At 63.6% G+C, this 56,417-nt stretch carries 58 protein-coding genes (1 of these 58 running past the window's edge); 27 read left to right on the forward strand and 31 right to left on the reverse strand.

The features are described 5' to 3' along the window. Together J3E64_RS17895 and J3E64_RS17900 are read left to right on the forward strand one after the other, a co-directional pair. On the forward strand, window positions 1–266 hold a 266-nt coding region (locus J3E64_RS17895; RefSeq protein ID WP_253344406.1), incomplete at its 5' end, for a TonB-dependent receptor. Window positions 267–294: 28 nt separating this feature from the next. Further along, window positions 295–1,737, forward strand: coding sequence for a PepSY domain-containing protein (locus J3E64_RS17900; protein ID WP_253344407.1), 1,443 nt, complete (start codon window positions 295–297; stop codon window positions 1,735–1,737). Between the two features lie 107 nt (window positions 1,738–1,844). On the opposite strand, the gene J3E64_RS17905 is transcribed toward J3E64_RS17900, so the two are convergent. Then, the gene (locus J3E64_RS17905; protein ID WP_253344485.1) at window positions 1,845–3,002 is read right to left on the reverse strand and encodes a site-specific integrase; all 1,158 of its coding nucleotides are present in this window, start codon (window positions 3,000–3,002) and stop codon (window positions 1,845–1,847) included. 56 nt (window positions 3,003–3,058) lie between these two features. Then, a complete protein-coding gene (locus J3E64_RS17910; protein ID WP_253344408.1) occupies window positions 3,059–4,309 on the reverse strand; it encodes a hypothetical protein in 1,251 nt (416 codons plus the stop codon). 118 nt (window positions 4,310–4,427) lie between these two features. On the opposite strand from J3E64_RS17910, the gene J3E64_RS17915 reads away from it, so the two are divergent. Further along, the gene (locus J3E64_RS17915) at window positions 4,428–5,624 is read left to right on the forward strand and encodes a hypothetical protein (protein ID WP_253344409.1); all 1,197 of its coding nucleotides are present in this window, start codon (window positions 4,428–4,430) and stop codon (window positions 5,622–5,624) included. A gap of 14 nt (window positions 5,625–5,638) precedes the next feature. On the opposite strand, the gene J3E64_RS17920 is transcribed toward J3E64_RS17915, so the two are convergent. The 5 genes from J3E64_RS17920 to J3E64_RS17940 form a co-directional block, all read right to left on the reverse strand. Then, window positions 5,639–6,160, reverse strand: a complete 522-nt coding sequence (locus tag J3E64_RS17920) for an RES family NAD+ phosphorylase (protein WP_253344410.1) — start codon at window positions 6,158–6,160, stop codon at window positions 5,639–5,641. Between the two features lie 65 nt (window positions 6,161–6,225). Further along, window positions 6,226–6,576, reverse strand: coding sequence for an antitoxin Xre/MbcA/ParS toxin-binding domain-containing protein (locus J3E64_RS17925; protein WP_253344411.1), 351 nt, complete (start codon window positions 6,574–6,576; stop codon window positions 6,226–6,228). 75 nt (window positions 6,577–6,651) lie between these two features. Then, window positions 6,652–7,665 carry a ParB/RepB/Spo0J family partition protein gene (locus tag J3E64_RS17930; protein WP_253344412.1) on the reverse strand — a complete coding sequence of 338 codons (1,014 nt, stop codon included), beginning with the start codon at window positions 7,663–7,665 and terminating at the stop codon, window positions 6,652–6,654. 47 nt (window positions 7,666–7,712) lie between these two features. Continuing rightward, window positions 7,713–8,915: an AAA family ATPase gene (locus tag J3E64_RS17935; RefSeq protein ID WP_253344413.1), complete on the reverse strand. Its 1,203-nt coding sequence runs from the start codon at window positions 8,913–8,915 to the stop codon at window positions 7,713–7,715. A gap of 171 nt (window positions 8,916–9,086) precedes the next feature. After that, entirely contained in the window at window positions 9,087–10,187 is a 1,101-nt protein-coding gene (locus J3E64_RS17940) for a replication initiation protein (protein ID WP_253344486.1), read from the reverse strand. Window positions 10,188–10,849: 662 nt separating this feature from the next. Between J3E64_RS17940 and J3E64_RS17945 the strand changes: the two genes are divergently transcribed. The 10 genes from J3E64_RS17945 (at window position 10,850) to J3E64_RS17990 (ending at window position 23,369) form a co-directional block, all read left to right on the forward strand. After that, window positions 10,850–11,176, forward strand: coding sequence for a single-stranded DNA-binding protein (locus J3E64_RS17945; RefSeq protein ID WP_253344414.1), 327 nt, complete (start codon window positions 10,850–10,852; stop codon window positions 11,174–11,176). 485 nt (window positions 11,177–11,661) lie between these two features. Further along, window positions 11,662–12,102, forward strand: coding sequence for a toprim domain-containing protein (locus J3E64_RS17950; RefSeq protein ID WP_253344415.1), 441 nt, complete (start codon window positions 11,662–11,664; stop codon window positions 12,100–12,102). A 63-nt stretch (window positions 12,103–12,165) separates the two neighbouring features. Continuing rightward, a complete protein-coding gene (locus J3E64_RS17955) occupies window positions 12,166–16,362 on the forward strand; it encodes a strawberry notch family protein (RefSeq protein WP_253344416.1) in 4,197 nt (1,398 codons plus the stop codon). A gap of 113 nt (window positions 16,363–16,475) precedes the next feature. Beyond that, the gene (locus tag J3E64_RS17960; RefSeq protein WP_253344417.1) at window positions 16,476–18,491 is read left to right on the forward strand and encodes a ParB/RepB/Spo0J family partition protein; all 2,016 of its coding nucleotides are present in this window, start codon (window positions 16,476–16,478) and stop codon (window positions 18,489–18,491) included. A 72-nt stretch (window positions 18,492–18,563) separates the two neighbouring features. Further along, entirely contained in the window at window positions 18,564–19,484 is a 921-nt protein-coding gene (locus tag J3E64_RS20870) for a zincin-like metallopeptidase domain-containing protein (protein ID WP_253344418.1), read from the forward strand. A 126-nt stretch (window positions 19,485–19,610) separates the two neighbouring features. Continuing rightward, entirely contained in the window at window positions 19,611–20,144 is a 534-nt protein-coding gene (locus J3E64_RS17970; RefSeq protein ID WP_253344419.1) for a hypothetical protein, read from the forward strand. Then, window positions 20,137–20,580 carry a hypothetical protein gene (locus tag J3E64_RS17975; RefSeq protein WP_253344420.1) on the forward strand — a complete coding sequence of 148 codons (444 nt, stop codon included), beginning with the start codon at window positions 20,137–20,139 and terminating at the stop codon, window positions 20,578–20,580. Before J3E64_RS17970 ends, J3E64_RS17975 begins: the two co-directional genes overlap by 8 nt. Window positions 20,581–20,829: 249 nt before the next feature. Continuing rightward, entirely contained in the window at window positions 20,830–21,774 is a 945-nt protein-coding gene (locus J3E64_RS17980) for a DUF2493 domain-containing protein (RefSeq protein ID WP_253344487.1), read from the forward strand. A 116-nt stretch (window positions 21,775–21,890) separates the two neighbouring features. Further along, window positions 21,891–22,553, forward strand: coding sequence for a hypothetical protein (locus J3E64_RS17985; protein ID WP_253344421.1), 663 nt, complete (start codon window positions 21,891–21,893; stop codon window positions 22,551–22,553). Window positions 22,554–22,961: 408 nt separating this feature from the next. Then, the gene (locus J3E64_RS17990; protein WP_253344422.1) at window positions 22,962–23,369 is read left to right on the forward strand and encodes a single-stranded DNA-binding protein; all 408 of its coding nucleotides are present in this window, start codon (window positions 22,962–22,964) and stop codon (window positions 23,367–23,369) included. A 72-nt stretch (window positions 23,370–23,441) separates the two neighbouring features. On the opposite strand, the gene J3E64_RS17995 is transcribed toward J3E64_RS17990, so the two are convergent. Then, on the reverse strand, window positions 23,442–23,879 hold the full coding sequence (locus J3E64_RS17995; RefSeq protein ID WP_253344423.1) for a thermonuclease family protein: 438 nt from the start codon (window positions 23,877–23,879) through the stop codon (window positions 23,442–23,444). A gap of 307 nt (window positions 23,880–24,186) precedes the next feature. Here J3E64_RS17995 and J3E64_RS18000 point away from each other — a divergent pair, with 307 nt between their 5' ends. Together J3E64_RS18000 and J3E64_RS18005 are read left to right on the forward strand one after the other, a co-directional pair. Beyond that, on the forward strand, window positions 24,187–24,351 hold the full coding sequence (locus J3E64_RS18000) for a hypothetical protein (RefSeq protein ID WP_253344424.1): 165 nt from the start codon (window positions 24,187–24,189) through the stop codon (window positions 24,349–24,351). A 110-nt stretch (window positions 24,352–24,461) separates the two neighbouring features. Further along, the gene (locus tag J3E64_RS18005; protein ID WP_253344425.1) at window positions 24,462–24,974 is read left to right on the forward strand and encodes a hypothetical protein; all 513 of its coding nucleotides are present in this window, start codon (window positions 24,462–24,464) and stop codon (window positions 24,972–24,974) included. A 126-nt stretch (window positions 24,975–25,100) separates the two neighbouring features. Here J3E64_RS18005 and J3E64_RS18010 read toward each other — a convergent pair whose 3' ends face one another. Next, window positions 25,101–25,475 carry a hypothetical protein gene (locus J3E64_RS18010; protein WP_253344426.1) on the reverse strand — a complete coding sequence of 125 codons (375 nt, stop codon included), beginning with the start codon at window positions 25,473–25,475 and terminating at the stop codon, window positions 25,101–25,103. A 225-nt stretch (window positions 25,476–25,700) separates the two neighbouring features. Between J3E64_RS18010 and J3E64_RS18015 the strand changes: the two genes are divergently transcribed. From J3E64_RS18015 to J3E64_RS18045, 7 genes are all read left to right on the forward strand, one after another. Beyond that, window positions 25,701–26,093 carry a DUF3768 domain-containing protein gene (locus J3E64_RS18015; RefSeq protein ID WP_253344427.1) on the forward strand — a complete coding sequence of 131 codons (393 nt, stop codon included), beginning with the start codon at window positions 25,701–25,703 and terminating at the stop codon, window positions 26,091–26,093. A 185-nt stretch (window positions 26,094–26,278) separates the two neighbouring features. Beyond that, window positions 26,279–26,455 carry a hypothetical protein gene (locus tag J3E64_RS18020; protein ID WP_020820482.1) on the forward strand — a complete coding sequence of 59 codons (177 nt, stop codon included), beginning with the start codon at window positions 26,279–26,281 and terminating at the stop codon, window positions 26,453–26,455. 12 nt (window positions 26,456–26,467) lie between these two features. After that, window positions 26,468–27,232, forward strand: a complete 765-nt coding sequence (locus J3E64_RS18025; protein ID WP_301287355.1) for a ParA family protein — start codon at window positions 26,468–26,470, stop codon at window positions 27,230–27,232. Continuing rightward, window positions 27,232–28,164: a ParB/RepB/Spo0J family partition protein gene (locus J3E64_RS18030; RefSeq protein ID WP_253344429.1), complete on the forward strand. Its 933-nt coding sequence runs from the start codon at window positions 27,232–27,234 to the stop codon at window positions 28,162–28,164. The genes J3E64_RS18025 and J3E64_RS18030 overlap by 1 nt, the downstream gene beginning before the upstream one ends. A gap of 250 nt (window positions 28,165–28,414) precedes the next feature. Then, window positions 28,415–28,948, forward strand: a complete 534-nt coding sequence (locus J3E64_RS18035; protein ID WP_253344430.1) for a plasmid mobilization relaxosome protein MobC — start codon at window positions 28,415–28,417, stop codon at window positions 28,946–28,948. Beyond that, window positions 28,941–30,044, forward strand: coding sequence for a relaxase/mobilization nuclease domain-containing protein (locus J3E64_RS18040; RefSeq protein ID WP_253344431.1), 1,104 nt, complete (start codon window positions 28,941–28,943; stop codon window positions 30,042–30,044). Before J3E64_RS18035 ends, J3E64_RS18040 begins: the two co-directional genes overlap by 8 nt. Before the next feature lie 142 nt (window positions 30,045–30,186). Further along, entirely contained in the window at window positions 30,187–30,816 is a 630-nt protein-coding gene (locus J3E64_RS18045; protein ID WP_253344432.1) for a DUF6088 family protein, read from the forward strand. A 225-nt stretch (window positions 30,817–31,041) separates the two neighbouring features. On the opposite strand, the gene J3E64_RS18050 is transcribed toward J3E64_RS18045, so the two are convergent. The 3 genes from J3E64_RS18050 to J3E64_RS18060 form a co-directional block, all read right to left on the reverse strand. Then, on the reverse strand, window positions 31,042–31,965 hold the full coding sequence (locus J3E64_RS18050; RefSeq protein WP_253344433.1) for a nucleotidyl transferase AbiEii/AbiGii toxin family protein: 924 nt from the start codon (window positions 31,963–31,965) through the stop codon (window positions 31,042–31,044). Then, on the reverse strand, window positions 31,962–32,816 hold the full coding sequence (locus J3E64_RS18055) for a type IV toxin-antitoxin system AbiEi family antitoxin domain-containing protein (RefSeq protein WP_253344434.1): 855 nt from the start codon (window positions 32,814–32,816) through the stop codon (window positions 31,962–31,964). Before J3E64_RS18055 ends, J3E64_RS18050 begins: the two co-directional genes overlap by 4 nt. 471 nt (window positions 32,817–33,287) lie before the next feature. Continuing rightward, window positions 33,288–36,263: a TrlF family AAA-like ATPase gene (locus tag J3E64_RS18060; protein ID WP_367398645.1), complete on the reverse strand. Its 2,976-nt coding sequence runs from the start codon at window positions 36,261–36,263 to the stop codon at window positions 33,288–33,290. Between the two features lie 163 nt (window positions 36,264–36,426). On the opposite strand from J3E64_RS18060, the gene J3E64_RS18065 reads away from it, so the two are divergent. From J3E64_RS18065 to J3E64_RS18080, 4 genes are all read left to right on the forward strand, one after another. Then, entirely contained in the window at window positions 36,427–36,933 is a 507-nt protein-coding gene (locus J3E64_RS18065; protein WP_253344436.1) for a hypothetical protein, read from the forward strand. Between the two features lie 170 nt (window positions 36,934–37,103). Then, a complete protein-coding gene (locus J3E64_RS18070) occupies window positions 37,104–37,919 on the forward strand; it encodes a phage exclusion protein Lit family protein (protein ID WP_253344437.1) in 816 nt (271 codons plus the stop codon). Between the two features lie 24 nt (window positions 37,920–37,943). Continuing rightward, a complete protein-coding gene (locus tag J3E64_RS18075) occupies window positions 37,944–38,447 on the forward strand; it encodes a GIY-YIG nuclease family protein (RefSeq protein WP_253344438.1) in 504 nt (167 codons plus the stop codon). Between the two features lie 3 nt (window positions 38,448–38,450). Then, window positions 38,451–38,969: a hypothetical protein gene (locus tag J3E64_RS18080; RefSeq protein ID WP_253344439.1), complete on the forward strand. Its 519-nt coding sequence runs from the start codon at window positions 38,451–38,453 to the stop codon at window positions 38,967–38,969. A gap of 64 nt (window positions 38,970–39,033) precedes the next feature. Here J3E64_RS18080 and J3E64_RS18085 read toward each other — a convergent pair whose 3' ends face one another. The 17 genes from J3E64_RS18085 to J3E64_RS18160 all read right to left on the reverse strand — a co-directional run bounded on the left by J3E64_RS18085 (window position 39,034) and on the right by J3E64_RS18160 (window position 54,878). Then, the gene (locus J3E64_RS18085; protein WP_253344440.1) at window positions 39,034–39,903 is read right to left on the reverse strand and encodes an LPD7 domain-containing protein; all 870 of its coding nucleotides are present in this window, start codon (window positions 39,901–39,903) and stop codon (window positions 39,034–39,036) included. Then, a complete protein-coding gene (locus J3E64_RS18090; RefSeq protein WP_253344441.1) occupies window positions 39,893–41,830 on the reverse strand; it encodes a type IV secretory system conjugative DNA transfer family protein in 1,938 nt (645 codons plus the stop codon). The genes J3E64_RS18085 and J3E64_RS18090 overlap by 11 nt, the downstream gene beginning before the upstream one ends. Then, window positions 41,814–42,818: a P-type DNA transfer ATPase VirB11 gene (gene virB11 / locus J3E64_RS18095; RefSeq protein WP_253344442.1), complete on the reverse strand. Its 1,005-nt coding sequence runs from the start codon at window positions 42,816–42,818 to the stop codon at window positions 41,814–41,816. Before virB11 ends, J3E64_RS18090 begins: the two co-directional genes overlap by 17 nt. Before the next feature lie 3 nt (window positions 42,819–42,821). Continuing rightward, window positions 42,822–44,036: a type IV secretion system protein VirB10 gene (gene virB10 / locus J3E64_RS18100; RefSeq protein ID WP_253344443.1), complete on the reverse strand. Its 1,215-nt coding sequence runs from the start codon at window positions 44,034–44,036 to the stop codon at window positions 42,822–42,824. A gap of 3 nt (window positions 44,037–44,039) precedes the next feature. Then, on the reverse strand, window positions 44,040–44,894 hold the full coding sequence (gene virB9 / locus J3E64_RS18105) for a P-type conjugative transfer protein VirB9 (protein ID WP_253344444.1): 855 nt from the start codon (window positions 44,892–44,894) through the stop codon (window positions 44,040–44,042). Then, the gene (locus J3E64_RS18110; protein WP_253344445.1) at window positions 44,891–45,589 is read right to left on the reverse strand and encodes a virB8 family protein; all 699 of its coding nucleotides are present in this window, start codon (window positions 45,587–45,589) and stop codon (window positions 44,891–44,893) included. Before J3E64_RS18110 ends, virB9 begins: the two co-directional genes overlap by 4 nt. Window positions 45,590–45,919: 330 nt before the next feature. After that, complete coding sequence (locus J3E64_RS18115; protein WP_253344446.1) at window positions 45,920–46,864, reverse strand: type IV secretion system protein; 945 nt, start codon at window positions 46,862–46,864, stop codon at window positions 45,920–45,922. A 20-nt stretch (window positions 46,865–46,884) separates the two neighbouring features. Beyond that, window positions 46,885–47,097 carry an EexN family lipoprotein gene (locus J3E64_RS20875; RefSeq protein WP_367398646.1) on the reverse strand — a complete coding sequence of 71 codons (213 nt, stop codon included), beginning with the start codon at window positions 47,095–47,097 and terminating at the stop codon, window positions 46,885–46,887. Then, complete coding sequence (locus J3E64_RS18120; RefSeq protein ID WP_253344447.1) at window positions 47,097–47,810, reverse strand: type IV secretion system protein; 714 nt, start codon at window positions 47,808–47,810, stop codon at window positions 47,097–47,099. The genes J3E64_RS20875 and J3E64_RS18120 overlap by 1 nt, the downstream gene beginning before the upstream one ends. Before the next feature lie 3 nt (window positions 47,811–47,813). After that, window positions 47,814–50,225, reverse strand: a complete 2,412-nt coding sequence (locus tag J3E64_RS18125) for a VirB4 family type IV secretion/conjugal transfer ATPase (protein ID WP_253344448.1) — start codon at window positions 50,223–50,225, stop codon at window positions 47,814–47,816. Further along, entirely contained in the window at window positions 50,218–50,550 is a 333-nt protein-coding gene (locus J3E64_RS18130) for a type IV secretion system protein VirB3 (protein WP_367398644.1), read from the reverse strand. The genes J3E64_RS18125 and J3E64_RS18130 overlap by 8 nt, the downstream gene beginning before the upstream one ends. 13 nt (window positions 50,551–50,563) lie before the next feature. Next, entirely contained in the window at window positions 50,564–50,902 is a 339-nt protein-coding gene (locus tag J3E64_RS18135) for a TrbC/VirB2 family protein (protein ID WP_253344449.1), read from the reverse strand. Next, entirely contained in the window at window positions 50,899–51,582 is a 684-nt protein-coding gene (locus tag J3E64_RS18140) for a lytic transglycosylase domain-containing protein (RefSeq protein ID WP_253344450.1), read from the reverse strand. The genes J3E64_RS18135 and J3E64_RS18140 overlap by 4 nt, the downstream gene beginning before the upstream one ends. A 195-nt stretch (window positions 51,583–51,777) precedes the next feature. Then, window positions 51,778–52,662 (reverse strand): phytanoyl-CoA dioxygenase family protein, encoded by an 885-nt coding sequence (locus J3E64_RS18145; RefSeq protein WP_253344451.1) that lies wholly within the window; start codon window positions 52,660–52,662, stop codon window positions 51,778–51,780. An 11-nt stretch (window positions 52,663–52,673) separates the two neighbouring features. Next, window positions 52,674–53,288 (reverse strand): acyl-homoserine-lactone synthase, encoded by a 615-nt coding sequence (locus J3E64_RS18150; protein WP_253344452.1) that lies wholly within the window; start codon window positions 53,286–53,288, stop codon window positions 52,674–52,676. 71 nt (window positions 53,289–53,359) lie between these two features. After that, on the reverse strand, window positions 53,360–54,103 hold the full coding sequence (locus tag J3E64_RS18155; protein ID WP_253344453.1) for a LuxR family transcriptional regulator: 744 nt from the start codon (window positions 54,101–54,103) through the stop codon (window positions 53,360–53,362). Between the two features lie 13 nt (window positions 54,104–54,116). Continuing rightward, window positions 54,117–54,878, reverse strand: a complete 762-nt coding sequence (locus tag J3E64_RS18160) for a LuxR family transcriptional regulator (protein ID WP_253344454.1) — start codon at window positions 54,876–54,878, stop codon at window positions 54,117–54,119. A 219-nt stretch (window positions 54,879–55,097) separates the two neighbouring features. On the opposite strand from J3E64_RS18160, the gene J3E64_RS18165 reads away from it, so the two are divergent. Beyond that, window positions 55,098–55,667 (forward strand): hypothetical protein, encoded by a 570-nt coding sequence (locus tag J3E64_RS18165; RefSeq protein WP_253344455.1) that lies wholly within the window; start codon window positions 55,098–55,100, stop codon window positions 55,665–55,667. 77 nt (window positions 55,668–55,744) lie between these two features. Here the strand turns inward: J3E64_RS18165 and J3E64_RS18170 are convergent, their stop codons facing one another. Then, window positions 55,745–56,140: a copper-binding protein gene (locus J3E64_RS18170; protein ID WP_253344456.1), complete on the reverse strand. Its 396-nt coding sequence runs from the start codon at window positions 56,138–56,140 to the stop codon at window positions 55,745–55,747. 13 nt (window positions 56,141–56,153) lie between these two features. After that, window positions 56,154–56,417 carry the end of an efflux RND transporter permease subunit gene (locus J3E64_RS18175; protein WP_253344457.1) on the reverse strand. 2,880 nt of this gene lie beyond the right edge of the window, so 264 of the gene's 3,144 nt are visible here — the last part of the coding sequence; the start codon falls outside the window, past its right edge; it ends in the stop codon at window positions 56,154–56,156.

Consider the following 56,417-nt stretch of genomic DNA (forward strand, 5'->3'; position numbering starts at 1 on the left):
GCTACGATGCCACCAAGCGGCTTCAGGCCCGCGCAGGCCTGCGCTATGTCGGCCGCACCTATTCCGATAACGCCAATGCCTCCCGGGTGCCCGGCTATGCGGTTGTCGATGCCGGCATCTCCTATGCCTTGACGGACAAGGTCGCGCTCAGCGTCCGCGCCTACAATCTGTTCGACAAGGACTATGCGGTCACGACTTACAATGATGAGCAATGGTTGCTCGGTCGGCCCCGCTCGGTAGACGTGGCCCTGCGTGCCAGCTTCTAAAGCATCGCGCAGACCGACGCCGGGCCACATGGCCCGGCGATGGCTCTACCTGATCCATCGCTGGATCGGCATAGTCACATGTCTGTTGCTGGCGATGTGGTTCCTGTCGGGCATCGTCATGATCTATGTGCCTTTCCCGTCGCTGACCCAGCAGGAGCGGCTGGTGGGATTGGCACCCATCGACTGGAAACAGATGCGGGGGATTGTCCAGCCCGATGAATGGCTGCAACAGGGATTGGACGGCCCCGTCTGGTTGGGGGGAAGCGCGGTTTCGGCATCGACAGGGCGCGCCATCCGTTCTGTCACTGCCCGTCGGGCAGCCGATATCGCTGCCGCGTTCGGCAAAGCGCCGATCGCCGGCATTGAACGGGTCGAGCGCGATCAATGGACCGTGGCGGGCGGGTTCGACCGCTATCGGTCCTTATGGAAGGTCACGCTCAAGCGTCCTGATGGATTGATCCTCTATGTCGCATCGACCACCGGAACGGTGGTGCTGGACACCAGTCGGACGGAACGCTTCTGGAACTGGCTCGGCTCGGTGCCCCATTGGATTTATCCGACCGTGCTGCGTCAGGATCAGCCCCTCTGGCGACAGGTGATCCTGTGGACGTCGGGCACGGCTATCATCGGGGCGGTCAGCGGCATGTGGATCGGCGTCCTGCGCATGCGGCTGCGCCGCCGTTACAAGGGCGGACGGATTTCACCCTATCGCGGTTGGCAATGGTGGCATCATGTCATGGGGCTGTTCGGTGGCACGCTGCTGGTCACTTGGATCGTAAGCGGTTGGCTTTCCGTCGATCCCAATCGCTGGTTCACCAGCAAGGGCTTGAGCGATGCGGCGCGCGCGGCCTATGCCTCCGCGGGCTCGCCGCCGATGATCGACTGGCAAAGACTAGGCCGCATGCCGCAGGCATCGGACGTGCGGCGAATGCAAATGATCTGGACCGACGGCGTCCCCCTGCTGATCCTGTCCCACGTAGGGCGGGACGCCACGATTATCGACGCACGGACCCTGAACCCGGCCATGTTTGAGCGGGATCGCTTGATCCGCGCGGCTCAGCGGCTGGTGCCGGGCGCTTCTGTCGAGGCGGTGAACTGGCTCACCGAGCCTGATTCCTATTGGTACGAAGCAAAGGGTCGCCCCGAACTGCCCGTATTGCGGATCCGGTTCTCCGATCCCCAACGGACCTGGGTCTACGTCAGCCCTCGCACGGGCATGATTTTGAATGATGTAGATGCACGGCGGCGCCTGTACCGCTGGCTGTTCGACGGATTGCACCGCTGGGATTTCGATGGGCTTGTCACCCGGCGGCCGCTCTGGGACATTTGGATGTGGTTCTGGCTGACGACAGGCGCGCTCCTCTCCGTGAGTGGCATCGTCATCGCAATTCGGCGATTGAAGGGACGGGCTAGGAAATCCGTGGTGAGGGCCGCGCTAATACCGCTGTCGGCCATCTATGAGAGAACCTAACTTGCGCATCCTTATCGGCCAGCCAGGAACGATAAAACTCCAGCTTCGATGAACCCGCGTGAAGCTCTGAAATCACCTTTCGAAGCCCGGAGCGAAAGAACAGAGACCTATCCAATCTTCGCGATCAGCCGACCGGCCGCGCCCTGTTCGGCGGCGAGGTTTCGATTATAGGCGAGCGGCATGCGCGGGCTCTTCCAGCGCAGCGCATCCATGATCCCGGCCAAATCCTCGCCGCTGGCGAACAGATCCTGGTTCAAGCCCACCCGCGTCGAATGCGCGCTGATTCCCTTCAACAGCCGCGCCAGATCATCGGCGGTCAGATCGGGCAGCGCACCTGCATCGAATGCCCTCCGGATGATCGAGCGCCAGATCGGGCCGATCGAGGCGGGATGCAGCGCTGCCGTGCCAACATCATATTCCGTCCGCGCTGGAACTGCTGGCCGTGACAGCGTCTTGCGCAGATCCCAGGTCTCGCGCCCCGACATGCTGTCGATTCGACGCCCCGGCACGGCTTTTCGGGCCTTGTAGCGCCGCACCTGCACCCGCCGGAACAGCGGCCCCGCCTCGATCCCGGCCGCCTCGGTCCACGCCGCGATCGCCCGCACCGAGCGGGGGCTCAGGAACGCTGTCGCCCCCTCCCCTTCCGGATCACCCTTGCTGCGCGGGATGGCCAGCAGCCGCGCCTCGGGATCGAGAGCTTCGACAACGTGCCCGACCTGGATGGCGACCAACTCCGACGCACGCAGACCGCTATCATAGGCCACCGACAGCAACGCCCGGTCGCGCAAGCCCGGTAAATCGTCCCCACAGGCCTCCAACAGCGCACGCACGTTGATCCCACGGGGGGCCTCGCGCTCCACATCGCGCACCGGCCCCTTAAAGCGAAGCGGGCGCGCGTGGACCTGCGCGGAGCCCTTCTCGCGGCGGATCGCGCGCAACCGCAGCTTGACCAACTCGGTCTTCGTCGGATCCTTCAAGTCGAGCAGCTGATGGATCTTCGCGATCGACGCCTTGTAACGGCCGAGCGACGCCGGTTTGGCCCCCTGCCCCGACCTAGCGTCCAAATAGTCCGCCACGAGTTCGGGCGTCGCCGGCAGCGAGGGCCGGTGCGAACGTCGGCACCAGAGATCGAACGCTTCCAGATCGGTTTTGAGGGCGCGGATGCTGTGGGGTGATGAAGCGGCTTGGTAGGCGTCGATCAGCGCCTTGTTGAGGGTGATCGTCTGACCCGCCCCGAGCTTCGTCACTTCCCACGCCAAATCGATCCCCGCACCCGATGGCGGGTCGGTCACTGGCAACGTAGCGGGTAGTCCTTCCACTTTCAGGGCCTCGACTGTTCGATGATTTCGTCGTGGGTGAACGGTTCCATGCCGTAGGCCGCCGCCAGGCCATTGAAGGCCTCGACGGCGACGCGCTGGAGCTCCTCGGACGCGACCGAGGTCAGCGTCGCGTCATATTCGTAGGAATCCTCGACTGCTGCGAAACCTTCATCGCCAAAATCGAACCGCCCCGCGAGCCACCAACTGTCCCTAATGTCGCTCAGGCCAAGTCGGACATGGATCGGCAACGAACCGCCATAGGCAAGCGCCAAGGCGCAGTTTCGTTCCAGGAAGTGGAGCCAGCGCTGGTAGAAATAGCCGGTCGACAAGGTCAGTCGCTCGCCATCGCGCTGGAACAGGAAGCCGCCGCCCAGGCCCCAGATTTCCCCGGTCTTCTCGAACCATTGAGTCAAGGCAACGGTGGGATCGATGCCCTCCTCCGCGGTGCCGGGCCAGTAGACCATCGCGCCGCCTTTGCTGATACCGAAGTTCAAGGAGTTCGGCCGCGCCAGCAGCGCCGGATGCCCCTCGCTCCCGGCGAGCGCTTGCCTCGCCCCCGGCCTGGCCGTCCATTTCGACGGAATGATCCGCGCGTATCCCGCGAAGTGCGGCTTCCACCGCATCTTCGTCGTGCCGTGCATCGGGTTCGTCACGGTCTGCGGCTCGGCCCGGTCAAACCATAGGTCGGGCTCGCCCGGGAAATGCGGCTGCCAATGCACCGCCTCGGGCGGTGGCGGCGGGAGCGTGTCGAGCGCGAGCTTGAGCGCGTCCGCGAGACGTTTGGCGAGATCATCGCGGACCGTGCGCAGCGCTGCTGTGTCCGCACCGACCGGCAGGTGGAAGCCCAACGGCCCGCGCCGCCCCCGCATATCGAATGGCAGCTTCTCGAGCGTCGCGCCCTCGAACGCGGTGTTCCACACCTGGATCACGCGCTGCTCCGAGAGCGCCCGGTTGGCGTAGCCCATCTCGAGCAGCACGTTGGGGTTGGCGCAAGCCTTGCCGCTTGGCGAGACGGCGATCGGCGTCACGTCGCCGACGAACACCGCGGCTTCGTCGATCTTGCGCAGGATGGTCGCGACGATGTCGGGGCTGCCGGCGACGCCTTGGGTGTCGGAGGTCAGGCTGGGCCGGTCGGCCTCTTCGAGGTCGGCCGCAAGCATCCCGATCGCTTGATCAAGTGCATAGCGGATCACCTCACGCGTGACGCGCCCGTCGAGATCGCTTTGCCAGGACCAGAAAACCGTCTTCCCCACGCGCCGTTGCCCCATTCCGCTTCAGCGCGTCTGTACCGCACATTATAGAAGGACGTCAAATATGCTTCTATGATAACTGCAATTATCGCATGTTGGTTTATAGACCGTCAGAGTGGTTGTGCAACGTTCTGCCTTTTACTACACATTCGGCATGGAGCCCTTCCATCCCCTCGCCGCCGATGCGGACGTTCCGCTCGAAGAATTGGCGCTCGCCCAGGCGGAATGCGCGCTCGCGCTCGGCCGCCTCGACGGCCTTCTCGCGGGACTCACACCGCCCGAAAAGCAGCTGTTTGGCATGAGTCTCGTGCGCGAGGTGCTGTTTGCGGCGTTGGGGCAGTCGGGGTTTGCCGACGCAGCGTTACTCTTCGACGCCTGGTTCGCCGGGCTCGATCGCGCGCCGCAGGAGACCCCCCTCACCCCCTGTTCCGCCTATGCCGTGGTCCGCGCGCTGCTCGGCGAGCTCGTCCATCATTCGTGGGCGCCGCTCGCGGAGGCTGCCCACACCATCGCCGCGGCCGCCCGCTTCGGGGCCGACCGTCCCGCCCAGGCCGAGGACGCGCTGGCGGGCGAGGCCATCGCCAAAGCGACCGCGTTGGTCACCCAGGTTGCGACCGGCGATACCCCCCTGCCCTTCGCCGGCCTCGCCCGTCTCACCGTCCTGCTCGGCCAGGAGGCCCTGTTCGCGCCGGTCGAGCGCGGGGCACGCAGCTTTTCGGTCGCAGGACGGGAGGTGGCGATCGAACAGCCGGCACCGCGCACGCCGCTCTGGGCGGTCGATCTGGCGCTCGGAGCGCTGCTTTCCTCGGGCGGCGCCTGGCGGCACGCCCTCCCCTGCCCCGGCGCCATCACCGCCGAGGCGCTGCAGCCCCCGCTCCGGCCCTATCAAAGGGCGATGGTGACGACCAGGACGGTACAGGCGAGCGCGCTGCGGCTTGGGGAGCTGGTCGCGGACGCGCGAAAGCGGGCGGCACTGATCCATGACCAATTGGGGCATCTGCGCGCGAACGCGCGGGCGCCGCAGGTGTGGATGCACCTCGCCGCGTTCGCGCCCCTCGGGCTCGACCAAATGGCCGCAGCCTTCAAGGTGAGCCGGCGCGGCACCTATGCGATCGGCGACGCCCTCGTCGCTGCCGGCCTGGCCCGGCGCGAGACGGTCCAGGGCCGGGTGCTGCTGGTCGCGGAAGACCCGCGAAGGGCGCGGCGCTCTGAACCAAGGGGCGACGCTCCGGCGCTCGCCCACCCCGCGCTCGTTGCATTCGACTCGGCCATGGCCGAGGTCGACCGGCTGCTCGCGCGCAGTTCGGGCCAAGTTTGACCGGATCTTACGCCCTATGCGGTAGGAGGCCTCAAGGCATCGTCGGGATCAAGGACCGTCAACGCGGCCCCCTCCCCTGCCTTATCCTGTTCATGCCATTGCCACAGCACCAGATTGCGACCGCCGACATTTTGGGTCGACGGCACCAGCGCGCCCTCGGCGCCGGCGGCGATCAGTTCGTCCGCCAGCGTCCAACTCGGCGGCGTCTTGCCGTCGAGCAGCGCCAAAGCCTTCCAGTTCGCTGCCAAGGCATCGGCGACCCGCGCATCGCAGGGCTCGGCCTCGGCGTTGGTGAGATCCGCGATTGCCCCCCCGACGAGACGATAAGGCACCAGCGTCCCGGGCTTTGGCAGCCCTTGATAATATTCCGCCACCGCCGTGACAGGATCGGCTGCGAGATAGAGCGCCGCACGCCCTTTCCTGTTCCAGCGACCGCCATAGAGCCGTGCGCCCTCTCCGGACGTCGGACTGAATTGATGACGGATCCCGATCATCCGCCAGAGCGGAAGAGACAAGGGTGCAAGGGCATAGGTCATGGCGCCGCTCTACCGGCCCGCAGCAGAAGGGACACGGTCAAGCCTGTGAACCAGCATGAACCATGTCAGGAATAGACACCGGCGGCCATGCGATCGAGGTCCTCGATCACGATATCGGCATGGCCATCCTCGACCAATTCTTCGGCCGTCTTGCCAAATCCGGCAAGGGGCTGGTGCTTGAACCAGATGATCGCCTTGCCTTCATCCCCTGCCAGCTCGGCGGCGCGCGCGATAATCCGGGCAATCTCCCCCAGCTTGGCCTGCACAGCAGGGCTCCCGGGATGCGCCGTCATCGTGTTGCGATTGAGGTGCGCGAGCCGCGACAGCCGCGTCATGGGGAGACGCAGGCGTTCCGCCATGCGGCGCGGGGCGATCATGTCCCCTTCGCGAATATCATCCAGAAAAGCAGCAAGCATGAGTGCACTCCTTGCCGTATATATGCACCCAAATACGTCTCGTTTCAATGAATCCATCGCGCGCGCCGGAATGGACTACACCCAATGCCGGTCGAGCAGCGCTTTCAACGCCGTCTCCGCTTCAGCCCGCGTACCTCCCGCATGGGGAAGCAAGGTCAGCTTTAGACCCTTGCGATCCACCACATCTACCTTCAGCAGGGGCTTCCCCGCTTCGGACACGATCGTTTCCGGCTTTCCTGACTTCTTGGGGGATCCTGACCGCTTGGGGGGATCGGCAGCCAAGGCCAGCGCGCGAATGACGTCAGGAACCAGCGTCCGCATCCTGCAATCCGCCGGAACCTCAGCGATCCTCGCCGCCTCGGCAAACACACGCTGGCGCCGCTCCTCTGGTTTCAGGAGGGGCTTAATCGCCGTGACGTGCTTGATTCTGAGATCCTGCGGGTTGGCGAAGGCAGCCATCAACTCCGCGGGAAGACGCGCCAAGTCGAGATAGCGGCTCAGCCAGCTCTCCGTCACGTTGATCCGCTCGGCCATGACCTTCTGGCGCCCTTCATAATAGGCGTCGAGGGCACGCAGATAGTCGCGCGCGCGCTCAAGATCGGTGAGATCGTCGCGCGCCCGGTTCTCGAGGTCAGCGAGGCGAAACGCCTCTTCGTCGGTGAGGCTGCGGATATCGATGAGAAAGCGGAAATCCGGATAGTTATGAGCGCGAAGCCAGCTAATCGTCCAATGCCGCCGCGCGCCGCAGATCACCTCGAAATCATGGTCCGGATCGTCCTTCACCCGGCGCACGATCGCAGGCATTTCCTGCTTGCCCTGGGCCTTGATGCTCTCGATCAGATCGGCGCAGCGATCCTCATTGAGCAGCGCATATTCGCGGTTGTGGCCCACCCACATCCGGCATCGCGCCGGATCAACAAGTTCGTGGGTTCGCGAGACAACGCTGCCGGTCGCAAGCTCGGCAAGCCGACTTTCCCGCCCCGAAAGGACACTCGCCCCGATGCCAGTTCGACGCGGCGCGGAAGCCTGGGGCGCGGGGTCGATCCCGGCAACCAGATCGGCCGCAAAGCTTGCGTTTTTCTTGCTCATAACACCGCCCCTCTACCCGGAATTGCACCGGTGCAATTTCTCCAAAATCATGCCAACCCTTCCTTGCGCAGACGCGCCAAGTGGCTCGGCCACATCGACCGGATATCGACCTCGATTTCGCTGTTGACCCCGTCCAGATAGGCAAGGCACCGATTGCGCACCGCGGAGCTCGTGACGGGACCATCGAGCTCATACACGGTCATGAGACGCGCGGTCGCATTATCGATTTCGGCGCTGTCCTTCAGCGGCGTCCTGACGATGCCGTGACCGAACAAGGTCCGCATCAGATTGAGCAGTTCCTTCTGCATGGATTTGTTCTCGTCGACCTTGGACGCGACAAAGCGAAGGAATTTGAGCGCCGGCGCCATATCCCGCTCGGCCAGCGTTTCGATCGTCTCGTCAAGCATGGCGAGAAATGCCGCTGTCGAGGAGAAATCCATGACCGTCGGCGGCACTGGCACTACGAGCGCGTTGGCGGCGCGCAACACCGACAGCGAGATCGCGCCGAGCGCTGGCGGCGGATCGAGCACAATGACATCGAAGCGATCGGCAATGCTCGCGATGCCCTGCGCCATGCGATCGAGCAACGCGCCCTGCCCTCGCGCCATTCTGGCAGCAATCTCATATTCCGATTGAAACAGCCGCAAATTGGCGGGGATAAGCTCCAGGCCGTCGAAGTGGGTCTTCCTCAAGGCATAGTCGAGCGATTCCATCTCGTCGTGCCGCAGGAAGGGATACAGAGTGTCGTCCTCGGTGAGATCGAGATCGGGCACATAGCCGAACAAGGTCGTCGCCGATGCCTGGCTGTCACAGTCGATCAGCGCGACCCGATAACCCTGTATGGCAAGATATTGGGCGAGGTGGACCGACAGGGTCGACTTACCGACCCCGCCCTTGAAGTTCTGAACCGCAATGACGCAGCATGGGTCCGAGGGCGCACGCCACGGGCGCGTTCCGAACAGACCGCGCATGTCGTTGAGCTGCGCCAGGGTATACCCCACCCGGCGCCCATTTTCGGTCCGCGGCGGGGGTGGTAAGCGGCCATCCTTTTCCGCTTCGCGTATCGCGGCCGGCGTCCTACCCACCAGATCGGCGGCCTTCCCGATCGGAAAGGTCGGCTCCCGGCGGTCGTCCGCTCTGGCGCTCCGGGCTGAATCGCGAAGCCGTTCGAGCACCGAGCTCGTGCGCTGCGCCAACGTCGCGACGGACAGGAGATCCTGAGCGCCCTCAATTTCCAATGAACTCGCCACGCGATGCCCCTGTTTCGAAACTCAGAGGTTCATAGCTCGATTTGCACTTTTAGGTCAATTGGTGGTCTATTTTCGCAAGTTGGGCATCTGCGGGCAAGGGGCCGCGATTATGACCCGCAACCTGACTCGGTGGGGGCGCCTATAGCGAAATTGCACCGGTGCAATTTCCTCTCAAGGGCGGCCCCGCCGCGCAAGAAAACTCTCGCAAAAACCCGTCCAGGACGCGAGGAGCTTGGCGCCCTTGAGCTTGGCGAGCCGCTCGCCCATCTGGCTGCGATAGGCGTCGGCGATGAGATCGATATCCCAGCCCCCGCCGTGAGACCGTGCGATCCCCGCCAGGACGTCTGATCCGAAGCGGATGGTGCCCGCCGGAAAAATGATCTCGGCGTCTGCATCCTTTTCTTTTGTCTTGCCCTGTCCGGTCAACGAAGCAATCGCGGCTTTCGTCACCGCTTCCACCGCGACGGTTTCCACCGTCTCGTCGCGCCTTGCCTTGCGGCCCGCGGAATGCCTGCCGATCTCATCAACGGTCGCGATCTGCGCCGGAGCATCCTTGGGCTCGAAGCGGAACTCGATCTCCGTGACGGTCCGCCCCTGGCGGACCTCGCGCCAATCAACCCGGAAATGGGCAAGCTGATCGATCTCGGCCTTCGCCTTCTCGAGCACCTTTCGCCGTAACTGGGCGAAATCCTTGTAGACGTCAGGGGCGATGCCAAGGAGCGCGCGGAGGGCGGTCATGTCACCCTTCCAACTCGATTGCCGGCGATGCAATCTGAGCGCACCGATCTCATAGAGCTTCAGCGCATAAGTCGACCGAAAGCCGAGCACCGCTTGGCGGTTGAGTACCGCATAGGTCTCCGACTCCTGGATAAGCTTGCGCGCCTCGGGGGTGAACTCCCACTCGATCCAGCCCGCATCAGCCCCTTCTTCATCCTCCGCTTCCTCGCGAGACGATGAAATCAGTGAGAAACGCAGGGTGGCTCGCTTGCCGCGCCAGGATTTGTCGTCGATCGCAAAAAGCGTCCGATGCAGTTCCTCGAGCATATCCGATATGCGTTCGTTGCCTTTATGCCCCCGCCGGATGTCGGCCTTGCGCATACGGTGCCGCCGGTCTTCCCACGCATCACCTCCGGCAGTCAGGATCATGAGCGCCAGCAACCGCGACGCCGTGAGGCTAAGCGACTGTCCTTTGACGAACTTTACTTCAACGATGCTGCCGGGCTTGGCGAACTCATCCCCGCCCTTGGCCTGCAAGGCAGCCGCGACGCGCATCGCACGACCCGGAGCGCTCTCGCTCGGGTCATCTTTCTCAGCCGCTACTGATGCTAGGTCTTGATCGTCATCCATGCCATGAAATCTGCGCCCGATTCCGCGAATCGTCCCATAAAGCTGCCTGACCTGTCCTGCGTCGTCAAGTCAGGGCAGGATAGATGCCCTTTGATGCCCCCAGGAGGTCAGGATGAAAATCTGCGTCCAGGACGGCCAAGCACTGGACTTCCGCCGAGTCGCGATGCGGTATCGTCCGTCAGCCGGTTTCCGCTCCCTTTGGCCACCACTTGACGTACCGGGCGCGATCACTGATCCCGAATCGGGCTGTCATCACCATTCCCCCAATAGGTCAGGATAGCCCCAATAGGACAGGTTGCTTCCCCCGAACGGTCAGCCAAACGCCCCCGCGCGGTCAGTCAAAATCCCCCAAAAGGTCAGGAATAGGGGGCGCAACACCGCAGAAAAGCTTGGCAAATGGCGCCCCGAATCTGAATCCCTTAGAATCGGAAAAGCTTCCGCTGCGAGCAGCGGCGTTTTGATTCTTGGATATTTTGAATGACGAGCGTGGCTCCCATCCTGCTCGCCAATCCCCCTAGCTGGAGGGATCGCACAACGCTGAACGAAAGCATTACCCTGCGGCCAATCCCATTGGCGCGGAGCAGCATATGATCAATTTCGCCAAGTTTGAAATTATTGGGCGCATCGGCGAGATCGACGCCCGTCCAAAGGTTACGCTTCTCTCCGTCTGCGCGAACTATCGGCGCAAGGGCGAGGATGACGAATGGCAGGAGGACAGCCACTGGAACCGGGTGACGATTTTCAGCGAAGGCCAGCGCAAGCATATTGCCGATCGCGCACAGGTCGGTGACCTCGTCCGCATCGCCGGCCGCCTCAAAGACAGTTCCTATGAACGCGACGGGGCCACCCACTATACGACAGACCGGATTGTCGAGGAATTCGGCATCCTCGCACCCAAGGGTACGCCCAACTGAACGGTGGGAGAGGGGAGGGCGCAGCGCCGGGACATTCCGACCGTTTGCCAGGATGAGCCATGTCCCTTCCAGCTTCACACCGCGCCAAAGCCATCGTCGAATCGCTTGGTGGCATATGGCGCGGGACGCGCGGAGAATGCCGCTGTCCCGCTCATGATGATCATGGGCCCAGCCTCTCGATCCGCCTGGGCGAGCGCGCCATCCTTTTTCACTGCTTTGCGGGTTGCGACACGCGCGATATTCTCATCGCACTACGCCATCGTAAACTTCATGACAGCAAACCGCTCGCCATGCCGGCAACCCGGTCCGGCCCGGATCATGGCGCGTTGGCCCAACGGCTGTGGAAGGCCAGCGGGCCAATCCACGACACGCCTGCCAGCGACTATCTGCGGGCTCGGGGGCTGAACGAACCCTATCCGCGTTGCCTCCGCTACAATCCCCGCACCATTGTCGGATCCGGCACGCGCCGAAAGACTTATCCGGCGATGATCGCGGCCGTCGAAAATGATGGCGGCGTGATCGCGGTTCAGCGGACCTGCCTCGATCTTGACGATATTTTGCGTAAGCCGCTGCCGAAACCGAAGATCGCACTCGGCCTGCTGGGAAATGCGGCGATCCGCTTGGCCACCCCCGATGACGAACTCGGGCTTGCCGAGGGGATAGAAGACGCGCTTTCGGCCATGACGTGGTTCGGCACGCCGACCTGGGCGCTGGGCGGTGTTGAACGGCTCGCCCTTGTCGCCATTCCCGAGCGTGTGAAGCGCATCATCATCTATGGGGACCGGGGTCGCACCGCAGCGGCGATGATCGAGAAAGCCCGACCCCATCTCGAAGCCAATGGTCGGGAGCTCGTCATCCGGATCCCACAACGACATGATGACTGGAACGATGCCTGGCGCGCAAAACGAGCCGCCGCAATGACCTGAGAGGGGAGGGGGCCTCCGGCCGGTGAGCCTGGCGATCCTGCCGGGCCAGACCCGGAGGCATCCATGGCCACACATCCCCTTTCCCTTACCTTGCCGTTCGCCAATCCAGCCCATGTCGCAGCCGATGCGCTGGCATCCCGTCTGGCGACGGACACGGGAGTGACCCGCCGCGACCTTCTTGCGGAAATGACCCAAGCCTACGGATCGACCAGTGCTGACGGACGATGGTCGCAGCGGGCGGCCTATGACGTGCTCGAGGCCGCGCAGGTTCTCCATCTGAGACGCAACAGCGTCCCCACACGCCCGATCGATCGGCTCCGCTACCTGATCGACATGACGCAATCGCTCCCGACGCAAAGCGCGCGCAGCGAAAGCCAGATCGCTCTCCAGCAATTCTCCACCCCGGCACCGATCGGCTTTCTCGCGGCGCAGGCCATTGGCGTCCGCCCGACCGATATCGTCCTCGAACCATCGGCGGGAACGGGACTTCTCGCCGTTCACGCAGCCCATGCACGCGCTGGCCTTGTTCTGAACGAGATCGATCCATGGCGTTCGGCTCTTCTCGCGCATAGCCTCCCCTCCGCGGGGTTCACATGCCATGACGGCGAACTTCTCGATGATCTTCTCGATCCCGGCGTCGTCGCAACGCGGCTCCTGATCAATCCGCCCTTTTCGCGAAGTCTGGGCCGAGGCGTCGATCGCCATGCCTGTCTGCGGCATCTTCGCGCGGCCTTCCGGCGGCTCGCGCCAGGCGGGCGGTGCGCGGTCATCCTGCCCGACAGGATCGAGACGGGCGGGCCGGACTGGGGCCGGGCAATCGAAGACGGCTTGATCCGGCTACATCTCGATCTTCCCGCCAATGCCTATGCGAAGCATGGCACAGGCCAGGCCGTGCAACTGATCGTGATTGAAAAGGGCGGCCAAGGGGCGCCCGCTGCGCGGTGGGGATGTGTGGACCTGCTCGATGCGCTCGCTGTCATCGAGGCGCAAGAGGTGGCCGCAAATGCTCCGGTCAGACCGATCCGAACCGGCCGTCTCTTCGGTGGCCTGTCGAAGACTCCCCGTCGAGTGCCTGACCGGCGCATGTCCGAAGCGATGGGTCCGCGCGCTGTGCGCTACCGGCTGCTCGAGGAGCCCGCTCCGGCCGAAGCGGCGCAAGGCATCTACCTTCCTTACCGCCCAAGCAGGCTCGTGATCGAGAATGCCCGGCGCCATCCGACATCGCTGGTCGAATCCCAGGCGATGGGATCCATTGCCGCACCGCCTGTGCGGTACGAGCCCATGGCGCCGGCGGCCCTTTTCGATCAGGGCCTTCTTTCGGACGCACAGCTTGAGACGCTGATCTACGCGGGTGCAGCGTTCGAGCGCGATCTTCCGGGCCGCTTCAAGCCCGCCGACGAAGGGCTTTCGCTGAGTGTGGCGGAAGACGGTGCGCTTTACCGGACCGGCTTCTTCCTTGGCGATGGAACGGGGGCCGGCAAGGGCAGGCAGGTCGCCGGCATCATGCTCGACCAGTGGTTGCGCGGCAACCGCCGGCACATCTGGATATCGAAGAGCGAGACGCTGATCGAGGATGCGCGGCGGGACTGGGCGGCGCTTGGCGGGTTGCCGCTCGATGTGCAGCCGCTCGGACAGTGGAAACTGGGCGCGCCCGTCCAACTGGCGGAGGGGATCGTCTTCCTGACCTACGCCACGCTGCGGTCGAACCGCGGCGACAAGGGGACACGGCTGCGCCAGCTCATCGACTGGATGGGCGGGGATTTCGATGGTCTCGTCATATTCGACGAAGCGCATGAAATGGCAGGCGTCGCCGGAGGAGAGGGGCGATTTGGCGCGGCCAAAGGCTCCGAACAGGGCATCGCCGGCGTCCGGTTGCAGAATTTCTGTCCTCGCGCCCGGATTCTCTACGTTTCAGCGACCGGCGCGTCGGACGTGAACAATCTTGCTTATGCGACGCGGCTCGGGCTGTGGGGGCCGCACACGGCCTTTGCCGATCGCCGGGCGTTCGTTGAGTCCCTGCGGCGCGGCGGCATCGCGGCGATGGAACTGATCGCGCGCGATCTCAAGGCGCAGGGTCTCTATGCCGCGCGGGCGCTCAGCTTTGCCGGTGTCGAATATGATATCCTCGAACATCGCCTTAGCGTCGATCAGATCGATGTCTACAACGCCTATGCCGATGCCTGGGCGATCATCCACCGCAATCTCCAGGCCGCGCTGGAGGTGACGCGGGTTACCGACGGGTTCAGCGGCGCAACCTATAATGGCGGGGCAAAGGCCGCCGCCCTCTCGATCTTCGAATCGACCAAGCAGCGTTTCTTCGGCCAGATCCTCCTGTCGATGAAGCTGCCTTCGCTGATCCCGGCGATGACGGCCGACATCGCGCGCGGAGACTGCGCCGTCGTGCAACTCGTTTCCACGTCCGAGGCGATGCTGGACCGAGCGCTGGCGGACCTCTCACCCGAGGAGCGTGCCTGGCTCGATATCGAACTGTCGCCGCGCGAGTATCTCGTCGATTATCTGACCGCCGCTTTTCCTGTCCGCCAGATGCAGACCTTTACCGACGACAGCGGGACGGTCCGCTCCGAGCCGATGGTTGATGAGGAGGGGCGTCCGGTCCTCTGCCGGGAAGCGGTCGCGATGCGCGATCAGCTTCTCGAGCGGTTGTGTGCCCTGCCGGTCGTGGGCTCAGCGCTCGATCATATTATCGGCCATTTCGGGACCGAGGCCGTTGCGGAGGTTACCGGGCGGAGCCGGCGCGTCGTCGCCGGCGCAGATGGCCGGCAGCGCATCGAGCGGCGCACCGCGCGCACGAACCTCGCCGAAACCGACGCCTTCATGCGCGGCGAGAAGCGGATCCTCATTTTCTCGGACGCTGGCGGAACGGGCCGAAGCTATCACGCCAGCCTTGATGCGCCCAATCGGGCGCGCCGGATCCATTATCTTCTCGAGCCGGGATGGCGCGCCGACGCCGCGATCCAGGGGCTTGGCCGTACCCATCGCACGCATCAGGCCTGCGCGCCGCTGTTTCGGCCGGTTTCGACCGATTGTCGCGGCGAACGCCGGTTCATCTCGACGATCGCCCGTCGTCTCGACAGCCTGGGCGCTCTTACGCGCGGTCAGCGCCAGACTGGCGGGCAGGGGCTTTTCGATCCTCGGGACAATCTTGAATCGGACTTTGCGCGGGAGTCTCTCGATCGCTGGTTCCATCTGCTCGGCGCGGGAAAGCTGGAGTCGATCTCTCTTGATCGGTTCGAAGACCTGACGGGTCTCAAGCTGGCGGGGGAAGGGGGCGGCCTAACGGAGAATTTGCCGACCATCCAGCGTTGGCTCAACCGCATATTGGCGCTGCGGATCGATTTGCAGAACGCCATTTTTGACGAGTATCTCGGTCTCATTGAAGCGCGCGTCGAGAAGGCGCGGGACGCCGGCACGCTGGATCTGGGCGTGGAGACGATCACGGCCGACCGGATCACGATCCTCGATCGGACCGTCATTCGCCGCGATCCGGTCAGCGGTGCCGAAACCGAGATCCTGCGGATCGAGACCGAGGAAAGGGTTGTTCCCCTCAGCCTGGATCGGGCCGCCTGGATGCTGACGGACCCGGAAGCGCGCGCCGTTGTGAACGAGCGATCGGGGAAGGCCGCCATCCTGCGACCGACCTACTCGCTGACCGACGATGATGGCCGAACGGTGCGGCGCTATGAGCTTGTGCGCCCCACGCGCACCGAACGGCATCGGCAGGACATGTTCGCAGAGACGCATTGGCGCGACGCGGATCGGGTCGCGTTCGAACAGCTCTGGCATGCCGAATGTGATGAAATGTCCGCGCAGACCCGCACGCAGATCATCTATCTGGTGACCGGGCTGCTATTGCCGGTATGGGGGAAGCTCCCGGATGACCATGTTCAGGTCTGGCGATTGACCAGTGACGATGGGCAGTCGCTTCTGGGTCGCTTGGTGCCCGCGCCCATGGTCGAGCGGATCGCAAGCGCATTCGGGATCGCCGCCTCGGTCGAGATCGGCCTGCCCGAGAAGATCGAGCATGTGCGTACCTCGGGCGAGACCGTCGCGATCGGCGGGTTGCGGTTGAAGCGATCCTTCGTTGCTGGTGCGCACCGGTTCGAGCTGCTCGACTGGTTGCCCGAGGCCTTGCCCGCGCTCAAGGCCGCAGGCTGTTTCACGGAAATCATCCAGCATCGCACGCGGCTGTTCGTGCCGATCGATCGCACGGCCGCGATCCTTGCCGTGATCGAGAACTGAAACTTCGATCCACCGGGGTTGGAGAGGGGAGGGGGCCTTCGGCCGGTTGAGCTCAGATGGGCTCACGTGCCGGCCGTGGGGCTGCCACGTCTTCTCGATCCAGGAGATGACCGATGATCCAGTCTGTGAAGGTGAAGAACCTTTCCCTGTCCAAGGACAATGTCCGCAAATCCAACCGCGACGCCGATCTGGCGAGCCTGGCCGACAATATCGCCGCCCAGGGCTTGCTTCAGAATCTGGTGGTCACGCCGCTCAAGAAGGCCGGTCACTTTACCGTCAAGGCAGGCGGGCGCCGTCTGCGGGCGCTGCAGCGACTTATCGACGACCACCGGCTGCCTGCCGATTACGAGGTTCAGGTGCTGGTGCTGGGCGACGAAGATGGGTCCGCCGAGGCGAGCCTGTCGGAAAATTTCCACCGGGTCGCGATGAACCCGGCTGACGAATGCGCGGCGTTCAAGCATTTCCTCGATCGCGGGGCCAGTGCGGAGGATGTCGCCAAGCGGTTTGGCGTCACCACCCGCTTTGTCGAGCAACGTGTTCGTCTGGCCGAACTCGCGCCCGTGGTTTTTGCCGCGCTCTCAGCGGGCGAGATCACGTTGGGCGTCGCCCAGGCCTATGCCGTGACCCCGGATGTCGATCGGCAGGCACGCATCTTCGAGAGCATGAGCCGGTCCTATTATGGGGACAGCCCGGACAATATCCGCCGGGCGGTGCTCAACGGCACGGTGAAGGCGACCGACGCCAAGGCGCGCTTCGTCGGCCGCGATGCCTATCTCGAGGCCGGCGGCCGCATCGAACGCGATCTCTTCGGTGATGCCGACGAGGAAAGCTGGGTCGATGTCGAAATCATCGAGCAGCTTGCCGCGCAGAAGCTCGAGGCGGCCGCGGAAGCGCTCGCCGCCGAGCAGAAGCTCGCCTTCGTGACGCCGGTTCTCGCGACCCACGTTCCCTATGACATGGAATGTCAGCTCCATGAATATCATGCCCCGCGGCGGGATCTCAGCGAGGCCGAGCAGGGCCGGGTCGATACGCTGTCCGACGAGGGCGATGCGCTCGTCCGTGCGCTGGAAACCGAATTGGAGGACGGAACGCCGCAAGCGGAAGCCGCTTCCTCGCGGCTTGCGGAGATCGAGCAGGAACTGGAGGCGATCGAAGGCACGCGCACGATCGTCGACGAGGCGGTCCGCGAGCAGCTCGGCACGTTCGTCTATCTCGGACCGGATGGGACGCCGCGGGTACACAGCCGCCTGTTCAGCGAAAGGGCGATCCGCCAGCCCGGCGAAGCATCCGACCCGGGCAAGCCGGAAGGCAAGGCAAATGCCGCGCGGCTCAGCGCCACGCTGATCGACGAACTGGCGACCCAGCGCCGACAGATCCTGTCCGCGCATGTCGCCTCGGACGCCTCCTTCGCGCTTGACCTTGCGATCTTCTTCATGGCGCACCGCACCGTCTTCGCCGGGGGCTATGTCCGCGATCATTCCACGCTTCAGGCCGCGCATGCGAGTTTCCCGATCGTCGGTTTTCGCGACGAGGGAAGCGCTGCCAGCAATGCGCTCGCCGACCAGCGGCAGGGTCTCGATGTCAGTTGGGCGGGCGGTGCGACACTCTCCGCGCGCTTCGATGCATTCCGTGACCTTGACGAGCAGGCGCGCGCCGATTGGCTCGCTTATGTGATCGGGCAGAGTCTCGAGCCGACGCTCAATGTGGACGGCGGCGGACGGCACAACGGTTTCCACGATCATCTTGGCCGTCTTCTCGGCATCGATGTCGCCCAGTGGTGGCGGCCCGATGCGCAGAACTTCTTCGGCCGCGTCAAGAAGGACATCATGCTCGAAGCGCTTGAGGACATCGGCGGGCCGGTGCTGCGGGGCCGGTACAAGGATGCCAAGAAGGGCGACCTCGCCAATGCCTGCGCTGCACTGTGTTCCGGTCAGGGTATCGTGGAGGCGGAGATCCGGGAGAAGGCAATCGCCTGGCTGCCCGGCGAAATGCGGTTCGACGCGATTGAACAACCGGAGCGCGTCCGAAGCTACTCCGCCTTCCTGTCAGACGATGATGACGATGGCGAGGTCGGTGAAGCGGCCGTCGGCGATGCTGAAGACGACGAGGACATTGCCGAGGCGGCCTGATCCCAATCTCGGCTCCAGCGGGCGGGCGGCGGCATCCCGCCGCCTGCCTTTCCCAATCTCAGGAGAATCATCGTGGCACATGCACCGAGCCGGCCATCGCCGGCCGAAACGATCACCCATGCCATCATCCAGCGACTTGAGGCCGGCGTCCGGCCATGGGTGAGACCCTGGCGCGCGAGCGCAGCCCAGGGGCGACCCCTCCGAGCGAATGGCGAACCCTATCGCGGCATGAATACCTTCTGGCTGTGGCTGGCCGCAGAACAGGGCGGGTATCGCTCCCGCCACTGGATGACCTATCGCCAGGCGCAAGCTTTGGGCGGGCAGGTGCGGCAGGGCGAGCAGGCGCAGTTCGCGATCTTCTACAAAGCCTATTCCAAGAAGATCGAAGCCGCCGATGGTCAGGGTGGGAGTAGCGATGAACAGCGGCGCGTGATGCGCTCCTACGCGGTGTTCAATGCCGACCAGATCGACGGGCTCGCCGCCGATTTCTATCCTGAAATGCTTGTCCTCGTGCCGCCTTCGGACGAACTTTGTCCCCGCGCTCAATGTTTCATCGACCGCTTGCCGGCTCGACAGCGCAATGGCGGTGACCGTGCCTATTATGATCTGCGGGCCGATATGATCACGATGCCCGCGATAGAGCAGTTCGATTCGCGGGCGAGCTGGGCGGCGACCCTGGCGCATGAAGCAGGGCATTGGAGTGGTCACCCGGATCGGCTTGCCCGGTCCTTCGGCAAGCGATTTGGTGACAATGCCTATGCGTTTGAAGAGTTGGTGGCCGAATTAACCGCTGCCCTGATCGGCGCCGACATCGGCCTTCCGACAATCCATCTCGATGATCATGCCGCCTATATCGGATCCTGGCTTGCCATTTTGCGGCAGGACAGCCGGGCTCTGCTGACGGCAGCCGCACGGGCCGAGGAAGCGGCGGGTTTCCTCTTGCGCGCGACCAATCTGCTCCCGGTTGCGACCGATCAGAAGGCGGCCGCATAGCCGGTGCCCCGACATTACGCGCCGCCCATTGTAGACGGAAGCGTTCGGCTCCGACGCTTTCCGTTCGTCCAAGCATCTTCCTGAAGCCCGGCCTTGCCGGAGCTTCGCCATAATCGGAGAACTCCCATGGCAGATTATTATTCGCCGACCGTCGTGCGCCCGAGCATATCCGCCGATGCGATCACGTCGCTTGAACTGGCGGTGTTGAAGCAGATGTTCGAATTCGAGGCCGATGGCGACGCCATCTATTTTTTCTCCAGCGAAGGACCGTCCGACACGATCTGGCTGGACATCGAAACACTCAAGGTCGGGCTCGCCGAGCACGCCGAAAGGTCGGGAGCGCTCGCGGACATGGTGCGCGAAGCGCTCGCGGCCGCCGGGAATGACGACGAAGAGATCGAGCTCGATCTTTCCGATCTGGGCGGAGCAGAGATCTTTCAGGGCATTGTGCGTCGGTGCGAGGGTCTGAGTGCCGTCGTCATCACATCAGCCTGGACGTGCACCAAAATGCGGCCTGACGGTTTTGGCGGAGGCGTCGCGGTCGTGACCGCCGATCACATCTTGTCCAGCACGACGGCGCAGATGGAATGCGAATTGCTGGACCGGGCCGAATCTGGCGAATCTGGCGGTGCGCCGGGACAGGAGATGGATCATGGCTGATCGTGTATCCGTCACCTTGCGGCTCGGCGGAACATTGTCCGCCGATCGCGTGCCCGATCTCATGGCGGCAATCGCGGCCGACGATGCTGGCGCCGATTGGGAAGGCGAGCCGGTCACGCTCGACCGGGTGGTTGCCGGCGAAACGCTTGTGCTCGTCGGCACGGAGGTCGCCTGGGGCATCTTCGAGGAGATCGAGGGCTTCGCCCAGCGCGCCGGGCTTGTCTATGCGCGGTGGTCGGGTGGTGCCTCCGGCAGCTTCGGTCCTGAACGTGTCGTTTTCAGCGGGGCAGGGGCACCGGAGTATTTCTCGGCGTCGGACGATGACGAGGTCATGCTGTCGGCCTCGGACATTCGGCAGTTGGGTTCGCATGCCGCTATCCTCGCCAGTCTCGAACGGGCCGAATTGGCGATCCCCCCACTGATCGTGCGCGGTTGATGAGGAGTCTTTGAGCCGTAGGCCGGACCTGTCGCCGGAGGATGCGCCGCATGGGCCATCGCGCTGGCGGCAGCAACCCGCCACAGGACGGCCGTGTTGGCGCTGGCGCGCCTGCCCGCACCAGCCCGTACCTGTGGCGGGTTCCCCTTGGGCTTTCGCCCGGCGGTGCCGCCGCCGCTTGGACCGATGGCCCGGAGGCTTCGCATCCGGCGGACAGGCCGCCGGCCCACAGCGAAGGACTTGAGCATCATGACCAGCTCCCTCTCCGCGATCCTCGCGGACCTCGAACTCGGGCATCTCACCCTGTCGGGGGATCAACATCGCAGCCTCGAAGCGCCGCCGCCACTCGAAGCCATGGAACAGACCGTCAGCGCCGTCTGGAGCGACCTTTTCGCGCTGTTCCCCTTCACCGCGCTCGAGCGCGACATCGAGGATCTGGGCTGGGGCCTGGTCAACCTCTTCCACCGCGCCGCGGCCAAGAAAAACCACTTCGTCGATCGGCTGACCGACGATATCCGTCTCCTCCTCGCCGAGCAGGACGGCTCGGAGATCGCGACCACCGACCTTGAGGAAAAGGTCGAACTCGCCCAGAAGGTCGAGCAGTCGGCACAGGCCTATGAGGCGATGCGCGACGTCGCGGCGCGCCATTATCTCCACGAAACCGGACGGTCCTGGGTTCCGGCATCGGGCAACCGCATCTCTCTGGGCGTGACGGCCGCGATCGTCGATGGTCATGCCTTCCTGCGGGCGCGGCGCGAGCGGGTGCGCGACGCCAATCTGGTGCAGGGCACGCCCGTGGTTTTCGCCGGTGGCCGGCTCAGCTTTGCGAGCGAGGCCGACGCCAAGCAGTTTGCCGACAATCTGTTACGCACCCTGAACGCGGTGCGCGAGCGCGTCGGCGACATGTATCTCGTCCATGGCGGTGACATGAAGGGCATCGAGCGGCTCGCCGCGTCCTGGGCGGAACAGCACGGCATCCAGCAACTGCGTTTCGGACTCGACCGCAAGCTCGGCGATCGCGCCGGTTTCCGGCGCAACGAGCAGATGCTCTCGATCAAGCCCCGCTATGTGGTGGCCTTCCAAGGCAATGGCGTCACCGAGCGGCTTGTGATCGAAGCGAAGTCGCGCGGCATCCACGTCGTTGACCGCCGCGGTCCTCTGGGCACGCCGCCGAGCGCCGAACGCCGGCCCTGACCGGCTGCTGGCCGCCGCTTGCGGCGGCCAGTGTCTGCCATCCAGCAGCCTTCGGGCATCGGGAAAAGGAAAGGGTGCTCCGGGGGAAGTGTCCCATTGCACCGGAGGCATTCCCCATGTTCCTGCCCGACCGCGCGAGTGCGCGCGCCCTCATCGATTTCCGCAACCGTCATGGCCGATACTGGAAGGCTGCGCTGTGTGCGCTCTGGTCTTCGGCCAGGGACGCAGAGCATCCCGACGGCCCTGCCTTGCGTGGGCTTCGCAACCAGGCCGGGCCTGTCTGGCTTGCCGGGCTCGACGCGGCCGGGATGGTGATCCTCGAACGGCTTGCCATGGACGGCGATCCCGGTCTCGCGCGCGCCTTTCTCCAAACGGCCGATGAATTCCTGCGCGGCGCGCAGGGCGGTAAGAGCGTGTATCCCGCTCTTGTGCTGCATCATGTGGCGATCGCCTGTGAGCTTGGCCTCAAAGCCTATCTCCTGACACATGGCTGGACCGATCAGGAGAACCGCGCCTGTTTCGGTCACTGTCTCGACCGTCTCCTGGTCGAGGCCCGGCGGCTCGGCTTGCCGCGCCCGGACCGGTCATTCGAGCGCTTCGTCATCCAGGTGGGACCAGCCTATGCCCGCCATGATATCGACGCTCTGGTCGCAAGTGGCGCGGCGATCGATCCGGCAGTAGCTCACGCATCCATCCGTACATTCCTCGGGCAGGTCATGGCCTCGGCTCACCATGCGCCTGGCGATAGGCCTCAACGGGCATGCCCCTCCGCGCGATGACAAGGCGGAGCCACGATTCCCGAACTTATGGCTATCGGCCGTATCTCCAGGATTGTCCGCACGCGCATCGCCGCGAAGACCAGGAGCTGAGGGCAGGGCGTGGGCCGGTCGGAGCAACGGGCGGCATCGATGCGGCCGGGAGACGAAGCTGACGCACGGTTCCGGGTCGCGGCCGGTCCAAGCGGCAGACCCGCCCTTCTCCTCATCTGACCCCTAAGTCGGTCGTCCGCTGCCTCCAACCCGCGATCCTTCGGGCCGAGTTGCCGTGTGCCACGGCTGCCCGCACCACCCCTCGTCTCGGGGTTCCCCGCCGCTGTCGCTCCGGTGGAGGCATCGGGCCTGCCCGCCTTGGCCGGGGATCAGTCGAAGGGACGGTCCCTTGGACCCGAACGGAAGGAACCTTGAGCCATGCAGAATCTCGTCATCCTCGCCGGCAATGTCGGCGCCACCCCCGAAGCCCGCACCACCCAGGGCGGCACCCGTATCACCCATTTCAGCCTCGCCACCTCGCGCCCGAAGCGCGACAGCACCGGCAAGATCCTGCGCGACGACAACAACCGTCGCATCGAGGATACCGAATGGCACCGGATCACCTGTTTCAACGGGGTGGGCAAGACCGTCGAGCAATATGTCGACAAGGGCATGAAGGTGATGGTCCGCGGCCGCATCCACTATACCCGCTGGACCGACAGCGAGAATATCGAGCGCTATGGCGTCGAGATCATCGCCGACGAGGTCACCTTCCTCACCCGGGCCAAGTCGAACGACAATGGCGGTCACGGCCAGGATCCGGAAGACGATGAGATCCCGTTCTGATCGGGGAGGGCACGGCCCGGCGGCTTTACGCCGGGCCTCTTTCGCTGTTTGCGGTGTTGGCCGGGATGCCCGTCAGGACGCGCGGCAGCGCCCCTCCATATACCGCTCCCAGCGCAGCACCGTGCCGGTACGCAGCATCGCGCAGCTGATGTTCCCGATTTGCGGGGCCGAGCACCAGGCCCCGGTGCGATTGCCTTTGGCGTTGCCGGTTGAAACGCAGCGCATGGTGGGGCCGGCGACAAGCACATGGCCGGTGCGGGCGGTGCCCCGCGCACCGCCCAGGAGCCGGACCAGCGCATCGCGCGCCGCAGCGCCGCTCGCGTGGGGACAGGGCTGTCCCGGCCGGCAGCTATTGTCGATCTCCCGGGCGGCGATCCCGGCAAGACGAACATGCGTCCCCTCGCGGCACCAGATCGGTCCATCGCCGTCCCAGACCCGGATCGGCGTGCAGGCGAAGGGCTGTCCGGCGGGAACGGTGGCCATGGTGAGGAGAAGGGCGACGAAGGGCATGGCGCGAGGACTACCGCGCGGACGTTGGCGTGTCAGCCATTTGTGGCGGAACGGGGTGAGAAGGGGGATCGACCCGCGAGGGCGCGATGCCAGGGCGAGGGCGGCTCCTGGCCGGCGGGATCACCCGCTCTCTTCAGGGCGCAATCCTTGGTCCGGCCGTCGGCCTTCCACGATCAACCCGCAAGGGGTCCGGTCGCTGCGCTACGGCTTTTTGGCCTGCATCCAAAAAGTGATCGCGGCCGCCGGCCGGACACGTCGGGCGCCAGTCGAGCGGGATGATCCCGCCGGCGCGCAAAGGAGCCTCGACATGTTCACCGACATCGCAATCGCTCGCCGTCACGCCTTCAGCCTCTCGAAGAGCCTCATGATGGCCACGTTCGTCATTGCGATCGGACAGCATTACGGGGTCATCACCGCCGAGGATCTCGACGGCAGCGTCGCCATCGTCACCGAGTTCGATCCCTTTGCGTGAGGACGCCTCCGGACGCCCGCGCGGCGCCCGCGATTTTCGCGTGCTCGCCTCCATCCTTTTGCCAAGAACCAAATGTTCAGTGACGGGATCTAGGGTCGAGGACCATGGACATGGAAACCCCGATCACGGCGGAGCGCGAAGCTGACTGGACCCGGGTCGCGCAGGACGTCAACGCCTGGCGCGGCGCAAGCCTGCAATGTTTTGCAAGCGTCGAGGCGTCAGTGACCGAAACCCTGCTGCATTTGCGTGCGATACCGGGCCGCGGCGATGGTGTGCGGCTGCGGCATCTTGTCGGCCAACGACTCGATGATCTGGCCCAGGTCGTCGGGGAGGGCGGAGCCTTTGCCACAGAAGGGCAACGTGTTGCGCTTCTGCTCGCAGCCTTCCGTTGCCATGAAGCTTTGCGGACCATGCTCGCGCATGGGCAGGCGAAACTCGCTCTGGAACGCAACGGGCGCTGGATCGCGATATTCCGCATCGTCTCGATCCGCACCCAGCAGGCCGAGCGGTCGGAACTTGTCCTTGAAGAGAGCGATGCGGTGGGCAAGCTGCGGGAACTGAAAACCATCTCGCAGAAGCTTTGTGCGGCGCTGGGCAATTTTCGGCGGACGCTGGCGGGCTGATTTTCCGGGAGGCAAGTTCGTGGCGGCCCCGGCGAGCCGGTCGGGCTCTAGGCTAGCGCCCTGAGCCTTGGGTGCCCCAAGTCTCAGCCCATCCGGGTTGCGATCCCTGCCGCAAGGGCACGGACGTCAATGCCGGTTCATCGGCGCGACCAAGCCACTCGCCCCATGGGCCGGCGGGCACTTGTCCAGGCCTGATCGCAGGGCGTCATTCGCAAGCAGTCTGTACCAGCTCCCGTCGTAGCGGCGCGCGGCAAGATAATAGGCCGCTCCATCACAACCCACCATATGGCAGCGCCGCTGACGGTCGATCAGACTTGCCGGCTCGCCATGGAGGCAGATCAGCGTTTCGAGCTCCTCGCGGGTCAACGCGCCGCAGCGCCGGCAGCAGGAGCGCAGCTGGACATGATGGCGACGCATCGCGCCGAGAGTCGCGGTCCAAGCCGGCATGAAGGCAAAGATGGCAGCATCGGGGCGCATCACGCGAGCATAGCGATCGGGCAAAGGCCAGGCCAGCGAATAGGGTAGGGAAGCTGTTGCACATCGGCCCCGCCCAAGACCTTCCTTCCTTGGCTGCCTATCCGGCGCGCGCGCCGCCGCAAGCCCGCGGGCGGGCTTCTCCACTGTCGTTGCGACCCTGTCGGGTGCGGCGCCGCGCTTGGACGCCGGCTGACGGTGCGCCTGTCGGAAGGTCTCGATGGTCGGGGCCGGACAACAGGAGTTCTTCCCATGTCCCAATCTTCTCCGCGCGCCCTGAGCCAGGCCGAACGGATCGTCCGGGTTGCATCGCTCAACGACGCTTTGCGCCAGTCCCTCCATGCGCCGGGCCGCGACCAGATCGTCATGACCGCAGGCGTTGCCGCGCTGATCGGCGATGTCGCCCTCTTCCGCGGCTTTCACAAGCGCGCCGAGATTCTGCGCGCGGTGCGCGACTATGACAGCTTCACTCCAGACAATGATCCGCTTGGCGAGCATGATTTCGGCCGCTTCGAATATGACGCCGCCATCCTCTACTGGAAGATCGACTATTATGACCTCGAGCTGGCCTGGGGCTCGCCCGATCCGGCCAATCCGGAGGTTACTACGCGGGTTCTGACGATCCTCCTCGCCGAGGAATATTGACGATGCGGGCCATCCCCCCGACCGGGGGGGTGGCTCCGAAAAGTCTGCTTGAGCAGACTGCGCAGGCGGCGTGCCTCCCACGCATCGGTCTATGGGAGGGGAGGGCGCGCCGGTGCGGTGCCCCGTGCGGCCGCGACATGCGGCGCATGCGCGGGGCTTCACCATCCATCAGAGGAGTTGTTCCCATGTCCGCCTATTTCGCTGCCCATCCCGATCACGCTATCCTGTTCGCCTTCGGCTGCTTCGCGCTCACCGTCTATCTCTTCCGCTATGTCGGTCCCGGCATTGGCGGCGGCGGCGACTGGTCCTCGCGCGACCATTATGAGCGCAATCTGCGCGATGGCCCCGACGACTATTGCTGACGGACCCTTTCGATGAAGACGATCGTCGTGAGCCTGCTCAAGGGCGGGGTGGGCAAGACCTTCCTCGCCACCCATCTCGCCTGGTATCTGGCCGAGGCGCCTGGACGCCGGGTGGTGTTCGTGGACCTCGATCCGCAGGGCAGTTCCTCGCGCCGGCTCGCCGGGGCTCGGTCCGGCGGGTTTTCGGCCGATCTTTTCGATCCGGCCGCGCCGCTTGCCGCCGATGGGCAGAGCGGGCTCACCCTGCTGGCCGCCGACCAGCGCCTGCAGATGGTCAAGGCCGCGCAGGACGTGCGCGATTTTCTTGGCCGCTTTCCCGCGCTCGCCCCGAATTTCGACCTGTGTGTGATCGATACCGGTCCCAAATGGGATGAGCTGACCCTGAGCGCGCTGGCGGTGGCCGATGCGGTGATCGCTCCGGTCCAGGTCGCCGAGGATTCGGTCGAATGCGCCAAGATGCTGCTGACCGCGCTGCGCAAGGCAGAGGCGGCGAGAGCCGGGCGCAAGATCGATTTCCTCGGGTTGCTGCCGTCGATGGTCAATCCGTTCGACCGGCGCGAGATGGACAATGCCGTCAAGCTTGCCCATGCGGTGGGCGAGCGGCTGATGTTCCCGGCCTTCATCAAGGCCCGCCCGACCTACAAGCATGCCGCCGAAAATCACCGGCCGGTCTGGCTCGAGAGCAGCGGCGGTGCCAAAGCGGCCGCCGAGGAGCTGCGCCCGATCCTTGCCGAGATCGAGCGGCGGCTGTGCCGTGCGCCGGCGGCGGCCGCCTGATGGGCAAGTTCGACGAGCGCATCGAGGAGTTCGGTCTGCTGGTCGGCGCGCATGAGGCGGCGCGGCGGGTCGAGGACCTGCCGCTGACCCAGGTGATCCCCGATCCCGGCAATCCCCGGCGCAGTTTCGACGACGATGCGCTGACCGAACTCGCGGCCTCGATTGCGGCGCGGGGTGTGTTGCAGCCGATCACCGTCGCGCCCGCCGATGCCGACGGGCGCTACCGCATCCGTCTGGGCGAGCGGCGTTTCCGCGCGTCGCAGCTTGCCGGCCGTGCGACGATCCCGGCGATTATCGTGGCCGAGGGCGAACCGACGCATCTGCTGGCCGACCAGATTGTCGAGAATGACCAGCGCGCCAATCTCTCTTCGGTCGAACTTGCCCATGCGATTGCCCGCATGCTCAAGGGCGGCATGAGCCAGGTCGAGATTGCCGCCGCGCTTGGCCGGTCCAAGCAGTTCGTCTCGCTCTATGCCGCTTATGGCGACATGGCCTCCTATCTCAGGGACGCGCTGTCGCGCGCGCCGATCCGCCTGCTCTACGATCTGCATCGCGCGTCGCGGGATTATCCGGCGGAAGTCGAGGCCTATGTGGCGGGCTGGAGCGAGCAAGGCGCGACGCTGGCGGAGGGTGCGCGGTTCATTGCCGGGTTGAAGGGCAGGGCGGGCAGCCCCGGGATCAGCGCGCCGCCGACCCGGAGCGCAACGGTGCCCGCTGCCCGCCCCGAACCGTATGTGGCGCCCGGTTCTGTTGCAGGATCGGCGGTAAAAGTGCCGGAGGTCAGCCTGCCGGTTGATGTCGATGGCCGACCGGGACGGCTTATCCTTGCAGCCCGCGTTACCGTGCTGTTCGCCGACGGGTCGCGACGGGAGATCGCCGCTGAACGGCTTTGCCCCGCGTCGCAGGGATCCGCCGACGTCGCCATCCCCTGACCCCTTTCCTCCGCGTTTGCATTTCGAATTTCCGTGGATGTCGGCCGTTCCCCTGACGGGGTGCGGCCTTTTTCGTGCAAGAGGACAGGGGCGGCGCCAAAGGCGCCGCCCCTTCATGGATCAGGCGTGGTTGAGAGGCGTCTTTATCAAGAAAAGCAGAAGTCTGCTCAAGCAGACTATCAGATGAGTTGAAGGAAGGTGAGGGCCGGATAGGCTTGGCGCCGGGGATGTTAAACAATAGCCTCAGTGCATGGCATTCTTCGGTGTTCGCCTCGATGATGATCTTGCTCAACGCTTCGACACGAAGGCGTCGGCGGCGGGCGGTCGCTCCGCTTTTCTGCGGCGTCTTATCATGGCCGCGCTGGAAGAGGGGGCAGCGGGGGAGGTGGGTGCGCCGCCACCCGCACGCGCCACGCGCCGGGTGGAGATCCGGCTTGCCGAGGAAGAAATTGCAGCGCTCGATGCCGAGGCCGCAGTGCTGGGGCTCAAGCGCACCGACTGGGTGACGACGCTGGTCAGGCGGAGGCTGCGCGTTAAAGGCGGCTTGCCGCGCGAGGAGCGGGCCGCGGTCGCCCAGGCGTGGCGCGAACTCAACCGCATCGGCATCAACCTCAATCAGGCGACCCGCGCGCTCAATGCTTCGGTGATGGTGGAGTCGGGCCTCGATGTCGCACGCGAGGCGGCGAGGGTGGCGAGCTTCCGCGCGGAAATCGGGACAGCGCTTGCCGGCTTCGGCGCCGCGCTGAAAGGCGATCTTGCCTATTGGGACAGCATCGATGCGTGAGGAGGATGGCGTCCTGCCGCTGCCGAGCCTCATGGAGGCATGGCGACCGCCTTCGGGCGGGAAGCGGACATTGCGGGGGGCCTATGTTCGCGTCGGAAAGGGTGGGCTGGGCCGGGGAGGGCAGGGGCGGCTCATGCCGCTCAGTCAGGCGGACGCCCGGGCCAAGCTTGAGCGGATCGTGCGCAAGGCCCCGGAGGTCATGGTCAAGGTTTCGGGCAAGCAATATGGCGCGCATCATCTGTCCGAACATTTCGGCTATGTCGCGCGGCACGGGAAGCTCGCGGTGCGCTCGAGCGAAGGCGAGATCATCGACGATCCCAAGCGGCTGAAGGAGATCGCACAGGACTGGGCGATGCTCGACGATGCGATGAACGAGCATGGCCGTGACCGGCCGACCTCGCTGTCGCTGGTCCTCTCCATGCCCGGCGGATCGACCGATCCCGAGACACTGCAGGACGCGGCGCAGGCGTTCGCCCGCATCCTGTTCGAGGGCCAGCACGCCTATATGCTGGCTCTCCATACCGACACCGACCATCCCCACGTCCATCTGACCGTCGCCACCGAAGGGGCGGACGGCAGGCGGTTCAATCCGCGCAAGGCCGATCTCCACCATATGCGCGAGGTCTTTGCGCACGAATTGCGGGCTCGCGGTGTTGCGGCGGAAGCTACGCCGCGCCGGGCTAGGGGCCATGTCCAAAAGCGGGTGCGCTCGGCGGCGCTCCATCTCGGGGCACGGATCGGTGAGGGCGGGGGCCGGCTCACCATGGATGAACTCAACGCGCTGCGCGCCGAGGCTTTCGTCCGCTCGCCCGACGAGGCGCGGCGCCCGCAGGACGTGATGGCGCTGGTTCGCCAGAGACAGATCCGCGGGGCCTATGCCGAGGCGGCGGTGGCGCTTGCCGGCACCGGACAGGCGGACGACCAGGCGCTTTCCAACGAGGTCGCGGACTTTCTGGCGGCCATGCCGCCGGCGGTTTCCCGGCGTCTCGCTTTGGCCCGCGACATGATGCAAGCGCGGCATCCGGCATCCGCACGCGAACCGGAGGGCGAGGCCGGTCCCGAGAGGCCTGCGCCCGATCGCGGACGGGAGCGCTGATTCGGATGATTTCCCTTCCATCTTGCAGGGGGATATTGCCCCGGCCATGTGAGGGAAGGCTAGGAAAAGGAGGTATAAATCTCGCTGTCCGTGGGGCGTATCTTGTTAGAAAAAACCATGCTATTATCTAACAGACAGGAGCATGGACATGTCTGCGGTTGCCGATCGGATCATGAAGCGCGTGCGCGGCAAGGGCCGTGGCTGGGTGTTCACGCCCAAGCAGTTCGTCGACTTCGGCACGCGCGGCTCGGTCGACATGGCCCTGTCGCGTCTTGCCCATGCCGGCGACATTCGCCGGATCGGCCGCGGTCTTTACGACTATCCCCGCCAGCATGACAAGCTCGGCGCCTTGAGCCCGGATCCCGGACAGGTCGCGCAGGCGCTCTCGGTGCAGAGCGGTGATGCGCTGGCGCCGTCGGGCGCGGCGGCCGCCAACAGCCTTGGTCTCTCGACGCAGGTGCCCGCCCGGGCGAGCTACGCCACCAGCGGTCGCACGCGCACCGCCAAGGCGGGCGGACGCAGCGTCACCCTGAAGCACAGCCGGGCGCCGGTGCTCGATGCGCCGGAATCGGTCAATGCGATCGTCCAGGCGCTCGCGCATCTGGGGAAGGGCAATATCGATGCGGATGCGATCGGGCGCTTTGCCACGCGCCTCGACGATGCCAGTACGCGCGTGCTAGTCGCTGCCCGTCCGGCCATGCCGGGCTGGATGGGCGATATCGTCCTGAAGATTGATAGGGCGCGCCGTCAGCGCATTGCCCAGATCGCCTAGACTGGGAAGGGAAGCCCGGCAGGCGCGAAGACCTTCTCACTCGATTCTTTGGCGGGTTTGTGCCATGTCGTCCGGGTATCCCCCGGCGGTCCCTGCGTTGCAAACCGTCGGGGCACTTTGTTTTCAGGCATTGTCCGTATGACCACAATGCGGTTGGTCTGAAATTCAGGAGACGCATCGCGGATGCGGTCGCGGGCCGCTCGACTGCGGAGCGAGCATGCTTTTTCAAACCGGGTGATCAAGACACTGATCGAGCAACTCTGCCTGTACGACGAACTTGTCGGGGTTCTGCTGGCGAAGGCGCTGAAGGTTCATCAATTTCCAGCGTAGCGCCGGGAGCTCGGCGATGGCCTCGCTGAGGCCGATCGCGGACCAGTCAGGTTCGGCCGCTACGAAGCTCTTGAGAAACTGGCGCGCTGCGGGTTCGGCTGCGCGTTGTTGTACGGTTTCGATCAGCGCCTCGCGCGCCGCGAGCAGCATGTCGAGCGGCAGGGGCGTCACGGTCATGCCCGCGAACTCGTCGTCATATTGCGCGGCGATGTCGAGCCGATGCGGACTAAGGAGTTCATGCACGGGCCGGGGATGGCTGACGAGATAGATGAGGAAGGCCTGGAACAGATCCTCGTCGATGCCCTCATTTTCCAACAGATGATGAATGTCGAACAGGTCGCGCGGATGCTGGCGATCGAGCGCGGCCGCCATCTTGCCCGCATAGAGGTCGGGCAGCGAGACCAGCTGCATTTCGGCAAAACCGAAGCGATCCTCGACCGCGGCGCTCACGGCCCTGATTTCCGGAGGGAAGACCGTGCCGCGCAGGACCGGGGAAATCTCGACCTTGATGGTGGCGCGCTCGAAATGGACGAGCAGCCGCTTTCCATCGCTGAGGAGGTGGCGATCGACCTTGAAACCGAGCCGGGTTTCAAGCCGCTGGGCGATACGCTCGAAGCCAGCGCGCACAGCAGCGAGCGATGTTTCGCGATCGGCGACGGGCAAGTAGACGAGGTCGATATCTACCGAGAGGCGCGGCAGATCGCGCACGAACAGGTTGATGGCGGTGCCGCCCTTCAGCGCGAAGTCCGCCTCGGGGGCGATTTCCGGAACCACGCGGAGGAGAAGGCTGACCTGATTGAGATAGCGCTCGGCGGTCATAAGTCATCTCCCGGGCGCCCTACCAGCGAGGCGGGGACGGTGATTTGATAGCGTGCGTCGAACTTCCCTCCCGGCGCCAGTTGCCGCTTGCCGGTGCCGAGATCGACGGCCTCGCGATCGACATGCTTGAGCCAGGCATGGCCATGGCGCTCGGCATAGAACAGAAAGAGCCGCTTCGCCCGGACACTACGACAACTGACGAGCAGACGGGTGACAAGGCGTGGCCGGAGATTGGAGAGGCCCTGGAAGGTCTCGTCGGCATGGTGGAAGCCGACGTCGTCCGGGACCTGATCGAGCATTTCGATCGTCGCCCGCTCCTCGCCGGCGACACGAAGGAAATGATCCCAGGGATTGGTACGCGATGGTTCGGAAACCGCCGCGCCCAGGCGGCCTGTGCCGAGATCGTAGCGCCACCATTCAACGCCGAGCACAGGGTCGGCGAAAAGTGCGCGTGTGTGGACGGCGAATGTCGCATCGACCGGTAGCCGGGACAGCCAGGTGGGTGCCGTCGCTTCGGGATCGTAGAGGTGAACGGTCGCATTTCCGCCGACGCGCAGATAGTGACTGCGCCCAAGCAGATCGAGCGCAGTGGGACCGCCGACATAGAAGGTCGATGGCCGCAGCGACTGCGCCGACAGGACGGCCGCGTCCCAGCGGAGAGGCAGGGTGGTCTCGGCGCCAGCACGCCGATAGACCCGCGGCGCGACGCGCTCGAGCCAGCCATTCTTCACATAGCCGTGAACCGATGGACGCGATATACTTTGTGCCTGCAGCCACGCGCTATCGACGAGCTGACCAGGGGCCAACTCGGCAAGGAGGCGGTTTAGCGGAGGCGGCAGTTGTTCAGCCATAATGAACAAAATCGCAGAAATATAAACTCAGCGCAAGAGAGGGTTTGCAGAGCGCGCTTAAAGTTCATTCAACGTGAATATGCGGCGAGGTTCGTAAACCCGTGTTGGATGTGCACGAGAGATTCGATCTACGATCCATGTGAGGAAGTTGAGCGTGATTACAGCGAAATACATCCCATGGGAGCCTGTCGGGATGATGCCCGACGATCGAAAGGACGGTCGCCTTATGCTGCTATGGGAAGGCGATCGTCCTGTCATCGGCCGGTGGGATGACAGGCGCACGGCCTGGGAAGATCCGGAAGGCATGCACCTTTTCGAAGACATCTCCTATTGGGTGGATATCAATTCACCGGAATGACCAGCGGGGGGATTTGCATAACACATTGATAAACAACGATAAAGTATGATAATGTACGTTATGTTAAACGGATAACACTGGCGCAACCGCGCCGGATCCGGGCGAGATGTGCGCTACCTCTCTAGGCGCACCCGGAGACGTCGTGCACGTTCTTGGAACGCACCTTCGCCGCCCTCCAGAATATCGCATACGGCTTTGCGGATTTCCGCATTCTCAAGCCCGCCCGATCGATAGGTGATCGGCGGCAGTTTGCCATGGGGATGCGGACCAGATTCCGCGATGATGATTTGGTCCGCGTCGGTGTTGATGACGAGATTGGCATTGTGGGTAACCATGATCACCTGACGGTGCGCTTTGGCTTCGATGAATAGATATACCAGTTCATCGAACACTGACTTTGGATCGAGATTCTCTTCGGGTTGATCGATTACCAACGGACGGTTGTCGCTGTCGTCGAGCGCCAGATACAGGAGTAGGAGGACGATCCCGCGCGTGCCCGGTGACAGCTTCCGGATGTCGACGCCGTCATAGTCGATCCCGTAACGGATCGCGATGTGGTCCGTGCTGAACAGCCATTGCGCAAAGCGCTTGGACCATGCGCGAAATTCGGTTTGCTCGGTGTGTGCGACCGGCGAGTGATCAAGCAGCTCCTTCTGATAAAGCCGCCGGAACTCTGCCATCGCTGCGCGGACGGCTGCGGCATCGCCTGTCTCCCAGGCCGTCTTCAAGACCTCATTGGCCTTCTCCAACAAGGTGCCCTTGCCGCGGAACGCTCCAGCCTTGCGAAGATCGATCAGCCCGTCTTCAGCTTCCGTCGCCCATTGCTCGACATTCGCCGTCCGCGCTACAGAGAAGGACAGCTTCTTCAATGTTCCCGAGGCCGCTGATAGCCGCGCCATCAGCGGCGCATACAGGGCCTCCAGGACCGATTGTTCGGCAACGAGCGCATCGAACGCCCGGCCATAGGCTTCTTCGCGCTCGACCTGCAGAGCCTTGGCCCGATCCTTAGCGCCCTGGGCGTCCTTCAGCTTTTCAGTCAGCGTCTGCAGCGCCGCGTTCTCGGTCGCGATGTTCCCGGACAGGGCAGTGTAGCGCCGCTGGATGTCCTTGTCCGCGCTGACCAGCTTTTCGAGGCGCGACATCTCGGCGTCCAGCATCGCTTGCGAGAGCGTGGTCAGATCTGCGTCGTCGCCAAAATAGGGTGTATTGGGATCGCCGGGTACGGGAGGGACGCCCTTCAGCTCGGCGATCTTGCCGTCCGCCCATTTGACGTAGGCGGCGAGGTCGTCGTCCACCGAACCTTTATAGTCGAGCAGGAAAGCGGCCCATTGCTCGTCCGACATGCCGCTGTTCGAATGCCGGGCTTGGGCCTGCCTTAGCGTCTCCGGCGCCTGGTTGCGACGCTGATCTTTCACCTCGTCTTGAAGCGCGAGGAAGGTCTGGCGCTGCCCAGTGAACCGCCTAAGCTTGGCGCGCAGTGTGTTCGCGGCGCCAGCCAATTCGGTATGGCGCTCGGCGCGCTTTTCGCTGCCGGCCGACACCAGTCTCGCACGGTCGGCGGTGTAGGCCTCAACCAGCTTCTTCTTCTGCGCGGCCTGCGATTCGTAGATCGCTGCCATCTTCTCCTTTTCGAGCTCGGTGCTGATCCGGTCGGAGATTTGCGCCACCGCTTCGGCTTCGCGCTCGCGCGCCAGCCGATGGCGCGTCGCGCGGTGTTCCAGCAGTTCCTCGAAATCAAGCGCGCCGTCGCGCTCATGATCGGGATGGGCCTCGAAAATGACCCGCTCGATCTCATGCAGGAGACCATCAGTCAGACCGCTCGACGAGCACAGCTCCTCGACAAACTGTTGGGACAGGTATCGCACGCGCTCATAGGCAAACGGCCCGTTCGCATCGGACCCGTCGAGCGATCGAACGACCGGCTCTCCCGCGGCCCAGGCCACCTTGACCTGGCCGTTACCAAGCAGCGGTCGCGCGCGCACCAGAAACGAAGGGTTCGCCCACTCGTTCGCGTTCCATGCCTCGTCCGTGATGGAATCGCATCCGGCGGCGATCATGTCGGCAAGCGCCGTCTTGCCCGAGCCCCGCGCGCCGATGATCGCAACGAGCCCCGGGTTCAGCGGAATGACCGGCGTGGTGGCCCATTCGGCGTTCAGAATCTCGACCTGCGAAATCACCTGAGACGGCGTGGCGGACGCTGGCGGCTCCGAACCGACATGGGCGCGGCCCTTCGGATCGATGCAGGCCTGGCGCAGCGCGTCGAACTCAAGCCCGCCCTTGATCCAGGAAAAGCGATCGCCGAACGGGCTGGCGACATCCTCTAGCTTGTGGGCGTCACTACCGTGCAGGCAAGGTTTGAGCCCGCCATAGAGCGAGCGAACCTCATCAGCGGAGAGCTGGCGCAGCCCAAGCCAGAATTCCCGCTGGGCTTCGCTGCTCGCGAAAATGACATGCGCGAAACTCTCGATTTCCCGCCTGATGGTCTGGTCTGCCGCCTCACGGACACCCGACGTACCGTCATTCGCCCCGCCAGCCACGGCGATGAGGATATTCTTCTTCGCCCAGCTGCTTTCGCCAAACACCTCGCGAAGCTTTTGGAAGTTCACCTTGAATTGGTTGGCGCCATAGGAAAGCGCGGTGCGATCGTCGGTGATCTTAGGATCGGCCGCCTTACCGAGACGAATGAGATCGGCCCGCGTGCAGTCGAATCGGTCTTGCATGACGTTGAATTGCAGCCGCGACAGCAGCCGTTGCAGCTCTTCCAAATGCTTGGGATCTTCGGGACTGACGAATAGGTGAAGATTGACGAAGCCGCCCTTTGCTGTCGCGACATCAAGCCGCAACTCGACATTAGGGAAGATCAGCTTCGCGGCAGGCAGCCGCCCTGCTGCCTTATGGCGCAGGACCTCCTCATAGGTGTCAGTCACATAATAGTCTGTCACCGCGATCGCCTCGATCGCTGGCGTCGCCTTCTCAACCGCGGTGAGATAATCCTCCCATGCCGTTGGCCCGGTGAACTGGTTGTTCATCGCCGTGCCTGGCGCGTGGATGTGGGGCTCCCAGCGCCGCCATTCCGATCCTCGGTTCAATTCCTTTGCAGAAGCCAATCCTACCTCCCCGACCGCGCCCAAGCGCGCCCCGTCGCAAGCGCCGTTGACACTACTCTATAACCGGCCATATTTGCCCGGTAAAGGAGGGCCGCTCATGTTCGCCTACAATCCTGAGAAATTCGCCTCGCTCCATGCCTCCGACTTGGGCCAGCGCATCTGGGCGTTTTTGACGCGACCCGACGTCGTCGCTCGGTTGGAAACGGCCTCTGAACTGAGCAAGCCGGCGGTCGAGGGGATCGAGGAACAGCTGCTCGAGGAGTTTCGTGAGGAAATCCTCGCCGATCGTGTCAAGCAGATGGTGGGCCATATGGTCCGCCAGATTCTCGAACAGCGCAATTGGGTGCTCGATCAGACCGACGTCAAGGTTCAATCGGTGCCGTTCAGCAAAGCCGCGCGCTACCGGCGGGCAGACTGGATCACCTTTCACGCCTTTCGCAACACCAGCGACCCGCGCGACGTGGCCCTGACGGATCGCCGTCAGAACCCGTCTTTGCCCGCCGACGCGCGATGGTCCTATTACGCGACCTTCGCCAGCCCCCTGAAGGCCGCCGTGGCGTTCGGGATCCGGGACATCCGGCAACTGCGCCAGCACGTCCATGTTCATGGCTATCAGCGTGTGCGTGTCGAGCGGATGCTTCGGCGCGCCTGAAACGCATGAAGACCGGGACTTCTATGAGTCTGCGTCCTGCGGCTCACCAACAGCGAGTATCTATGGCTACGGAGCTGTCCAATCAGACGATCGTACTGAACCTGTTGCGTGGGGCGGTCCCCGAAAGGGCCGATTATCTGTGCAAGATCTGGGTCGATCATGGACATGACGTGGAGGTCGCCTCCAGCGCAACGGGCACGACGATGAACTCCACGAACCGGCGCATCAAATTCGATACAAAGACGATCGATCTCTTCTGGCTCATGGGCTTCGCAGTCTGGCGCGCGATCGAGCTGTATGGGCCTGCAGTCGCGCTAGCTCAGCGCACGGGCATGTCGATCGACAAAATCCTGGAGGATGACGAAGAACGACCCCAACTCGAACTCGACTACAAGCAGCGCATCGCTGCGACCAAGGCATTGCTTGGGGCGGCAGCGACCGACGGTATCACCTGGCCGAGCGATATACCCAAGCCGACCGATGACCGTGACAGCCTGAAAGACGACCAAGAGAAATCCGCGTTCGATCTCGTTTGCCTCGCGCTCGCCTTTGCGCTTCTTCATGAGCTTCGGCACGTCATGTTCCGGAAAGCCGGCGACGCGCCTGAAGAAGGCTATGAGGAGGAGATGGCGTGCGACACCTGGGCGCGCACTACCATGACCAGCACTCTTGCCGAATATGCCCGGGATCAGGGGCACAAATTCGCCGAGGTCGAACAAAAGCGGGCAAGCGGAATCGCGCTGGCTGCTATAGTCGTCCATGCAATGACATCGCCCATGGTGCGGTGGGGGACCGATGAATATCCCCCGATCGCCGATCGGCTGACCGCTATGATCGCGGGGTACAGCCTCCCGAGCAACTCCAACTTCTGGTTCTTCACGGCTTGCCTCCTGGTGGCACTCATGCGTCAGGAGCGGCGACCGCTCGACCTCTCCCCAGCGTCGTACAAGGAACTGGTCGAGACACTTCTCGGCCTCGTTACCTGACGATCCGGACGGGAGACGCGCGCGATGCCGGTCTATTTCATCGGTGAAGAAGATAGTGGCTTTTGCCGGATCAAGATCGGCGTCGCCAAGGACATCGAGAAGCGCCGCGGCAACCTTCAGACCGGCAACCCATCCGCGCTTCGACTCCTCGGATGGATCAACAGCGACGCGACTTTCGAGCTGGAACGATGCCTCCATCGCCATTTCGAAGCGATGCGGGTCCGGGGGGAATGGTTCGCGATCGAGCCAGCCGACATCCTGCCGATCCTCATGCGTGCCACCAGCGACGGGTTCGTCGCGAAGAACGCCGACGCATTTCAGATCGTGGGCTACGATCGTGACGCCGTGCCGGAATATCTCGGCGTCTGGGAATGGGGCGACCTCGAAATTGACGAATGTTGCCCCTTTTGCGGATGCCTGTGCGGCCTGGCCTTTCAGGAGGCCTCGCAGATGTACCACTGCATCAGCTGCGATGCGCTCACCGACTTTTCCGAGCTGAGCCGGCCCGACGACGAACCGGAGGACTGATCTATGGAGGAACGGGCAAAGAGCGCGAGTGAGGCATGGCTGGAGGCGAGAGCCCCCGGGTTTCAGGATTTGCCCGACGAAGATCGCCGCGCGATTTTCGACTTCGCCTTTCTCTGGAGCCTATTCGAGGCCGAGATTATGGAGGCGAACGCTCGCGCCGACCGGATCACAGAGAAGGTCGATGCCTGGGCGGCCGGCGACATCATGGGCGCCGACCTATATGACGCGGAGCTGGCCTATTTCCGCGATCGCTACTTTGCGGACGACGAGCTCACCTATCACTATCCCTTTCTGAACCTACGCAAATCGGACCACTCCGATCTTGTCGAAGCCGTGATCCGGGGCGCGAACAACGATCCCCGCGACCGGATACTGGCTCTGCTGATGATCGTCTGGCGCCTGCGCAACAATCTCTTTCACGGCGCAAAATGGGCGTACCAGATCAAGGGTCAGCGCGAGAACTTCACGCAGGCGAATGCAGTTCTCATGCGGGTGCTAGAGCGGCATGGCCAATTGGCATGAAGCTGATACTATAAGGTTTTTGTTCGCGTGGCCATCCCGCCTTCGGCGCGAAATCTTTGGCTGATTATCGGTTGCGCGCTCGCTGTGGCGGAGTTTTTGCCTTAGTGGCATGTTCTCGTCCGCCAGTGCGCTGTCTGTCGTTCGCTTGTCGAACGAGCGCCGGTCGAATTTCCCGGCCAGCACTGAGATTCTGGTCCATCTTGGCTTGAGCGACCTTCATCACGCGTCCGATCGCCGCAGGATCATCGAAAAGGGCCGTTCGGACTACTGCCTCAATCACCCGAAGCTGGCTTTGCGCGGCCCGCTCGTCGCGCGCGCGGTCGCGCGATAGGCCGGGATGCGAGATGCCCGGTGCTGTCGTGGAGCGGTTCGGTTCGGTGGAGCGCCCCTCAAGCGCCGGTGACACGCTGTTACGGCTCGCGTCGCGGCGCATCCGATCCAGCTCCTGGAGATCGCGTTCGGCGGGGCGATAGCCCCTCACCTCAAGGCCCTGGCGGCTCGCCTCAAGCCATGCCGCACGGCGAAAGGGCTCGGTTCCGGTCACATGGATCTGTGACCAACCGCGATGCCGCGCGATCGCGACGAGATCCTTCACGACCTCTTCGCTCTCGCTCGATGTGATCAGCCGGCGGCCCTGATCGCGGAAGGCCGGCTCCGTCGCCTGGGCGGTCGTGAAAAATGCAGGCTCGCCAGACCACCGGCTAGTCGATGAAAAATAGCGTTTGCGTAGGGCTTCAGGGACGTCGCCACTCTCGACCGAGTGGATCTTCTCGGCCTTTTTGATTGGTGATCGGGTACGATCATCAGCTGACGGGTTCGTCTTTCCGTCGTCGGGCGGAATACGCCCCGCGGCTGGCGGTGCTTTTCCTCGGTCTATGCCGATCGTGTTTTCTTTTGCCCTGGGAGTACGGCCCTTCGGCTTGTCAGCGGCCATGGGTGAATCCTTCCTCGATATGTGGCGGGGGTTCAGCCGCGCCCCGATCAATCACCGCTCTTTCGACCATGGCGGCGACGAACCGGATCGCAGCTTCCTCGTCCCCAGGCGCTGGCAACTCCGCGAGATCACCGAGCACCAACATGTCGTCGGTGATGCGGACGGCGCCCGACAGTTCGGCATCGGTCATCTCACGCACAGGCACCTCCGTTTCGAGCGGCGCGCTTCCATCCCTTGCTGACGCCGTGGTACCGCCATGTTCTGCCATGGGGCCGTTGGAGCGCATCGCGGCTACCGCCGGGCGAGCTGGCACGACGGGCGGCGGCAGGACGCGTTTCGTGAAGAGCGACATCCGGAAATAGGCGATCTTCTTGCCGCGGACGGGTGGGACGCCGCCGCGTAAAAGCAGGAGCTCCGATTTGGGCATCTGCATCAGTTCCTGCGGAAGCAGGAGTGCGCGGCGCTGATCCGATTCCGATATGCTGCGATTGGCGAGGAGGCCGTGGATGGTCCGGCTGCGCGACTTCACGTTCATGGTGAAGGAACCCAGACGCTCCGATAGCTCGTTGGCAACCTTGAGTTCCTTGGGTGTGAAGATGATCTCCAGCCCGCAGTTCGCGATGATCTCCTCCGTGACATCCGGCCCATAGATCGCGCGCAGTTGCGCCCTGCTCTGGACCACGGGCAAGAGTCGCAACCCATAGCCCGCGACATAGGAAAAGCCGTTTGCGATCACCGACGCCTTCCCAAGGCGGGCGAACTCGTCAAGGAGCACCAACACCGGGACCGCGGTTGCAGGGTCGGGCAGTTCACGGGTGTTGAGATCCACCAGCTGCTGGAGGAACAGGCTATAGACCGGCGAAATCCGGTCGATATTATCGGGCGACACCCCGAGATAGATTGAGACGCGGTGCCGACGGACATCGCGCAGGTCGAAGTCGCTGGTTGCTGTCGCGGCATCGACCATGGGATTGAGCCAGAGATTGAGCCGGGCGGTGATCGTCTGCTTAATGCCCGAAAAGGTGTTGTCGGACGCTGACGTAAAATCCTGGATCGCGGAGACACAAGGCTGGCTGAGGCGCTGTCCTGCCCTCCCCGCTTCGTCAAGGGCCTTGGGCAGGTCGTTCTTGGGATCGCCGGTGGTCAGCCAGCGGTAAATTTCACCGATGGTGAAAGGCAGGCCAGGATTGCTGGCCACCAGCGCCCCCACGCCGACAAAGGCGGCGCGGGCAGATTCAGCCCAAAAGGGGTCGGACCGCTCCGGCGCGGGGAAGAGCATGCCGGCGATCTTCTGCAACTCGTTGATCACATCAGTGTCATCGGCCCTGTGGATATGGGCGAGCGGATTATATCGGGCACTGCGGCCTTCTGTGTCGAGCGGGTCGAAGAGAAAGACCCGGTGTCCGGCGCGTGCGCGGAAACCCGCGCTGGCCGCCCAATTCTCCCGCTTCACGTCGAGCACGACGGTGGAATCCGGCCATGTCAGCAGATTAGGGATGACGACGCCAACGCCTTTCCCCGCTCTCGTCGGCGCTTCGAGCAGGACATGTTCATTCCCACCGAAGATCAGGAGCCGCCCTCCCCTTCGGCCGACAACAATGCCGGTCCTCGATCTCAAACCTTCGCGGCGGATTTCCGCCTCGCGGGCAAAGCGAGCCGTTCCATGCAGCGCCGGACCGCGGCGGAAGATCGCAATCGCGACAAGGCCGACGACGGCGAGACCGGTGAGCCCGCCCCGCCGGAGCCAGTCAATCAGGAGCGGGTCCGAACGATAATACCAGAGCCACGCCGGAAGAGCGCGGAGGTCGGTGTGCGGACCGATCTGGCCCAGGCCGAACAGCGCGATCGCGAGCGTGACCGTCGCCCAGCAGACCGCCGCCAGAAGCGCCCAACCGGCCAGACCCCAGGCGTTATGCCGCGCCAGCATCGCCAGTCCTTGGATTGAAATAGACCTCTTCCACCTCGAACCGGCCGCCATGGCGCCGGGTCTGGACGACAATATCGACAAGCATCCGCAGCAGCCCGCGAATATCGTCGCGAGCAAGGTCGCGGCCGCCTTCGGATTCCTTCACGAGAAGCGTGAGTTGCTCGAAGGCGCCGGCCGCGGAACCCGCATGGACCGTCGTGATCGAGCCGGGATGCCCGGAATTGACGTTGCGAAGATAGAAGAAGGCGGTGCCGTCCCGCAGTTCCTGAAGCAAAATCCGGTCAGGGCGCATGCGGAGCGCGCTCTCCAGCAGCTGCTTGGCGCCGACCTTCGCCAACCCTTGCCCCTCGCTCGAATAGACCATGTGTACGACGTTGCGGTGCGGCACGATCAATTCACGCGTGTCCTCGATCGTCAGCAGGCGCTCTCCGGCCGGAATGAGTTGAATGAGCGCCTTGGCGAGGGTCGTCTTGCCGGAGCCGGTAGCACCGCTGACCAGAATATTCTTGCGCGCGGCGACCGCGATTTTGAAGAAAGCTGGCCAATCGCCTGCATCTCGCAGAGCGACCAGGTTCGCATCGACGTCGGTAAATCCTTTGGCACTTGCACGCGTCGTCGCGAAGAGACCGGCGGATGCGAGTTCGTCGATCGGCATTGTGACTGTCGAGGGCTTGCGAATGGTGAAGGATGGGCAGCCGCTCGGCGTGACCGAGGGTATGACGATCTGGCAGCGTTCGCCGGCCGGCAGGATCGTCGAGCAGATAGGTGACTGCGCATCGACGTCCTGGTGCGTGAAACTCGCCGCGGCGACGGCAAGCGTGCTCAGCCATTCGCTATCGAGTTCGGGAAGCTCGTGCCATGTCCACCCGTTGCGATCTTCGATACCGGCCTCGCTGGGCCGGTTGATCACCAGTTCGGTCACCCCGTCCGGCTCAAGCAGGGGAAGCAGCGGCGCGAGATAATGTCGGAGAACGGCCGTGTCGCGCATCGCTCACCGCCGCAATTTCAGATTATAGACATCCGCGAAATTGAAATCCTTCGCGACGAAGATCCCGACCTCCTCGCCCTGATTTTTCTTCAGGACCGGTCGGATGTTGATGTTGTTCTGCAAAGCGATAGCCGCGCCTTCGCTTGGCGTCCGGGTGATGTTGTTGAAATTGCCATTGCCGTTCGAAACCGCTTGCCCACCGATATAGGCCGCATCATCGACAAGGGAGAGCAGGAGCGCCCCGCCAAACCGTGCCCAGAAGAAGGTGTCGACCGCACCTGCCAGCCCAGCCCGGCCCAAGGCATCGGATCCGGGCGAGGCAAGATCGATCCGGACGCCTTGCGGCGTGACGGCACGGGTCCAGAGCACGAAGAGACGGTTCTGGCCCTGCTGGATGCCGCCCCGATATTCGCCCAGCACGCGCGTGCCCTTCTCCATCAGGACGACCCGACCGTTCTCCGAATAGACGTCACGCGGAATAAGGCAGGACGTGTAGCCAGGCTGCGCGGAATTGATGGCCGTCTGGAGGACGCATGGGATCAGCGTGCCAGCGGTAATGAGGAAATTGCGGTTTGGCAGCATCGAGGCGCGCGCTTCACCAACGGCCGAACTCTGACGGAGAAGGTCGAGGGCATTCGGGGAAGCCGGCGGCGGCGCTGTTCCATCGGCGGAAGCAACGGACGGCCTTCCCGCATCCATCCCCGGCATATCCTGCTGAACCGGACGAGTCCCGGAATCCTGCCCGCCATAGGCAATCAGCGTGGACCGCCGCGCCTGATCGGCAAGGTTGGGTTTGGATGCCGCGCCGCCCGACGTGGGAGCAGCGCCTGGCTGCAAGGCGGGCACGACCTGCCCGTCCGGGCCGACGACCGGCGGTGGGTTTAGTACGGGAGCATTGGGATCGACGCCCGCAGCGGCCAATGGTCGGGGAGCGACGGCCGCATAATCGACGGTCTCTCGCGGCACGAGATCAGGCCGCTCACGAGCCGCGCCCGCCGGCGCAGTCATATCCCGCCGCCCTGATTGTCCTGTCCCGGAATTCACCCATAAAATGCCGAGCACCATGGCGGTTCCCGCAACGATGAGCGCGGTGTTCCGCTTGGCGGAGGTCATGCCGCCGATCGGCGCTATGCCCCGCTCCTGCAGGATTTCGTCCCGCTCCGGCGTGGGATCTCCGGTCGGAAGCGATCGCGCTACGGGGGTGGATTCTTCGGCCATGACCTATTCCTGCGGATTTGTGATGGTGCGCTCGACATGCGGCGAGCCGGTGTTGGTGCCGTAATCGACGCCATAGGGTTCCGGGGCCTGGTTATAGATGCACAGCACCTCGCGGCCGCGGCGCAACCGCAATTGCTTGGCGACCATATGCACGACGACGAACTCGGCCCGCACATCGAAGGGAACCAGCGTTTCCGACCCGTCGGACCGCACGAGGTAGATGGCGGGAACCTCCCGGTTGGCAGGGAAACGCAGCACGGTGAACTGCCCGTTGTCGGAGACTTCCGACGGTTGCAGGTCGCTCGAGCCCTGGATCTTGTAGTTCATGTTGCGCGGTCCCTCGATCACGCCATGATCGAGAGCGCCACGAACCGCCTGGGCCTCCAGCGCGGCCGCTTGCATGGCGATTTGCGTCGCCCTCAATCGCTCGGCTTTGGCGGCATCGTCACGAGGGTATCGGAATCGCACCTGAAAATAGGCTTGTCCGTTGCGCCCGGTGATAGGGCCGCTGCGAGCGGTCAGCTCAAAAGCATAGTTGCGGAGCGCGCCCCCGCGCGATGTCGTCACGATCAGATTGGTTGGACCAGCGCGTTCGCGGGGCTTGAGAAACAAAATATGGCCGGCGACAGCGACTTCCCATGAGACGGTATCGCCGAGCGCCACATGCTGAATCGTCTCATCTTCGCTCAGTACGATCTGCGTGGCGGTTCGGAACGTGCCGACGACCCGATAGACCTGCATCTCCTCATAATCGACGAACTTGACCCGAGGGTCTGCCCGCGCGCCGCGCGGAACCTCCACGGCGCCCGCGATGGCCGGCACCAGCACCAGCGCGAGTGCAGGAAATAGCGCCTTCATCGCGTGACCTCCGGATCGGACCGATAGTTCTCGACCTGGAAGCCCAGGGGATTGCGATAGCGGTCTCCCTCCGACATCGGCGCGTTGGCGTAAGTGAAGGTGACGGTCGCGATCCAATCGCTGCTTTGCGTGTCGGTTTCCGTCTGGATCAACCGGGTGAAGCGAATGTTGGCTACCCGATCGTTGATGAAGGCGATGTTGCGAACGCGAGCCTGGACGACGGCATTCTTGCCCCAAACATTCTGCGGGCTGGAGCCGTTATTGTTGCTGAAGAAGCGCGCCCAACGCTGCTGCTCGGCAGGCTGCGACAAGATCGTCACCGAGCGGAAATTCTCCTCGGCCGCCGCGGGGATCCAGCTCTCCCGGGTCCGCACATATTGCGCCAGGAAATATTTGGTGACCGCTTCGTCGTACCGCATGGGACGCTCGGTCAAAGCGGTCTGGACGTCGACGGCGCCAGTCGTCTGGTTCACACGAATGACGTAAGGGACGACAGTTTTCAGCGGGGTTAGCGCCGCAACTGCGAAGATGGAAACAGCAGCAAGGATCGACGTCACCCCGGCAACACCCCATGCGATCCTGCTCGAGCGCAGCGCCGAGCGGATACGATCCTGGTCCCAAGTCCGGGCATCACCGAAATATCTTTGCAGCCCTGCCGCCGGAACAGCTTCGGCCTGGTCGTCAGCAACTCGCATAAAGCTGCTCCCTTGGGGCGGCAGAAATCTTGTCCTCGCCCGGTGCGACAGGTTGCGGCACGGCTGGCGGAACTGGCGGGTCGCCAGGCTTCGGATGGGCAAGCTGCGGCACGGGGGGCGCGCTTCTGGGCGCTGTGGTCGCCGGGACAGGTGAACCGGGCAAAACACTGCCGTAGATGTTCACATCCCGGAGATGGTGACCGTCGCAGACCGCCAACTTCTTCGCGCCAGTAGCGCATCCTGCCAGCGCGGCCACCACACCAAATGCTGTGATGAAGCGTGAGGCGAACCCCAGAGAGAAGGCGTGTCCTGACATTGAGAAAGCTCCCGTCACGCTGCTTCGATCGCGCCACCCTGTCGGGCGGCACGTTCCAGGTTGCGGCTGTTGCGCATGACGCGCCGTTGGCGGAATGGTGAGGCCATAGTCCCCCAGGCGGTGCCGGCGAACGCGCCTACCCCCGCCGCCGCTCCGCCAGCGATGCCGGTGGCGATCGCTGGGGCCTGGAAAAAGAATATGGTCCCAAGAAAGATATATGCGGCGAAGAGCACGGCCCCGAATGCGGTATCCACCACTCCTTCTGAAGCGGTCGTGGCAGTAGCGCCGAGGTCCGTGATCAACGTTGTGATCGCGATGATCACCGCGAGCAGTACGATATAGTTGACGGCCTGACCCAACCATCCATGAAAGAATCGCCTAGTCGGCTCGAACAGCGCAAGAGCAATAAAGATGGGGCCAAGGGCGATGATGATCGCAAGCGCCACTTTTGCAAAAATTGTGATTGCAAAGCCGACGGCAGCCGACAGGCCAGCCAAAGCCTTCAACCCAAGACTAAGTGCATATAGGACGAGTTTATAGGGGTTTATGTCGCTGTAAGTCGCAGCTTCAGTTTCAATGCGCGCTATTATGATATCGCTTTGAGTATAGTAATCGTCGAACGCCTGCCCAGCGGTGCTGACTGTTTTTCCTGCAAGCGCCTGTGAGATTGCATCCGGCATTCCGTGGAATAATGGCGTAGTTATCCAATCTGAATACGCCACGGTGGTTGCCGCCACATATAGCAGACACAGCTTGACCATCCGATAGAAGAGTTCACCCCATGGCTCGCTGATAATGCCGCGCATGACCATGTATCCAAACAGCGCGATATAAATCACTAGGCCGAGCGCTAATGGCCCCCGAACCACGTCGACCACATTCTGCAACCGCTCATTGAGGAACAGATCCAGCTTTCCATCAATGTTCGTATAGAGCGAGTTGAACAGAGTTATGGCCATCACAGTCATCCCCCCGTGAGCTATTTCGCTAAGGACTGAAGCTTGTTGTTGAGCGTCCGCAGGCTCTCCGCGTTTGAACACTCCTGCGAATTCGCATGCGTTCCGTCAGCACATGTTCTGATAAGTTCGCGCAATTCATCAGGGTGTTGCCGAAGATAGTCCTTGCCGCGAGGCGCCTGCTGGCACCCGACCAATATCGTCGGCGCAAGCGCAAGAGCTATGATTCCCCGCATCACTGGGAGAGGCTTTCGAGCTTTGCAGACAAAATTGCTTCGCTTTCCCTTTGGGATCTCAAGTGGGCTTGGGCCTCCTGTCTCATCTGCAAGGCCTGGAGTTGTACGGCGTCATTCTGGATGTGGGCATTCTCGACGCCCACCCTCGCCTGAATATCCATGACCTGCTTTGCGTCCGATGCGCTGTCGAGCGAGGTGCGGAGCTCCTCAAGGCCGGCGGTCCTCTGCGCGCTGACCCCGTAAGCAGACTCGGCGATCGCCGCATCGCGTGCCGCCATATCGCCGTTACGAAGCAAGGCGTCCCGCGAGCTCCGTTCATAGGCTGTGGCGCCGGGGCGGAGTTCCGGCAGCGCGATGCTATTGGCTTCGCGGATCCTCATCGCGGCGCTGCCCAGCGATCCAAGGCTCGCATTGTCGGATGACATCAGCCGCCCGATATCGCGCGCATCGGCTGGAAGTAGGTGCCGCATGGCATCCGTCGAGAGGGAGGACGCTATACCGTTGACGTTCGTGACCTGGTTGAAGCTGCCGTAGAGTTGCTGCGCTTCGGCGATCTGCTCCTTGCCCTGTTCGATCATTGACAGGGTGTTTCTCACCGTGGCGAGTGCCTGCAGATAGCCCGAACTGTCATAGACTGGGATGCCTTGCGCCAGCGCCGGCGTTGCCGCGGCTGACGAGAGCATTATGAGCATGGCCAAGCTGATTCTACGCATTGTTCACACCTTTCTGGTTGATGCCGACCGGCGCTGCTGATGGAAGAGGGGGAGCCATTCGGCGGGATCGTCCCCGACCTGGGCGCGAATGGCATCGAGGAGCATCACCGTCTCGGTGGTGCCCGAAAGCACTGCAAGCTCGTCCGATAGCCCCGCCAGATCGAGTTCGACGACGATCGAGTCATGGCCCTGCTTGATGAGGAAGCGCCGGGATTCCGGGTTCAGGTCGTGCCGGATGAGCTTATATTCCGCCCGGGTCAGGCCAAGGCCGTCGATATAGTCCGCTTCGCGGCCATAGGGGTTGGGCAGCAGGATCTTGGTCGCGACCTGCTCCATGATGCTGTGCGAAATATCCGATCGCAGCGCATCCGCTGGGCTTTGCGTGCCGAAAACGAGAAACGCATTCTGCTTGCGGTAGGTCTTGAGACCATCCTGGGCGAAGGCCCGAAAGGCCTCATCGCCGAGCGCCTTCCAGAACTCGTCAATGTCGATGACAAGGCGGCGGCCGTCCAGCAGTCCGTCGATCCTGTGGAACATATACATCATGAGCGGGGTGCGGACCTCGGGATTGTCGAGGAAGTCCGTCATGTCGAAACCGAGGAACGGGGCGTCGAGCGAGAGCGCATCGGTCTCATTGTCGAAGACCCAGCCAAGCGAGCCGCCCCGCGCCCATTTTTCGAGCCGGGCACCGATGCCCTCGGGATCGCGCTGGCCGAGCAACTGCCGCAACGCGAGCATGGATCGGTCCTCGGGCGCGAGTCGCCCCAGCGAGGCGAGGCCCTCGTCGATCATGCGCTCTTGGGCAACGCCGAGTTGGCCGCCCGCCGGAGTGACGAGATGGCGGATCAACCGGCCCAGGAAGACTGTATTACGCGGGATGTGTGCGAGGGCGCGCAGGGGGGCGAAACCCGTCGGCTCGCCATTTTTCAATGTTAGATACAGTCCACCCGCCGACCGGACGTAAATCTCCGCTCCTCGATCCTTGTCGATGAAAATCTGCTGCGCGCCGGTCTTTTCGAGCTGCGCCATCAGGAAGTTCTGAACCACGGTCTTGCCGGCGCCGGAGGGGCCGATGATGAGCGTGTGGCCCAGGTCGCCCACATGGAAATTGAAATAATAGGGAGATTGCGCCGCCGTCTTCATGAGGGCGATCGCCGGCCCCCAATGGTTGCCCGTAGCGCGGCCAGGAGGATAAGTGTGGAAGGGCGCGAGGGCCGCAAAGTTTCGCGACGTGATCGCCGCGGGACGGGCTCGCCAGGCGAAATTGCCCGGTAGCTGCGCCCAGAAGGCGGCTTCCAGTGCTGGCCCCTCGCGAGCCGATACCAGACCCGCGTCCGCCAGCGCAGCCCGGGCGGCGGAGAGATTGTCGGCCAAGCGCTTCTGGCCCTCGGCGAACACGGCGAGCGAGAAATGGTGCTCGCCCAGCACGAAACGGTTGCTTTGAAGATCGTCGGCCGCATCACCGAGGTCGAGCGCCTGGCTGGCCGCCGCATCCTCTGTCGATGCCATCTGGTTCTGCCGGCGACGCAGGCGCTCCGCGGCTCGCGCCTTGCTCATAAAAGTGAAAGACTGCGAGACGACGAACGCGAAATCCTGGCCGAGCAGCGCGTTCATCTGACCGGGCCGGGTCACGGCGGGATATTCGCGGATACCAAAAATGCCCAACCACCGACTGTGGTCATGGGCGCGGATCTCAACCGTCTCGCGCCCGAATATCACGCGCTCGCCATAAAGCGCGGAGCCGAGGTGACCGCGGACCAGCGGCACCTTGGCGGGCGCACCCATCATGATCTGTTCCAGCACTTCGAGCGGGCCTGAGAACATCAGGCCATGCTGTTCGTAGAGACCGAGCCGAGCCGGGCTGCATCGCCTGAGCAGCTTCTCGATGTCGCGCGCCTTTTCCTCAAAGCGCGTCAGTTCGTCGGGATCGACTTCCTGGTCCGTGGCCTTCGCCTTTGCGATCCGCCTCAACAGCAAGCCGGTGCGGTCGGCCGATCCGACTGCCGGACGCAGCAGCAGTGTCAAATAATGTTCGTTGACGAACATGCGCTTGGCGGTGACACGCGCACGATATTTGCCGTCGAGGTCCGATGCGAATGCGGACCGGAATGGACCTTCGGGATAATCGCTGATTGGCCGTCGCACGACATGCATCCAGATCGCCAGGCGATCGTCCGCGATATTGCGCCAGGTGCCGTTGAGCTTTTCGTGCCAGTCGTTCAATTGCACGGGATCGGCGGTTTCAAAGGCCAGCCCATCGAGCCGAAACATCATCATGAGGTCGCCGCTGTCGAGCGCGATGACCTCTGCCGTCACATGTCGGGCGTAGGGCAGATAGCGGCCGGGCTCGGTTTCCTGCCTCAGGATGCGCCACGGCGTCTTGCGCGCCGACATCGAGTTGGCTGCGCTAGCCATGGGCAAAGCCTTTTCGCTTGAGCCCCGCTACCGGAAGCGGCGAATAGGAGCTTCCGCCCCACCAGCCGCGATTGCGGCAGCGGGCCTTCGTCATGGTCCAGAGCCAGAGCAGCCGGAACGCGTTGGCGTCGTGGCGGACAATCAACCGCGCGACCGCAAGGCAGGCGCCCCCTATCGCGCAGGCATAAAGGGGGTTTCCGCTGACGATCAGGGAAAGACAAGCGACCAGTGCGATCGGAAGCGACGCCTCGATCGGCACGCCGAGCCACATAGTCGGCCGCGTTACCGCCAGGAACAGCGTCTCTTCGCGCAATTTCTCGTCCACGGCCGCCCTCCCCTCAGGCGCCGCCGGTGATCGTGTCGACGATCCACTGCGCGCTGAAGACGATGAAAATCCCAACGATGACGGTGACGAGCAGCCCAAGACTGGCGCGCCCGGTGAAAAACATGAAGCCGACAATGACAACCGCGATCACCGCAATCGTCTTTGCGAACGTACCCGTCAGCCAGGTCTTGATGTTCTCGGCCATGGACGTGATGCCGTCGGCGCCTTGAGCATGCGCGGGATCGCTCAGGACCAAGGAAAGGAGAATGGCGAGCGCCAAGATGCCGAGGATACGCAGCAGGAGCTGCGCCCATCGCGGCTGCGCACCCACGCGGGCGGTGATCGCTGTCATGGATGCTGTCCTTTCGAAGCTGTCGTCCCATCACCGAAGACCATGAGGGACGCTTGAGATGCTTGGGCCTCGACATCCCAGCGGGGTGTTTCCACTGTGCTGGCGGCTAGTTGCACCGGCGCTCCACCATCGGTCGGCAATCCAGCGGAGAAAGTCCCTGGGGAGGCCGGTCGAGTTGCCGGGACAGTTGCGCCTGGCCCCATCTGAGGGATGACATGGGCCGCGCTGGCATAGACCTTCGCAACATAGCCGTTGCTGAAGCCGCGCCTGCGGTCGCCCGTGTTATAGAGCGAGAGCGCCGTCGCGATGGCGTGTTGCGGCGTCGGTGCAAGCCGCGCGACGGCCCGGTAGTTGAGCGTGAGAACCCGCGCCGCGGCCGCGAGATTGGCGCAAGGTTCGAAAGCCTGCTCGATCGACAGGCCGAGCCAGGCCAGATTGGCGCTGTTGATCTGGCCGAGGCCTAGGTCGATGTTGACGCCACGACGGATCAAGGCCCGCGCTGCCGCTACCGCCTCTTCCTTCGTTGCCACTTCGGGGCGGCGGATGCCGGGGCTGTTCACGCCGATGGCGAGCGTGTTGAAATGGCTTTCCGCGTGGACAATCGACATCAATGTCTCGGGCGCCACGCTCGGCCCGCAGGCTCTTGCGAGGGCATAGGCACCGGCGACGTCGAGGATCACCGTTCTTCTCCCGTCAAAGGTTTGAGACGGACAAGGGCGAAGACCGCCAAGCCTGTAAGAGCACGCTGCATCGCGTCTTCTCCCCGCAGCAAATGCCCTTCGCCGCGAAGAAAAAGGCCTCAGCTATCCGTTGGATTTCACCTCTCTTTTGTTCCGAGCCGGGCCGATTTCGACAATCCCCCCACCTGGGGGGGCCTAGTGCGGGGCCGATCGCTGCCCTACCAGGAAATCGGCCAGCGCGGCTTCCTGGTCGGGACGCAGAGCGTCGGTTGCGGCCAGATGCTCGGCGAGCCCATCGCGCAACAGAACCGATGGACATTGTCCCTCATAGTTGCCGAGATTGGGTCGATGCTGCCGGTAACCGACCAATCCCGCGAGCTCTGGCGGGAAGCGCCTGGCAACCTCGGGCGGATAGACGAGCCACTGGTTTTCGTAGGGCTTCAGCCAGCCAAGGCAGTAGCTGACAATGATGCCACGCCGCACGCCAGGACTGGCGTTCGCGCCGGCGCCGTGAAGCGTCGAGCCCAGAAAGACGATTGCTGAGCCGGGGGCGCATTCGATCGCCAAGGGATCTCTCTCCTGCGCCTCTGCGTCACCGCCATTTTGGCTGCCCGGCCAGATAAGCGTCGCGCCGTTCTCGCGGCGGAAGGGCGTCAGCGGCCACATGACGTTGACCAGATATTCAACCTCACCCGTCACGCCGCACCACATGTCCTGATCGCGATGAGGGAACTGCGCTGGTGCCCCGGGATGGAGTTCCAATGCCTGGGCGAGGTTGAGCTGAATGACGTCGCACCATGGCTCCAGGACTGTGCGGGCGAGATCGAGGATCGCGGAATTTTGGATCAGTTCGGCTGCGTGATCGCTTCGCTTCAGCAGCCCCCCGAACCGCTTGGTCCTCGGTCCATAGAAGCCGCCTTGACAGAAGGGGGTATCTACAAAGCGCTGCGCGAGATCGCGATCGACGGCCCGGATAACATCCGGGGTCACAATGTCGTGCAGGACGCAGTAGCCACGCGTAGTAAGTTCATTCGTGGCGGCGATATGCCCATGTTCATGGGCCAGGGTGGCGCTAGCCATGATGTCTCTCCTCACGCCGCTGCCGCCAGATCGCGCAAGGCGACCGATCGATAAACGCCCGCTGCCGCCATCTTGGCCGGAGTTCGCGCATCAATATCGATCGCCAGGGCAATCAGATCAGCCCCTGCTTGCGCTGCGGGCAGGCCCAGGGGCCGGCACTCCCATCCGAAGCTGAGTATCTGCTGGAACCACGGCCGCTCCGCGACGCCCGTATATTGGCTGATCCGATGCTCGAGCGCATAGTCGACCAAGGCTGAAACCAACTGGTCGCGAACGAGGCGACGATCGCGTGCGCAGAGCCGCCTCGACAGGCAGAAGCGGGTGATCTCCAAAATGTCCCGCCCGCTCGGCGGCGGCGCTTCACAAAGGCCGGGAAAGATGGAGCCGAGGATATGCGCGCCATCGGTTGCAAGCAGGCGCGCCGACCCCAAATGGCGCCCATCGGGGCTGGGGATGACGATATAGGTCGCATTCTCGCTGTCGAACTGATCGACTTCATAGCGACCTTCGAGGACGGGAACGTCCCATTTGAGTAGATCTACGAAAACCTCCTTACGGTCCTCGAACATCGACCTGAAAAGTTCGTCCGTCATGGCGGACGAGTAACCACTTGCAATCTGTCGCATCTGACTTCCTCCTTTGAGGAGGTCAGTCGATCAAAAGGCGGCCCGCGCCGTTATCCCCAGAACTGGGGAGATCATCGGCCGAAGACATCGGCGAAGCTGATCTGTCCGTCGAACAGCGCACGGATTGCGAGGAGAGTTCGCCTGGTGGTTCCGTATCGCTCGCGCGCATCCTTCACATGCTGGGTCACGGTTTCCTGCCCGATACCCAGAATGCGGCTGATTTCCCAATCCGTCTTGCCCCGTGCGACCAGGGCCACGCATTCCGCTTGCCGGTCTGTCAGGCGGGTGAATTCCATCGGCACCGTGCCAGTTCTACCGAGACGGCGCGCCGCCTCGAACGCAAATCCTCCAATCAGTTGGACAAAGGGCAATTGATCTCGATCGATTTCGCCGCCGCTTCTCGTGGCGAACGAACAGGATCCGTTGAGTTCCCCAGGAAGATGGGCGGGAATGGTGAACCCCTCGCCCAGGCCGGCTGTCCTCGCGTCCGCGAGGACGGAACGATCGGCAGGCGTCAAGTCTATCAGGCGTCCGACGTCAGACCAGGTGAAACCGACGCTGGTTCGCTGGCTCGCGCGGTGGATCGGATCGCAGGCATAGAGGCGCCGGGCCTCGAAACATTCTATCCAGTCTGCCGGATAGTCGACCAGGTTGATCCGATGGCCAGCATTCGTGAGTTCAACGTGATGGACCAGCGCGAAATAGGCAAAGCCCATGCGCCGGGTCATCTCGGCGAGGAGGTCTTTGAGGGCGTCGGCCGATGGTAGCGCGGCGGCAGAAGCGCAGAACGCCCGTACATGGGATAGGCCGATCATCGCGCATGGCTGGCTAGAGAAGAGCGTCCATGTTGAGATGCCCGTCCCGCACCGCGCGAAGCACGAGCTGCGTACGACGGCGCACGCCGTAGCGACGGCGCGCGGCCTCCACATATTCGTGAACCGTGTCGCGGCTGAGCCCCAGAATCTGGCCGATCTCCCAATCGCTTTTCCCCTGGGCGACCAGGGCCAGACATTCAATCTGTCGCGGGCTGAGCGCGACGCAGGCCAGGGGGCGACTGCCGTCATCGACCAGTTCGCGGGCGCGGTCGAATGCGACCGATCCCAGCAATCGGACGAGGAGTACGTCCGCCGGTTCCAGTGCCGCGTCCGAGGCGCGAGCAGCTGTGAAGATCGCTTCCGCTTCACCCGGTGTACGGATCGGCATGCTGTAGCCCGAAGCAAGATGATGGTCGCGGGCGCGTGCAAGGATATCCCCCTGACGGGGCGTCAAATCGATGATGTCGCCGACGCGGTCCCATGCCAGACCTGATGGCGTTCGCGCGCAGGCAGCATGGATCGGGTCTTCCAGATAATGCCGTTCTTCCAGCACCTCCTCCAACCAGCTGGCAGGATATGTGGTCAGGAACAAGGCCCCGTCCGCCCCGCGCTGCAAATCGACATTATGGATGAGCGCGAACCACTGGAATCCGAACTGGCGGATGGCCGCGTCGATGACCCGGTGGAGATCCTCGAGTGTCTCCGCCCGCGCGCAGGCGTCAGTGAATTCGGCGAGGTCGGACAATCGACCGCAATCTTTGATCTTCGTAGCCATTATGAAAGGCTCGGACGAAGGACTGGCGCCGTCCAGCCCCCAAGCGACGAAGCTGACGCCGAACGCGACCAATTGAGAACGAGTCTCAATTCGATCCGTTTCGAATGAATCAGCTATGACACTTTGCCTCAGGGTAAAGTGTCATACTCGACAAAATATGCGGGCTGATCGCCCAAGGGATTCACATTGATCCGCCTTTGTGCTTGATTCAGTCCCGCTATGTTTCACGATGCCTCTCCTCGATCAAACGCACCCGGCGCATGCGATATGGTCTCGATATTGCAGCGGCTTTCGGGTTTTTCGCGCCCACGCTACGCATTCATGCTGCTTAACCTAATCGCCCAGGTTGCCGGTCCCGACGGAAGCGCAGGGCCGTGGATCGTTCGCGATGGCAAGAGGATATCCCTGCGCGACTGGCTTTGCGATGCGCTGGCTCCAATGGCAGTTCGCGAGACCCGACGGTCAGCCCTCATACAACGCGTTCGCGCTGATCTGCTGGAATGCGGCGAACTTCCGGCCGATCCCGTTAAATGCGATGCTGCAATCGATCAGGTGGCAATCTCGCGAGCGCGTGTCGCCGGCAAAAGCAACCTCAGCCGGGCGGTATCCGAGCTCGTAGCCGCCGGACTATTGCGCCGGCACTATGAAGGATATCGAGTGGACCATCACAATAGGGGTGGGCAGCGCCACGCGGTTTACACCCTCATAGGTGCCTCTCGAAGGCTGAGCGCTTCGGCGAGTCAGCCTGAGCGGCCGGTTCATCAAGCGGAGTTCGATTTCGCATTCTAGGGGTTATGCATTGGCTTTGCGATCACCGTCATGGCTGACATATCGTTAGCCATGACGGTCAAAGCCTGTTCGGTTTGTCAGGGCTGCTTATGGATTGCGGTCACTTCGCCGGCGTTGCCAGTCAATGTGAGATCGAAATCGACTTTCTCGCCGATCTTCGCCGCATCAATGATTGCAGGTGCCGCCTTGAATGCCATCGTCATCGCGGGCCATTTGACTTCCGGGATCGCGCCATGATCCAGCGTGATCGTCCCGGCAGCCTTGTCGATCGCGGTTATCGTACCATGCCCCTTGGCCATGATCGGCACAGAGGCCGCCGGCGCCATCGCCATGTTGCCCATGTCGCTGTTCGTGGCTTCAGCGGCAGGTGCGGCCTGGTTGGTTTCCGCCGTAACCGGCGTCTCCGCCTTTTTGCCGCAGGCGGCAGTCAGCGCAGCGAGGCCGAGCGCAATGGTCAATCGTACATGCTTCATGACAATTTCTCCTTCATGATGAAACGGGTTGGAGGGAGGATTTTGCCCTCGGCCGCCGGAGCAGCAGATAGGCGGCGGGAAGGACGAACATCGACAGCAGCGGCGCGGTCAACATGCCGCCGATCATCGGCGCGGCAATCCGGCTCATGACTTCGGAACCGGCACCGGACCCGAGCAGGATCGGCAGCAGGCCGGCGAGGATCACGGCCACCGTCATCGCCTTGGGCCGTACACGCAGCAGCGCGCCTTCGCGCACCGCCCCCTCGACCTGCGCCGC

Origin of the sequence: Sphingobium sp. OAS761, assembly GCF_024168485.1 — a bacterium.
Classification (GTDB): domain Bacteria; phylum Pseudomonadota; class Alphaproteobacteria; order Sphingomonadales; family Sphingomonadaceae; genus Sphingobium.

Bases quoted from the DNA above. Each gene is read 5' to 3' on its own strand.
- J3E64_RS17900 (WP_253344407.1), top strand. From the start codon at position 295: ATGGCCCGGCGATGGCTCTACCTGATCCATCGCTGGATCGGCATAGTC.
- J3E64_RS17920 (WP_253344410.1), bottom strand. From the start codon at position 6,160: ATGACCTATGCCCTTGCACCCTTGTCTCTTCCGCTCTGGCGGATGATC.
- J3E64_RS17925 (WP_253344411.1), bottom strand. From the start codon at position 6,576: ATGCTTGCTGCTTTTCTGGATGATATTCGCGAAGGGGACATGATCGCC.
- J3E64_RS17930 (WP_253344412.1), bottom strand. From the start codon at position 7,665: ATGAGCAAGAAAAACGCAAGCTTTGCGGCCGATCTGGTTGCCGGGATC.
- J3E64_RS17940 (WP_253344486.1), bottom strand. From the start codon at position 10,187: ATGCGCGTCGCGGCTGCCTTGCAGGCCAAGGGCGGGGATGAGTTCGCC.
- J3E64_RS17945 (WP_253344414.1), top strand. From the start codon at position 10,850: ATGATCAATTTCGCCAAGTTTGAAATTATTGGGCGCATCGGCGAGATC.
- J3E64_RS17950 (WP_253344415.1), top strand. From the start codon at position 11,662: ATGATCGCGGCCGTCGAAAATGATGGCGGCGTGATCGCGGTTCAGCGG.
- J3E64_RS17955 (WP_253344416.1), top strand. From the start codon at position 12,166: ATGGCCACACATCCCCTTTCCCTTACCTTGCCGTTCGCCAATCCAGCC.
- J3E64_RS17960 (WP_253344417.1), top strand. From the start codon at position 16,476: ATGATCCAGTCTGTGAAGGTGAAGAACCTTTCCCTGTCCAAGGACAAT.
- J3E64_RS17970 (WP_253344419.1), top strand. From the start codon at position 19,611: ATGGCAGATTATTATTCGCCGACCGTCGTGCGCCCGAGCATATCCGCC.
- J3E64_RS17975 (WP_253344420.1), top strand. From the start codon at position 20,137: ATGGCTGATCGTGTATCCGTCACCTTGCGGCTCGGCGGAACATTGTCC.
- J3E64_RS17980 (WP_253344487.1), top strand. From the start codon at position 20,830: ATGACCAGCTCCCTCTCCGCGATCCTCGCGGACCTCGAACTCGGGCAT.
- J3E64_RS17985 (WP_253344421.1), top strand. From the start codon at position 21,891: ATGTTCCTGCCCGACCGCGCGAGTGCGCGCGCCCTCATCGATTTCCGC.
- J3E64_RS17990 (WP_253344422.1), top strand. From the start codon at position 22,962: ATGCAGAATCTCGTCATCCTCGCCGGCAATGTCGGCGCCACCCCCGAA.
- J3E64_RS17995 (WP_253344423.1), bottom strand. From the start codon at position 23,879: ATGCCCTTCGTCGCCCTTCTCCTCACCATGGCCACCGTTCCCGCCGGA.
- J3E64_RS18000 (WP_253344424.1), top strand. From the start codon at position 24,187: ATGTTCACCGACATCGCAATCGCTCGCCGTCACGCCTTCAGCCTCTCG.
- J3E64_RS18005 (WP_253344425.1), top strand. From the start codon at position 24,462: ATGGAAACCCCGATCACGGCGGAGCGCGAAGCTGACTGGACCCGGGTC.
- J3E64_RS18015 (WP_253344427.1), top strand. From the start codon at position 25,701: ATGTCCCAATCTTCTCCGCGCGCCCTGAGCCAGGCCGAACGGATCGTC.
- J3E64_RS18020 (WP_020820482.1), top strand. From the start codon at position 26,279: ATGTCCGCCTATTTCGCTGCCCATCCCGATCACGCTATCCTGTTCGCC.
- J3E64_RS18025 (WP_301287355.1), top strand. From the start codon at position 26,468: ATGAAGACGATCGTCGTGAGCCTGCTCAAGGGCGGGGTGGGCAAGACC.
- J3E64_RS18030 (WP_253344429.1), top strand. From the start codon at position 27,232: ATGGGCAAGTTCGACGAGCGCATCGAGGAGTTCGGTCTGCTGGTCGGC.
- J3E64_RS18035 (WP_253344430.1), top strand. From the start codon at position 28,415: ATGGCATTCTTCGGTGTTCGCCTCGATGATGATCTTGCTCAACGCTTC.
- J3E64_RS18040 (WP_253344431.1), top strand. From the start codon at position 28,941: ATGCGTGAGGAGGATGGCGTCCTGCCGCTGCCGAGCCTCATGGAGGCA.
- J3E64_RS18045 (WP_253344432.1), top strand. From the start codon at position 30,187: ATGGACATGTCTGCGGTTGCCGATCGGATCATGAAGCGCGTGCGCGGC.
- J3E64_RS18050 (WP_253344433.1), bottom strand. From the start codon at position 31,965: ATGACCGCCGAGCGCTATCTCAATCAGGTCAGCCTTCTCCTCCGCGTG.
- J3E64_RS18055 (WP_253344434.1), bottom strand. From the start codon at position 32,816: ATGGCTGAACAACTGCCGCCTCCGCTAAACCGCCTCCTTGCCGAGTTG.
- J3E64_RS18075 (WP_253344438.1), top strand. From the start codon at position 37,944: ATGCCGGTCTATTTCATCGGTGAAGAAGATAGTGGCTTTTGCCGGATC.
- J3E64_RS18080 (WP_253344439.1), top strand. From the start codon at position 38,451: ATGGAGGAACGGGCAAAGAGCGCGAGTGAGGCATGGCTGGAGGCGAGA.
- J3E64_RS18085 (WP_253344440.1), bottom strand. From the start codon at position 39,903: ATGGCCGCTGACAAGCCGAAGGGCCGTACTCCCAGGGCAAAAGAAAAC.
- J3E64_RS18090 (WP_253344441.1), bottom strand. From the start codon at position 41,830: ATGCTGGCGCGGCATAACGCCTGGGGTCTGGCCGGTTGGGCGCTTCTG.
- virB11 (WP_253344442.1), bottom strand. From the start codon at position 42,818: ATGCGCGACACGGCCGTTCTCCGACATTATCTCGCGCCGCTGCTTCCC.
- virB10 (WP_253344443.1), bottom strand. From the start codon at position 44,036: ATGGCCGAAGAATCCACCCCCGTAGCGCGATCGCTTCCGACCGGAGAT.
- virB9 (WP_253344444.1), bottom strand. From the start codon at position 44,894: ATGAAGGCGCTATTTCCTGCACTCGCGCTGGTGCTGGTGCCGGCCATC.
- J3E64_RS18110 (WP_253344445.1), bottom strand. From the start codon at position 45,589: ATGCGAGTTGCTGACGACCAGGCCGAAGCTGTTCCGGCGGCAGGGCTG.
- J3E64_RS18115 (WP_253344446.1), bottom strand. From the start codon at position 46,864: ATGGCCATAACTCTGTTCAACTCGCTCTATACGAACATTGATGGAAAG.
- J3E64_RS20875 (WP_367398646.1), bottom strand. From the start codon at position 47,097: ATGCGGGGAATCATAGCTCTTGCGCTTGCGCCGACGATATTGGTCGGG.
- J3E64_RS18120 (WP_253344447.1), bottom strand. From the start codon at position 47,810: ATGCGTAGAATCAGCTTGGCCATGCTCATAATGCTCTCGTCAGCCGCG.
- J3E64_RS18125 (WP_253344448.1), bottom strand. From the start codon at position 50,225: ATGGCTAGCGCAGCCAACTCGATGTCGGCGCGCAAGACGCCGTGGCGC.
- J3E64_RS18135 (WP_253344449.1), bottom strand. From the start codon at position 50,902: ATGACAGCGATCACCGCCCGCGTGGGTGCGCAGCCGCGATGGGCGCAG.
- J3E64_RS18145 (WP_253344451.1), bottom strand. From the start codon at position 52,662: ATGGCTAGCGCCACCCTGGCCCATGAACATGGGCATATCGCCGCCACG.
- J3E64_RS18150 (WP_253344452.1), bottom strand. From the start codon at position 53,288: ATGCGACAGATTGCAAGTGGTTACTCGTCCGCCATGACGGACGAACTT.
- J3E64_RS18155 (WP_253344453.1), bottom strand. From the start codon at position 54,103: ATGATCGGCCTATCCCATGTACGGGCGTTCTGCGCTTCTGCCGCCGCG.
- J3E64_RS18160 (WP_253344454.1), bottom strand. From the start codon at position 54,878: ATGGCTACGAAGATCAAAGATTGCGGTCGATTGTCCGACCTCGCCGAA.
- J3E64_RS18165 (WP_253344455.1), top strand. From the start codon at position 55,098: ATGTTTCACGATGCCTCTCCTCGATCAAACGCACCCGGCGCATGCGAT.
- J3E64_RS18170 (WP_253344456.1), bottom strand. From the start codon at position 56,140: ATGAAGCATGTACGATTGACCATTGCGCTCGGCCTCGCTGCGCTGACT.